The following is a 57,671-nucleotide window of genomic DNA, read 5'->3' as shown; positions in this document are numbered from 1 at the left end:
AGAATTGCTCGCCCTAGCCGATGAGAAAGGCTGTGATTTGTTCTATGAAGCGAGTGTAGGGGGAGGAATTCCACTGATTCGTACGCTCGAGGATGGACTTGCATCTGATCGGATTACATCGTTACTTGGAATTGTAAATGGAACAACGAACTTTATCCTCACGAAGATGAAGGAAGAGAAAAAGACGTATGAGGACGCACTTGCTGAAGCGACTGCACTTGGCTATGCGGAGGCTGACCCATCTGCAGATGTTGATGGTATTGATGCTGCCCGCAAAATGGCAATTATTGCTTCCTTGTCGTTTTCTACAGAAGTACATTTGGACGACGTGTTTGTGCGCGGTATGAGTGTTATTGAAGATGGAGACTTGGAGCTTGCGGAACAATTCGGTTATACCATTAAGATGGCAGGGTCTGCGAAAAAGGATGAAAACGGCATTGAAGTGGCGGTAGAACCTGTTTTCTTTAAAAACGAACACCCGTTGTCTTCTATTAACAATGAATTTAATGCAGTGTACGTTTATGGAGATGCTGTCGGGGAAACTATGTTTTATGGACCAGGTGCAGGCTCGTTACCGACAGCGACATCTGTCACGTCAGATATCGTAGCTGCTTGTCGGAATCTGTTACTTGGAGTGAATGGAAAACGGATCCATTCCTATCAATATAAGCGCAAAGTGAAGTCGGACAAGCAAAAGTTCGCAAGTTATTTCCACAGAATTTCCGTACAGGATGAAGTCGGTGTACTGTCCCGCTTATCTTCAATTTACAGCCGAAATAACGCGAGCTTGGCAACTGTGATTCAACATGCAGATCCGAAGCGCGAGGATGCAGACTTAATCTTCATTACCCATACAATATCCAGGGAACAACATTTGAAAGTCATTGAAGAATTGAACTCAGAACCAGAAGTAAATGGTGTTCTAAGCCATTATCGAGTAGAGGGGGACTGACCGATGAGACGATGGAATGGACTTATAGATGAGTATCGGGAATGGCTCCCAGTATCTGAGCAAACACCGGATTTAACATTACAAGAAGGAAATACACCACTCATTCACTTGAAAAACCTATCTGAACAGTGGGGTGTCAATTTGTATGTGAAAACGGAAGGTGCCAATCCTACTGGATCATTTAAAGACCGCGGAATGGTGATGGCGGTTGCAAAAGCGAAAGAAGAAGGTAAAACAACATTGATTTGTGCGTCAACAGGAAACACATCTGCATCCGCCGCGGCTTATGGTGCACGTGCAGGGATGCGTACAATTGTCGTCATACCTGAAGGACGGATTGCACTCGGAAAACTGGCACAAGCTAAAATGTATGGCGCTGAAATCCTTGAAATTGAAGGCAACTTCGATGAAGCGTTACAAATGGTGCGTGAAGCAGGCGGAGGCGACATTGCACTAGTGAATTCCGTTAATCCGTACAGATTAGAAGGCCAAAAGACGATTGCATTTGAAACGATTGAGCAACTTGGCAGTGTTCCAGACATCTTTGCACTTCCAGTAGGAAATGCCGGTAATATTTCAGCAGCATGGAAAGGCTTTACAGAGTATGCAGAGAAAAAAGGCGGAAACAAGCCACAACTGTTAGGCGTTCAAGCGGATGGTGCAGCACCGATTGTTTATGGCCGTGTATTCGACGAACCTGAGACTGTTGCAACTGCAATTCGCATCGGGAATCCAGCGAGCTGGCACTTAGCGGAAACTGCGTTATCTGAGTCTGACGGACATATTTTGTCTGTCACGGATGAAGAGATATTAGAAGCGTACAGTATGCTTGCTGCAACAGACGGTGTATTTGCAGAACCTGCCTCTTGCGCAACGATTGCCGGCTTGAAAAAGCGAATTGAAGCGGGAGAGATTAAGAAAGGAACTACGATAGTAGGTGTTTTAACGGGGAATGGCTTGAAAGATCCCGAAACTGCAATTCGTGTGAATGATGGGAAACCATTCATGACGCGCGCAGAATTTGAAGCATTCGCAGCCGGCTTGAAAAAGGAGGCGAAGTAAATGGGATTTACTCCGTTTACCGTGACCGTCCCAGCAACGACTGCAAACCTTGGTCCAGGCTTTGACAGCATTGGCATGGCGCTGTCACTTTATATGACAGTTGACGTTGAACCCTCGGACAAATGGTCAGTCATTTATGAAAATGAAGAGATGAAAAACTTGCCGAATAACGAGGATAATTTGATTGTCCAAACGATTGGTAAAGTTGTTCGTCGGGCAGGACGGGAAACCATTCCGTGCACATTGAAGGTCAACTCACAAATTCCACTTGGTAAAGGACTAGGAAGCAGTGCCGCGGCTATTGCCGCAGGAATTGAAATCGCGGATCACGTTCACGAACTCAAGATGAACGCTAAGGAGAAAATGTGGTTCGGTGTCGGGATTGAAGGGCACTCCGATAATGTGACGGCAGCGATTGCCGGCGGCGTTACGATTTCCTTTTATGATCATACATCACTCGAAGTCATGCCGTTTGATGCTCCGCCAATTGGAGGGATTGTACTGGTCCCGCCGGTTGAGCTGAAAACAGATCATTCCAGGGGACTTCTTCCACACCAATTGGATCATAGTAAAGCTACGGAAGGCAGTGCTGCAAGCAGTCTAATGGCAGCAGCACTTGCCAAAGGTGAGTGGTCGCTTGTGGGCCGTATGATGGATCGCGACATTTTCCATGAACCCTATCGCAAGAAAATGTTTCCTGATTTTGACGCCGTTCGCGAGGCCAGCCATGCTCATGGCGCTTATGGAATGACATTGAGCGGCGCGGGACCTTCTTTGTTTGTCGCAGTCCATTCCGGGCGTGAAGAAGAGGCTGCTCGTGTACTGGAAGAGAAGTTTCCTTATTACAAGTGTATTGCTGTAACACCTGTTGCAAAAGGTGCGACAGTCAGTTCATAGATGATAAACAGAAGCCATTCTTAAGAAGCTTTTAAGATTGGCATTTGTTTTATCGTAATTAAAACAAATGAAAAAAGCTGTTCACGACCAGGTTTCCCTTTTCGATGAACAGCTTTTTTCTATGTTATAAAGAGTAAAACTTATGTATGGAGGAGGTAGAGGGATTCGAACCCCCGCGGGTTTTGACACCCCTGTCGGTTTTCAAGACCGATCCCTTCAGCCGAACTTGGGTATACCTCCGTGTAAGACAATTAATAATATATCAAGCATCGAAAAAGAAGTCAATAGTTTTAACGAAAGAAATTCACTTTGAAAAGTAGATGAGCGTTCTATAGGTTAAAGTTGATTTTTTAGACACTTCCTCGTATAATAAAAACTGCCGTGCTAGGTGGGGAGGTAGCGGTGCCCTATAACTTGCAATCCGCTCTAGCAAGACTGAATTCCTTTCCCGAGGCTGTCCGTATTGTAGGGTCTGCCTTTTGCACGTAGTGTTGACATTTGGGTCCTGCGCAATGGGAACCCATGAACCATGTCAGGTCCGGAAGGAAGCAGCATTAAGTGGAATTTCTCATGTGCCGCGGGGTCGCCTAAATCGAGCCAACGACAAGAGTAACGCTTATGTGCGGCAGTCGAAGGAAGGTGCACGGCGTACATATCAAAGCCTCTCATCCCTATGTGGATGGGAGGCTTTCTTGTTTGAAAAATGTGAAAATCATTTAACTATCTTGGACTTCCCAACTTCGAAATACAGTAGAAAACACATCTGTTGAACAACGTCTTATGCGTTGTTTTGTGGTATACTAATAGGAATGAATGAAACGAAAAGAAAGGGGAGCGGACGGTTGAGTTATCAAGCTTTTTACCGGGTATACCGGCCTCAGACATTTCATGAAATGTCAGGACAGCAACATGTGAAACAAACACTTCAAAACGCTCTCCTCCATAACAAAACGACTCATGCCTATTTGTTTTCTGGCCCCCGCGGTACTGGTAAAACGAGTGCCGCCAAGATTTTTGCTAAAGCATTGAATTGCGAAAATGGACCTGCGAAAGAACCGTGTAATGAGTGTGAGTCATGTCGTACTATTACAGAAGGATCGAATACAGACGTTATTGAATTTGACGCAGCTTCTAACTCCCGTGTTGAAGAAATGCGGGATATTATCGAAAAGGTCCGATATGCTCCAGCTTCTTCTAAATACAAGGTCTATATTATTGACGAAGTGCATATGCTTTCAAACTCTGCGTTCAATGCGTTATTGAAGACATTGGAAGAACCTCCGTCACACGCGGTATTCATACTGGCAACGACTGAACCTCACAAATTGCCGCTAACTATTATTTCTCGCTGCCAGCGATTTGACTTTAAACCAATTACCGCCGCGGAGATCGTGGAGCGAATGACACATGTGTTGGATGATGCAAATATAGACGCGGATAATAGCGCGCTGAAAGTGATTGCACAAGCTGCTTCAGGTGGAATGCGGGATGCTCTCAGTATGCTGGATCAGGTTGTATCTTTCAGTGGTGATCGTGTAACAGCAGAAGAAGCACTTCTTGTCACAGGGTCTGTCGGCGAAGACATCTTTCATGAATTAGCGGAGGCCTTGCTCACGAAAGACGCGGGTGTTGCCTTAACGTTATTGAATCGTCTTATTGCAGAAGGAAAAGACGTTTCCCGGTTAGCTGAAGACTTGATAACCTTTTTCCGGGACCTGCTGTTATTGCATACAGCCCCGGAGCTCACGGACTTACTGGAAGTCGTTTCAGGGGATGAACGTTTTGTTGCCCTGGCGCAATCGTTTGAGCCGGATACGTTGTATGCCTATATCGATATATTAGGGGAGACCCAGCAAGAAATGCGTTTTTCTAATCATGCAAAAGTGTATATTGAATCTGCCCTATTGAAGATGGTGCAAACTCGCGGGACTTCCGCTTCACAAAATGGAGTGAGTACGGCCTCACCTGAATTGGAGCAAAAAATTGCAGCGCTTGAGCGTATTGTGGGTGAATTACAGCAACAACTTGCAGCTGGAGGCGGGGGTGCGCAGTCAGGTGAAAAAGCCCCTGCTGCACGTAAGAATTCATCAAACAATGCGCGCGCTTATAAAATTCCAACAGGGAAAGTGCATCAAGTGCTAAATGCAGCGACTAAGGCAGATATCGGTGTTATTCGAGAAGAGTGGGCACGCATGATGCAATCGATGCAGCGATCTCATTCTGCACTTCTGGAAGAAACGGAGCCTGTTGCGGCATCGGACAGTGCATTTGTGTTAAAATTCAAATATGAAATCCATTGCCTCATGGCTTCTGAAAATGCATCCCTTCGATCAGGACTTGCAGAAGCCTTGCGTCAACAAACAGGCAAAGCGTACGATGTCGTCTATGTACCTGAAGAAGGATGGCTGAAAGTAAGAGAGGATTTCATACGTAAGAGTGGTCTGTCTAAGCAACATTCACAGCAAGAGGGACGTCCAGCAAATAGCGAGGATGGATCCGATGCTTCAGAAACGCAAGAGTCGCAAGAAGTACCAGCATTTCTTGTTGGTGCTGAATTGACGCAAGAAGATCCGATTGTTTCAGAAGCAGAAAAGCTATTTGGAAAAGAATTCATTACCGTCCATGACGAGTAACTTAACTTAAAAGGAGGAAAACAGTATGCGTGGTATGGGAAATATGCAAGGTATGATGAAACAAATGCAAAAGATGCAAAAGCAAATGGCGGAAGCTCAGGAAAAACTAGGTGATGAGCGTTTAGAAGGTGCAGCTGGCGGCGGTATGGTGAAAGTCATCGTATCTGGCGATAAAAAAGTTGTTGACGTTATTGTAGATCCTTCAGTAATCGATCCTGAAGACGCTGAAATGTTACAAGACTTAATTGTTATCGCTACAAACGATGCCATGGAAAAAGCAGAGGAATTAACTAATTCTACGATGGGGCAATTCACGAAGGGATTGAACCTTCCCGGAATGTTCTAGGAGGCAACCACATGCATTACCCTGAACCGATTTCAAAACTGATTGACAGTTTTATGAAACTGCCAGGTATCGGCCCAAAAACTGCGGGCCGTCTGGCGTTTTTTGTGTTGAGTATGAAAGAAGATACTGTACTTGATTTCGCTAAAGCTCTTGTGGATGCCAAAAGAAATTTGCGATTCTGTTCTGTTTGCGGACACATCACAGATATCGATCCTTGTCACATTTGCCAAGACCAATCACGTGATCGTTCTCTTATCTGTGTTGTACAAGATCCAAAAGACGTCATCGCCATGGAGAAAATGCGCGACTATAAAGGACTCTATCACGTTCTGCACGGTGCCATTTCTCCAATGGATGGGATTGGCCCCGAAGACATTAATGTACCTGATTTGTTGAAGAGACTACAAGATGAAGAGATTGAAGAACTCATTCTTGCTACGAATCCAACCATTGAAGGAGAAGCCACGGCTATGTACATTTCTAGACTTGTAAAGCCCTCAGGTATCCCGACAAGCCGAATTGCTCACGGACTACCAGTTGGCGGAGATTTAGAGTACGCAGACGAAGTGACGTTGTCGAAAGCTTTAGAAGGGCGGCGTCAACTGTGAAACGTTCTGGAGGGCTGTTTCGACGGAAACATAAAATAAAACGTGAATATGATGAAAAGCTGCGTGCACTTATGCTCGATACACGCGAAGAGTGGGAACGTGCAAAATCGATTGAAAAGTATGCGGATGATTTCGACCAAGAAGTGTTAATCCACAGAAAAATCGCAGAGTGCAACCACTTTTACCTATATAAAGAGGCAAAAATCAGAAATCTCGGTATTGAGTGAACTAAAAGAGGAATGCTTTGCATAGACTGCTAGTAGTCTATTGTAAAGGGGGCAGCTTCTGTTATGAAAGTTGCTTTAATTCTCGCACTCGGTGTTGTTCTGCTGTTTGTTCTACGTTTGACCAAGCCCCAACTTCAGCAAGCAGCTGAAAAGATTTCGATTTTATGGTTTCGACTTGCCTTTGCATTTTTGGTTCTATTTATCTTGAACATTGCAGGCGGATTTGTCGGTCTTTACGTCCCTATTAACATTGGATCAGGATTTTTGCTCGCTGTTCTTGGAATACCGGGACTTGCATCTTTACTTGTCCTTGCTGTTTTTCTTTAATGCAGAAGAATTGAACGAAGTGTTACCATGAAGTCAGCCGAATGCCGCGCTGACTTTTTTACATAGAACAAGCAGAAGAAACAAATTCTTTAGAAAGAGGTGAGAAATGATGAACCAGAATAGAAAGCCTGTAGTCGAGGCTTTAGAAAAGTTTCAAGCCTCCCGCCCGATATCATTCCATGTCCCTGGACACAAACACGGGATGCTTTCAAATCTCCCATTGGGAATGAAAGAAGCACTTCGATATGATGTTACAGAGTTAGCGGGACTGGATGATTTACATGCTCCGACCGAAATACTGGCAGAAGCACAAATGTTACTAGCGGATACTTACGGAGCAGAATGCAGTTACTTTCTCGTGAATGGATCGACTGTAGGGAACTTAGCAATGATTCGGACAATCTGTGAACCTGGCGATACATTATTAGTTCAGCGTAACGCACACAAATCGGTATTTCATGCGATGGAGCTGGCGGGTGCGCATGCCGTGTTGTTAACACCAGAATGGGACGAGCGGACATGCACAGCAGGTGCTGTTTCATTGGCTACTGTCAAAGACGCGTTAGACAAGCATCCCGAGGCAAAAGGAGTTTTCATAACCTATCCGACTTATTATGGGACAACAGGTACAGAACTGTCTCAAATCACAGAAAGCGCACATGAACAAAATATACCTGTCTTGGTGGATGAAGCACATGGCGCTCATTTCGTTGCAGGGGCTCCTTTTCCTCCATCCGCACTCGATTTGGGCGTAGATATCACGGTGCAATCTGCTCACAAAACGTTATCAGCGATGACTCAAGCTTCATTTTTACACGTGAAGTCCGATTTGGTAGACGTTACACGATTAGCGCGATTGCTCTCCATGCTTCAAACCAGTAGTCCGTCTTATCTGTTACTCGCTTCTTTAGATGATGCGCGCGAACTGATTGCAAATTACTCAGAAGGGGACAAACAAGAGTTTTTGACATGGCGTCAGGTTTTCATTCAACAGCTTAATAAGATTGAGACGCTGGAAGTGATTGAGACTGAAGATCCACTGAAGATTTTACTGCGCCAAAAAGAAGCATCGGGGTATAAGCTGCAGCAAACACTGGAACAAGGTGGAATCTATACAGAGCTTGCGGATGAGCGCCAAGTACTTTTTGTTCTCCCGCTTGTCGTAAAAAATGAATCGTACCCAATAGAATCTATTTGCAAGGACATTGCCACCGCTGTTAAAAACATGAAAGTTGAATCATCTCAACCAAGCAAAACGGATGAATCATTTAATGAAAGTTCACATAAACTAGTGATTACAACAAGTAGTCAACCTAAAAAAGATACACAGTGGGTTGTCTGTGAGTTAGCGATTGGACGGCAAGCAGCTTCACCCATTATTCCATATCCACCGGGGATTCCTCTTGTTCTTAACGGAGAGTTGTTAAACGAACAACAAGTTCAGGACATTCGACGAATGCTGGAAGCAGGCGCGAAGTTTCAAGGCGGGGTAAAATCTGATGGACATACTATTGAATTTGAAGTTTTGAACGTACAAGGAGAAGATGTCCATGACTAAAGGAATATTTATCACATTCGAAGGACCTGAAGGCGCTGGGAAAACAACGGTGATCAAAGAGATTCATCATAGACTGCAACAGCTCGGAAAGCACTCCGTGTTAACTAGGGAACCAGGCGGCATCAGGATTGCAGAAAAGATCAGAACAATTATTTTGGATAATGATCATGAAGAGATGGACGGAAGAACAGAGGCATTACTCTATGCAGCTGCCAGACGTCAGCATCTTACAGAGAAGGTTGTGCCCGCTCTAGAAGATGGAGCGATTGTTTTGTGCGATCGTTTCGTTGACAGCTCACTAGCTTATCAAGGATATGCAAGAGGTTTAGGAATCGATGAGGTGCTCGCTATTAACGAGTTTGCCATCAACGGTGTAATGCCGCAGCATACCCTTTACTTTGACCTTCCTCCTGAAGAAGGCTTAGCAAGAATTGCAGCAAGTGGTGATCGAGAACAAAACCGCTTGGATAATGAAGCATTGCAATTTCATAAGGACGTCTGCGAAGGATATCGACTTGTTCGAAAACGTTTTCCAGAGCGAATTGAAACTATAGATGCAACAGGCTCGGTAAAAGCTGTAACTGAGATTGTTTGGGAAAGAGTTGCATCGTTCATTTCTTGAACCATTTCATGGTATAATGAAAGAAAGCGGAAAAGGAGAGATACCCGTGAAACTTATAGTGGCTGTAGTACAAGACCAAGATAGTAACCGACTTTCATCGGCATTGACGAAGGGTGACTTTCGTGCAACCAAATTGGCGAGTACAGGTGGTTTTTTGAAATCAGGGAACACGACTTTCTTAATTGGTACAGACGATAGTCTTGTGCCAAAGTGTTTAGACCTGATTCGAGATAACTGCCGTTCGCGCGATCAGATGGTAGCACCTGTCTCACCAATGGGCGGCAATGCGGACTCCTACATTCCATATCCGGTTGAAGTTGAAGTCGGTGGAGCAACTGTTTTTGTTCTGCCAATTGAACAGTTCCGTCATTTCTGATCTACATCGGAGTGAATTCAAATGAAAGTGAATAACGAGTATAGAGCGGGTCTTGAGAAAATGCGCAATGACCCGTTAAAATCTCCTCTAGGAGGAGAGCGGTTTGGTCAAATGATTCAAAAACAAGAATCACGCCTGCATGGAGAACAAATTTCGCGCTTATTAGGTGATATCTCCACAGCGGGTGACCGGCTGGCCCGGTCTCGCAACTTAAGGGACATGGCGAAATTTAAAATGCTTATTAAACGGTTTCTGAAAGAGTCCGTCGAAACAGGGCTTGGCTTGAAACAGTCTCATACGTGGAACCAATATGGAGAGGGAAGACGTCTAAAGATTGTCGAGACGATCGATCAAAAGTTGATTGAACTGTCTGAACAACTGCTAATAGACGAGGAGTCTTCCGTAGACCTTCTGGCTAAAATTGGTGAAATAAAGGGACTTCTCATCAATCTATATACATGAGGACGTTTTCTGATAGTAGAGAAAGCGTCTTTTTTATACGAAACGCGCTGTGGATTCATGATTTTAAGTACTTCTGGCCATAAGAAGAAACAGTTAAGACTCATATTGTTCAAGAGAACGCTTTTTATAAATTTCTCAGAGGAGGCAGTATATGGAGAAACAGTTTAAAAGTCGACTTATAACTGAACAACCGGCGATTGCTGCTAGATTCAGTGCTGCCTACCGCAACCATCGTATCGGACATGCCTATTTGTTCGATGGAGAAATAGGCATTGGAAAACACGATGCAGCGCTATATTTTGCTCAATTAGTACTGTGTGAAAATGCAGTCGAAAATGTTCCATGTGGAACATGCAGTGCTTGTAAGCGTGTGGCTTCGCAGAATCACCCGAACATCTTGACAATTGAACCCGACGGACAGGATATTAAAAAAGACCAAATGTCAGCATTACTTTCTGTCATGACAAAAAAGGGTTATGAGAGTGGACGACGTATTTATATAATTGAGAGAGCCCATCGGATGAATACAGCAGCAGCTAATGCACTGCTCAAATTTCTCGAAGAACCTGAAGGTGCTGTGACGGCAATCCTGCTGACAGATGCTTATCACATGGTATTACCCACGATTCAGTCTAGATGCCAGCGTATATCATTTCTTCCACCAAAACGTGAACAAATGATTGAAACGTTGAAATCCCAAGGGATTTCACCTTCAATTGCAGCTACCGTAACATCCCTCACAGCAGATGCAAATCGAGCAACTGAGCTTTCCGCTGATGAGCAGTTTTTACAGTTGCGAAAAACAGTGGTAAAATTAGTTCAAGCTGTCGATCATCACGTAACAGACGCATTATTGCTTATACAGTCCGAGTGGGGTCCGTTTCTCAAAGAAAAAGAAGACACGGAGATGGGGCTGGACTTGCTAATGTACATTTACCGTGATATTGTGGCGAAGAAAGCAGGGCTGTCTGCAATACCCGCATATCCAGATCTAGATGAGTTCATAACGAGCCTTGCTATGAAAATGACGTATGATCAGTTATCTGCGGTGTTGGAAGTAATATTGCAGGCGAAAAAACAATTGCATCGTAATATGCACCGTACGCTATTAATGGAGCAATTGGTGCTCAGTATGCAGGAGGGGTTATTCGTTGTATAACGTTGCAGGAGTCCGCTTTAAAAAAGCGGGTAAAATACATTATTTTGACCCAATGGACTATGACTTGAAAGTTGACGATTATGTAATCGTCGAATCTGCCCGGGGCACGGAATATGGAAAAGTAGTTAGTATGATGGTGGATATGGATGGTTCGGACTTAGTACTGCCTTTGAAAAAGGTCATTCGTCCTGCAAGTACTGAGGACAAAGACAAAGTAGAAGAGAACCAGCTTGATGCTAACAAAGCCTTTACTACTTGTGTTGAAAAAATTAATGAACATAAGTTAGATATGAAACTCGTCGATGTAGAATATACATTTGATCGAAATAAAGTAATTTTCTATTTTACAGCAGAAGGCCGAGTGGACTTTAGAAACTTAGTGAAGGATTTAGCCTCTATTTTTAGAACAAGAATCGAGTTGCGTCAGATCGGTGTGCGAGATGAAGCGAAAATGCTTGGTGGAATTGGTCCTTGTGGAAGAATGCTTTGCTGCTCTACATTCCTCGGTGATTTCGAACCCGTATCTATCAAAATGGCAAAAGATCAAAATCTTTCATTGAATCCTTCAAAGATTTCTGGACTATGCGGAAGGTTAATGTGCTGTTTGAAGTATGAGAATGACGAGTATGAGGAAGCTAAAGCACTAATGCCTGATATTGGAACAAGAATTGAAACACCAGATGGTTCAGGAAAAGTAGTCGGTTTAAACTTACTAGAACGTTTACTAAAAGTGAAGTTAAGTGACCAAGACCAAACACTTGAATACTCTTGGGAAGAACTGTCGGAGAAGACGGGACAGCCCGTTAATTGATGAAGTGGTGAGGTGACGAAGTTGAAAGAAGGGAACTTTCTCGATAAGGTAATCGAATACGAACAACAACTGGACTCTATGCATAAGCAATTCCGTGAGATTATCGGTTTTGTAGCCAAGATGACGGAAGAGAACCATTCACTTCAACTTGAGAACCATCATCTGCGTGCCCGTCTGGATGAGTTGGATCAGCAAACTAAAATCGCTGCCGATAAGAAAGCTGATGAACGTTCGCAGCGAGCAGACGTTGGCGAAGGCGTAGACAATTTAGCTCGCATTTATAATGAAGGATTTCACGTGTGTAACGTCCATTATGGCAGTACACGAAAAGGTGAAGACTGCCTGTTTTGTCTCTCGTTTTTAAGTAAACAAAATTTGTGAATTTTAGCCGATCCCTATTAGTATTTAGGAATCGGCTTTTCTATATTAGAGAGGCTATATTATTTTAAAAGGAGTATCTGATGGAACCAATAGAATTACAGGGCGATGAACGCCTTGATTACTTACTCGCAGAGAATTTGAAAATTATCCAAAGCCCTTCTGTTTTTTCTTTTTCGTTGGATGCAGTTTTGCTGGCACGATTTGCATATATGCCGATTAGACAAGGTAAAATTGTAGATTTGTGTTCAGGAAATGGAGCAATACCACTTTTTTTAAGTGCTCGCACCTCTGCTGAAATTACAGCGATAGAACTTCAAGAACAGCTGGCAGACATGGCGACCCGGAGTATATCTTACAATAACTTGGATCGTCAAATTACGATGTTATGTGACGATGTAATCGGAATCGCTGCGAAGATAGGGTATGACAAATACGACGTTGTTACATGCAATCCACCGTATTTTAAAGCAAATGAACTGAGTGAAACAAATAAAAAAGAACCTTTGACGATTGCTCGCCATGAAGTGAAGCTGAACCTGGATCAGGCAATACGCTCCGCTAGTGAACTACTTAAGCAAGGTGGGAAAGCTGCATTTGTTCATCGTCCAGGTCGACTTCTTGATATTGTTACATCCATGCGAGCGAATCGACTAGAGCCAAAACGTATCCGATTTGTGTATCCAAAAGAAGGCAAAGAAGCAAATATGCTGCTGATTGAAGGGACGAAGGACGGTAAGCCAGATCTTAAAGTTCTTCCACCACTGTATGTTTATAAGAATGACGGTACCTATACAGAAGAAGTGAGGACTTTGTTGTATGGAACAGAAGCCTGATCATTTCTTTTACGTGCTCGAATGCAACGATGGCTCCTTTTACGGAGGATATACAACGGATTTAGATCGCAGAGTTTCGATGCATAATGCAGGCAAGGGTGCAAAGTATACGAGAGCAAGAGGCCCTGTTCGATGTATCCATCAGGAAAGTTTCGAAACGAAGCGAGAAGCAATGCAGGCAGAGTACAGATTTAAACAACTGACTCGCATTGCAAAAGAAAAATATTTGAAGCGAGGGGAGGCAGACAAATGATTACGCAAAAAAGTGCTGAATTCCAGCAGGGTGCCTTATATTTAGTAGGTACGCCAATTGGCAACTTAGAGGACATGAGCTACCGTGCGATACGCATTCTTCAAGAAGCTGACTTAATAGCGGCAGAAGATACGAGGAATACCGTTAAGCTCTCCAATCATTTCGATATTAACACGCCGTTCATGAGTTATCACGAACATAATATTGAAGTAGGCGGACGAAAAATTTTAGAGCTGCTTGCACAAGGGAAGACTGTTGCACTCGTTAGCGACGCGGGTATGCCTTGCATCTCAGACCCTGGCGCAGACATTGCAGAGAAAGCGATTGCGGAAGGATATGCGGTTATCCCTGTGCCGGGACCAAATGCTGCAATAAGTGCCTTAGTGGCATCCGGGATTTCTGCTCAACCTTTCCTGTTTTATGGATTTTTAGACAGACAGAAGAAAAAACGCCGTGTTCAATTGGAATCTTTAAGAAATCGGCAAGAAACCTTGCTTTTTTACGAGGCACCTCACAGATTAAAAGAGACACTTCGCGCGTTGGAAGAACAATTCGGTCCTGACCGTCGCATTACATTAGCTAGAGAATTAACGAAGCGATATGAAGAATTCATTAGAGGTACCATTGAAGAAGCGCTAGATTGGGCAGAATCGACAGAAATCCGTGGGGAGTTTTGCTTAGTTGTTGAAGGTTCGGCTGAAGCGGAAGCTCAAGAAGAAGAGTGGTGGAGCGAACTGTCTGCTGTTGAACATGTACAACAGCTAATGGAGCAACGAGGGTGTTCTTCAAAAGAGGCAATTCGTGAAGCGGCAACAGAACGAGGCGTGAGTAAAAGAGAAGTATATCAAGCCTATCATATCGATTGAAAAAATAACATCTATCCCTACTTAAGTAGGGATAGATGTTATTCAAATAAAACCATTAAATCAAGACATTTTTCCTTCGATTTCAGCGATAAGCTGCTTTGCACCTTCGGGACTTAAAATTAATTTACCATCAATCAGTGTCAAATTGTCATCTGATACTTCTCCAGTTACTGAACAAGTCATGTTTGGCATGTATTTTTTTAAGATGATTTTGTCATCATCCACGTAGATTTCTAGTGCATCTTTTTGTGCTATGCCGAGAGTTCGACGTAATTCGATAGGGATAACTACACGGCCAAGTTCGTCGACCTTACGTACGATTCCAGTAGATTTCATATCCGGTTTCCTCCTAAATAGTAATTGTGATTCGTCAAATTTCGACATTTTTCTCTTGTCTGTTTATTATCATACCAAGTCTTCCAATTAACGTCAATAAAGAAAGCCATAAACTATTAAATGAATAATAGATACATGGAAATTACACACAAACATGAATCAAAATTACAGACTTGAGGCAAAAGAGTAATTTTTGCTAACAATTATTTAAAAATTAAAAAGAGGTTGACTTCCCTAGGGATTCAATTTATAGTTGAAAACAATTCTTGCGACAATCGAATAGCAATACATCACTTTCTTATCCAGAGAGATCGAGGGGCAGGCCCTATGACATCTCGGCAGCGGGTTCACTACACGTGAACACTGTGCCAATTCCTGCAAATGCATTGTGCATTTGGAAGATGAGAACTGAGATGGTTTCAAATTATATTGAAGCCCTCTTTTTTCTCGTTTTAATGAGAAAAAAGAGGGCTTTTTTCGTTCAACCAAAAGAAAGTTCGATGACTGCACTCATTGCTGCACAGAATCATTTCAACAAGAAAAGGAGAATCCAGCGTGATTGAATTCAAACAAGCAGCGAAAACATTTCAAATCGGAAAGCGAGAAGTAACGGCAGTTAATAATGTGAGCCTGTCCGTTGCACAGGGAGAGATCTTTGGCATCATCGGGTTCAGCGGTGCAGGGAAAAGCACATTACTGCGTCTCGTTAATATGCTGGAGCGCCCAACCGCAGGGGCAATTCAAGTGCAAGGAGTAGATCTTGCCTCTCTTTCGCAAAAAGAATTAAGAAAGCTTAGACGTCGGATCGGTATGATCTTTCAAAACTTTAATTTGTTTACATCCCGAACAGTTGCGGGGAATGTAGCCTACCCGCTTAAACTAGGCGGCGTACCTAAGAAAGAAATAAACGCGCGAGTAACGGAGTTATTGAGCTTTGTCGGACTGTCTGACAAAGCGAACGATTACCCTGAGCAACTTTCAGGCGGTCAAAAGCAGCGTGTAGGAATTGCAAGGGCTTTGGCGACATCACCAGATATATTGATTTGCGATGAGGCGACTTCAGCCTTAGATCCGGATACGACAGCAGATATTCTTAGGCTTTTAAAAAAGGTGAACAAGGAACTTGGGATCACGATTTTATTGATCACACATGAAATGCACGTCATTCAAGAAATATGTGATCGTGTTGCTGTGATGGAAGATGGAGAAGTAATTGAAACAGGATCTGTTTTCGACACATTTACAAATCCACAGCACTCGACTACACGGCGTTTCATCCAGTCTGTACAGCAGGATCTCCCCTCCGATGCATTACTTAAAGAGTGGCGTGCTAAGGGAGGAAGAAAACTGTATCGTGTCATTTTTAAAGGTGAAGTAGCGAGTGATCCTGTTCTTTCCAGACTTACACAGCAATTCGGAGTAAATTTCAATATTGTGTATGGTTCTATTCGTGAACTGCAAGAGAAATTTTTTGGGAATTTGTTAGTTTCATTTGATGGAGATAGGCATGCAGTAGACCTGCTACTTACTGCATTGAGAGAAACCGTGGAAATTGAGGAGGTTGCTGTTCATGAAAGTTGATTGGACCACATTTTGGCCAAGAATTATAGAATCGACAGGTGAGACAGTCCTCATGGTCATTGCAACGCTCATCTTTGGCTCGATTTTAGGAATCAGTATCGGTTTACTGCTTTACGTAACGAGAAAAGGAAATATTTTAGAAAAACAATGGCTGTTTCAGACCTTGAATATCCTTATCAATATCATACGTCCAATCCCATTCATCATATTTCTTGTTGCACTGAGTCCTGTAACAAGAGCGGTTGTAGGTTCTACAATCGGGACATGGGCGGCAATTTTTCCAATGACAATCGCAGCTTCATTCGGAATCGCGAGAATCGTAGAAAATAATCTAGTCGGAATAGAGCCGGGTGTTGTTGAAGCAGCTAAAGCAATGGGAGCGAGCCCTTTTCAAATCATTTTCACAGTTCTAATACCAGAAGCGCTTGGTCCCCTAATTCTCGGGTTAACCTTCGTGACCATTAGTTTAATCGACTTCTCGGCTATGGCAGGTACTGTCGGCGGAGGAGGATTGGGGCACGTTGCGATGACGTACGGATATCAGCGTTTTGATGGAAGTGTCATGCTGGTTACAGTAGTGATTCTTATTATTTTAGTTCAAGTTGCTCAATGGATAGGGAACACGTTCTCTAGAAAAGTTATGAGACGTTAGCATTTTATTTAACACATACTTGGAGGCGATTATAAATGAAAAAAGCATTAATCTATTTAGGAACTGTCTTACTTTTATTAACACTAGGAGCATGCAGCCAAAAATCATCGGGAGAAGAAAAGGATTCGAAAAAAGTAAGAATAGGTGTGACGGGGACAGATGGTGAAGTATGGCCAATTCTAAAAGAGAAAGCTAAAGCGGAAGGTATTGAAATTGAACTCATAGAGTTTGCAGATTACACCTTACCGAACCAAGCATTGGCAAATGGAGATATTGACGTAAATTCTTTTCAGCACATTGCATTTTTAAGTCAGTTCACAAAAGAAAATAAGGCCGACTTAGCTCCGATTGGCGCTACAGTCATTGCACCTATGGGCATTTACTCAGAAAAACTAAAAACAATTGATGACATTGAAGATGGGGCGCGTATCGCAATTCCGGATGATCCATCGAACCAAGCGCGTGCTTTGAAATTACTAGAATCCACAGGGCTGATAAAACTAGCAGACGATTTTGGATTGTTCGGAGACCCATCAAAGATTGTTGAAAACCCGAAGAAGCTCGACATTTACCCAATAGTGGCCCAACAAACCCCACGTGTATTACCGGATGTTGCAGCTTCCATTATTAATAATGGAGTCGCGGGGCAAGCAGGTTTTGATCCCGTAAAAGATCCTATCTATTTAGAAGACAGCGATGATGATAATACGCTGCCTTATGTAAATATCTTTGCTACGAGAACTGAGGATAAAGACAATGAAACGTATTTGCGAATTGTAGAATTGTATCATGAAGAAGATGTGAAAAAAGCGGTTGCGGCAGACACTAATGGTGGCTCCATTGTTGTAGACATTACCAAAGAAGATTTACTAAACGTCTATGAAGGACTGTAAAGGGGGAAAACTATTATGAGTACAGTAATTTCTAATACTAATACTAATACTATTATCAATTCAATTGAATCCAATCGGGATCTATACATTCAAACGAGTCAAACAATCCATGCAAAACCAGAAATCGGCAACCAGGAGTTCTTTGCTAGCGAGAAGCATGTTGAGCTATTAAGAAATGAAGGTTTTGAAGTGACCTCGGCTGTTGCAGGGCACGAAACATCATTTTACGCAGTGAAAGATAGCGGGATACCAGGGCCGACTATCGCGTATCTTGCTGAGTATGATGCGCTGCCTGGATTAGGTCATGCGTGCGGACATAATATTATTGGTACTGCTAGTGTAGCGGCGGGTATTGCTTTATCTAAAGTGATACCAGAAAGCGGGGGGCGGATAGTTGTTTTAGGAACCCCTGCAGAGGAAGGCGGACCAAATGGTAGCGCAAAGGGAAGCTTTGTCAGACATGGTTACTTAAAAGATGTGGATACCGCGCTCATGATTCACCCGTCAGGAAAAACCGCATTGACGAGCGAAACGTTAGCTGTTGACCCGCTTGACTTCCACTTCTACGGGAAGCCTGCTCATGCTTCAGGGTCACCTGAAAAAGGTATCAATGCCTTAGATGCAGTTATTCAACTCTTTAACGGCATAAATGCACTGCGTCAACAGCTGCCGTCAGATGTCCGGATCCACGGAATAATACCACATGGCGGGGATGCACCGAATATTATCCCGGAGTACGCATCAGCAAGATTTTTTATCCGTGCTGAGACTTGGTCAAAAACGGTGGAGATTTCTACTAAGGTTCGGGCTATTGCGGAAGGTGCGTCGCTTGCCACTGGGGCTGAAGTTCAAATTAAACGATTCCAAAATGAAGTAAAAGATTTTGTTTTGAATTCGGTATTAGATGAAATCTTGCACGAAGAATTAGAAACTGTTGGTGAGGTCGTCCATACTGAAAAAAGAATTGGTAAAGGATCAACAGATGCAGGGAACGTCAGTTATGAAGTTCCCACAGCACATCCCTATATAAAGATAGGTCCCGATGACTTGATTGGCCACACGGATGAATTTAGGGAAGCTGCAAAGTCACCCGTTGGAGACGAAGCACTCATTAAAGGAGCCAAGGTACTAGCTTCAACAGGTTATAGACTTTTAACAGATGCGGAGCTTCTACATCGTGTTAAAAATGAATTTGAAAAAAGTCTAAAGGGAAAACAATAACGCAGTACTTGTAAATCCACTGCTGTCTATTATATTTCTAACAAGCAGCTTATTCTTCTATTAACTTAGAGGAATAAGCTGTTTTTGTGTTGGCTATCTTCTATAGTAGGGGATAGCGGATATCTTAAATGAAGATATTCACTCACTCGGCAATAAGGAATTACTTTGAGTGAAAAACAATTGAATACTATTAGAATAATAGTGTATAAGGGAATGCTTCGAGGATGCGTTACAATCTTTATACACCTCACCGTAGCTAAATTTTCAGAAGTTCGATAAAATGAAATAATTGATAAGGGTACAGGAGGAATTACAGTGACTGAACAAAATAACACATTTTATATAACGACACCGATTTACTATCCAAGTGGGAAGTTCCACATTGGTACAGCGTACACAACAGTGGCATCTGATGCGCTGGCTCGCTACAAAAGACTTCGTGGCTATGATGTCCGCTTTCTGACGGGAATGGACGAGCATGGTCAAAAAATTCAGGAAAAAGCAGAAGAGGCTGGGCGTCCGCCTCAGGAATATGTTAACGATATAGCAGATTATGCAAAACGAGTATGGAAGCTAATGGACATCACGTATGATGATTTCATCCAAACAACGGAAGAGCGTCATAAACGTGCCGTTGAAAAGATCTTCCAAAAGTTTCTGGATAACGGCGATATCTATAAGGGAGAATACGAAGGTTGGAAATGTGTGCCGTGTGAGTCTTATTTCACGGAAACTCAACTAGTTGACGGGAATTGTCCAGATTGCGGGCGTCCAGTTGACCGTGTTCGAGAAGAGTCGTATTTCTTTAATATGAAAAAGTATTCGGATCGTCTTCTTCAATATTATGAAGATCATCCCGGATTCATCGAACCTGAATCACGTAAAAATGAAATGATCAACAACTTCATCAAACCAGGTCTTGAAGACTTGTCTGTCTCCAGGATGTCGTTCGATTGGGGAATTAAAGTACCAGGGGATTCGAAACACGTTATTTACGTGTGGGTAGATGCGTTAACGAATTACATCACTTCGCTTGGTTATATGTCAGATGACGATACATTATTCAAAAAGTATTGGCCTGCAGACGTACAAGTCGTCGGAAAAGATATTGTTAGATTCCATACAATTTACTGGCCAATTTTCTTAATGGCCCTTGACTTGCCGTTACCAAAAAAGATTTTTGCACACGGATTCATTATGATGAAAGATGGTAAAATGTCTAAATCCAAAGGCAATGTAGTGTATCCGGATATGCTCGTTGAACGTTACGGACTGGATGCGACTCGTTACTTCCTATTGCGTGAACTTCCATTTGGCCAGGACGGCACTTTCTCTCCAGAATCATTTGTAGAACGTACAAATTACGACCTTGCAAATGACCTTGGAAACTTATTAAACCGATCAGTTTCGATGATCAACAAATATTTTGATGGAGTAGTTCCTGTTGAGCTTGCGGAGCCAACTGAATTTGATGAAAGTCTGCGTTCAGTTATGACTGCCACTGTACAGAAATATGAAGAGTCGCTTGAAAAGATGCAATTTAGCATCACGCTTTCTGAACTTTGGTCCCTTGTATCACGTACGAACAAATACATTGATGAGACTTCCCCTTGGGTACTTGCTAAAGAAGATGCAGATCGAGGTAAACTTGCATCCGTCATGGTCCATCTAGTTCAATCACTGAGACATATTGCGGTAATGTTGCAGCCTTTTATGCCAGAATCACCAGAAAAAATTATAAAGCAGCTTGGTCTTGATAAGTCCTTGTTGTCATGGGATTCTTTAGGGGATTTCAATACAATCCCTAACCAAACTACCGTTATTGGAAAAGGCGTTCCGATTTTCCCTCGTTTAGATAATGACGTTGAGATTCAATACATTAAAGAACAGATGGCTGTTTCCGCACCAAAAGAGGTGGAAGAAGAAAAGCCAAAGGAAGTGGGAGCGGCAGAAGCTCCTGAAATTACAATCGATGAATTCAATGCTATCGATTTAAGAATTGCAACCGTTACTGCATGTGAGAAAATACCGAAGGCAGATAAGCTGCTGAAGCTGCAAGTGGACCTTGGATATGAGCAGCGTCAAGTTGTTTCAGGCATTGCGGAACATTACAAACCCGAGCAACTCATCGGTCAGAAAGTAATTGTCGTAGCAAACTTAAAACCAGTTAAACTTCGCGGCGAATTGTCTCAAGGGATGATTTTAGCTGGAACTTCAAACGGAACGTTGAAACTTGCGACGGCAGACACATCTCTTGCAAACGGAACACAAGTGAAATAATATAGGCAACGGCTTTCCAATGGGAAGTCGTTGCTGTTTTTTTGTTTGTAATCGTTTTGTAATGAAATTGCGATGTTTATGTAAAGACACCAAGTTAAACTATACCTAGATGTGAGGCGAAACCAATGTTAATAGATACTCATGTTCACCTAAATGCAGACCAATATGAAGAAGACGTAGAGCAAGTAATTCAGCGCGCGCTTGATGCGGGTGTTGAACGAATGGTGGTCGTCGGGTTTGACAGACCAACTATTATAAAAGCAATGGAACTTGCAGACCAATATAGCTTCATCTATGCGGTTGTCGGGTGGCATCCTGTCGATGCAATCGATTGTATGGAAGAAGATTTGAAATGGATTGAAGAGTTGGCAGCCCATCCAAAGGTCGTCGGAATTGGGGAAACTGGACTCGACTACCATTGGGATAAATCATCCAAGGAAGTACAGCAAGACCTGTTCCGCAAGCAAATCCGGTTAGCACAAAAAGTTGAATTGCCAATTATTATTCATAACCGGGATGCAACGGCAGATGTTGTCCGTATTTTACAAGAAGAAGAAGCAGAAATAACGGGTGGAATCATGCATTGTTTCAGTGGCAGTGTCGAAACTGCCAAACAATGCATTGAGATGAATTTCTTGATTTCACTTGGAGGACCTGTCACATTTAAAAACGCTCGGATGCCAAAAGAAGTAGCGGTTGAGATTCCACTCGAGTATTTGTTAGTGGAAACTGACGCACCTTTTCTTGCACCCCATCCCCATAGAGGGAAGCGAAACGAACCTGCTTTTGTAAAGCTTGTCGCTGAACAAATTGCGGAACTAAAAGAAATATCACTCGAAGAAGTGGCTAAGAGTACGACTCAAAATGCAATGAAATTATTTTCTATCGACTAATTCTATTGCCGGGAGAATCGCCTGACCTTTCAGGGAGGGGGACTTCCGGCATTCCTATACAGGAAAGTTGGAACAGTTGACAGTGAGAAATTGAGTCTATATAATCAGCCGAGTGAATAAGGAGGAGAATTTTTCATGACGAAGCGAAACATGGGAAACGGATTCTTTCAATCATTGGGGTTAAAGAAAGTTGCAGCAATTACCGCGATGCTCGCAATTTTCGTTACTGTTCTATCTCTTGTCGTGTACGAAGGTACTAAGAAAAACGTCACGATTGAGGCAGACGGAAAAACGATGGAATTAAAAACACACGCAAAAACAGTAGAAGATGTGCTGGCTAAGCGTGATATAGAGATTGGTTCGCACGACACCATCTCACCCTCAGCAGAAACGTCTATCAAAGATGGTATGGCGATTGATTGGAAACAAGCTAAACCCGTTGCAATAAATATGAATGATGACTCAACTACGATTTGGACAACAGAGTCATCTGTACAAGATATTTTAACAGAGGCTGGAGTAGAATTATCAGACCATGATTCGGTCGAACCAAGCCTTGATAGTAAAGTTGGAGACCAAAGTGAAATCACAATCGACAAAGCATTTGAATTTACGTTGAAAGACGGATCGAAGTCTAAAAAGGTTTGGGCAACTTCGACTACGGTCGCTGACTTTTTAAAGAACGAAAATATTCAACTTAGCAAATTGGATAGAATTGAAGGGGATAAGGACCAAGTATTATCACCGGAATCTGTCGTGTCCATCGTTCGTGTAGAAAAGGTTAGCGATGTAGTGGAAGAGACGACGAATTTTGACGTGAAAAAGCGTACTGACGATAGCTTGCTAAAAGGACGAGAAAAAGTCGTTCGTGAAGGCGAAAAAGGGAAAGTCAGAAAGAGATTCGAAATCGTCAAAGAGAATGGGAAAGAAGTTTCTCGTAAGTTAATCCGCGAGCACGTTGTCGCACATCCTAAAAATAAAGTCGTTTCAGTAGGTTCAAAAGTAGTTCTTGCAGATGCATCAGCGGCTACCAAGAAAACTGCGAAAACCGCTAAAACTGCGGCTAAAGGTGCGGTTAAGACTTCCGCTAGCACAAAGAGTGTTTCACGTGGAAATGGCAATGAACCAGGCAAAGTAATGTATATGAATGCAACCGCCTATACAGCGCACTGTACAGGTTGCAGCGGCATTACAGCAACTGGTATAAATCTTAATGCCAATCCGAACTTGAAAGTAATTGCAGTCGATCCAGGCGTCATTCCACTAGGTTCAAAGGTTTGGGTTGAGGGATATGGATATGCCGTAGCTGGAGATACAGGCGGCGCAATTAAAGGCAATCGTATTGACTTGCACGTACCGAATGATGCAGCAGCACGAAAATTCGGAAGACGATCCGTTAAGGTTAAAGTGTTAAATTAAAGCCGGCTTACACACAGCTGCTATATAAATTTTAAAACAATCCGCATGGCCAGATGAGGCTGTGCGGATTGTTTGTATTATGAAGTATTCTGTACAACAGCCCGCACAGTAGGTAGAATTGAAGAATAATCAGTATCAGAAACTTACGAAATGGAATGTTGTGGAGTTCAACTGAAGTTTTAAATCAACATAGTTATTAGGGAAGAGGAATACAGTGGACATTAAAGAAGTAATCGTTGTCGAAGGAAAATCTGATACCATTGCAATTAAAAGAGCAACTGGTGCGGATACTATAGAAACAAATGGCTCGGCAGTCAGTCCCGAGACGTTAATTAAAATCCGACATGCACAACAGACGCGCGGTGTTATCGTATTCACTGATCCGGACTATCCCGGAAGAAGAATACGAGCAATCATTGAACAGCAAATTCCAGAAGTAAAACATGCATTTCTAACAAGAGAGCGTGCGATTGCAAAAAACAGAAAAAAGGTAGGAATTGAGCATGCAACCGATGAGGATATTCGTAGTGCTCTGGAGGCTGTCTATACAGTCGACACAACTACAATAGAAGAAACATCGCGTGACTTACTAATTGAAGCACGGTTAATTGGGCATCCTGATGCTAAAAAGAGACGTGATCGTTTGAGCGAGCTCCTGCAGATTGGTCAAGTGAATGGTAAAGGACTGCAAAAAAGACTCACGATGTTTCGGATTAGTGAAGCCACACTCATCAAGGCGCTTTTAACGATAGACGAGGAGGAACAAGAATGATGAAGGACATCGCAACCCCTGCGCGAACGAAAGAGATCTTAGAAAAGCATGGGTTTTCTTTTAAGAAAAGTTTGGGTCAGAACTTTTTAATTGACCCAAACATTTTAAAAAACATTATATATCATGCGGGTATCGATAAGCGGTCAGGTGTAATCGAAATCGGGCCGGGAATCGGTGCATTGACTGAACACATCGCACGTGCCGCGGGCAAAGTGGTGGCTTATGAAATTGATGATCGTTTGCTGCCTGTCTTGGAGGACACGTTGTCTCCTTACTCAAACGTGAAGGTCATTCACCAAGATATATTGGAAGTTGATTTAAATGCAGCCATTGAAGAACACTTTGCCGATGTAGACGAAGTAACGGTGGTCGCAAACCTTCCTTATTACGTGACGACTCCTATCATCATGAAATTCCTAATGGGGAAAGTACCTATCGAGCGAATGGTCATTATGATGCAGCACGAAGTCGCAGATCGTATAACTGCTGTTCCAGGGACAAAAGCATATGGTTCGTTATCTATTGCAATTCAGTACTATATGGATGCAGAAGTCTCCATGATTGTTCCGAGAACGGTATTTATGCCACAGCCGAATGTCGAGTCTGCCGTACTTCGATTAACTCGAAAAAAACAACCTCCTGCTTCAGTTATTGACGAAGAATTTCTGTTTAAAGTGGCTAGAGGATCCTTCGTACAAAGAAGGAAAACCATTCTTAATAATTTACAAACATCGCTTCCTCAAGGAAAAGCGAAGAAAGAAATAATTGTAGAAGCACTCTCTAAAGCGGGCATTGACCCAGTGAGAAGAGGAGAGACCTTATCCATTGAAGAGTTCGCAAACCTGTCGAATGAGCTTTACGGAGAGTTTGGAAGCAATGAAAAATAGAGTATTTTGTAGTTATGACTATTTTAAGAAAAAAAGAATGTCGAAAAATAAAAAGTTGCTATAAAAGGATTGACAAAGAGGATTTCAAACTGTTAAAATTTAAATTTTAATTGACAGAACTTTTTAACTGTGTTATGATAATACACAGTGAGGTGGAAGCGACGTGCCAAAAACATTAGCGGACATTAAAAAGTCATTGGATGCTCACTTAGGAAAACGTCTGCACCTTCGTGCAAACGGCGGTCGTAAAAAAACGATCGAAAGAGCTGGAATCCTTCGTGACACGTATCGGGCAGTATTTGTAGTGGAACTTGATCAGGACGAAAATGCTTTTGAACGGGTATCATACAGCTATGCGGATATTTTAACTGAAGCAGTTGAAATAACGATACTGGACGGTGGAGACACCACAACATTTGAGATTAAATAGCACTTTTATCATTTTTTGATTTATTTTTAAAATAAAACACTCTTAACTTTCAATAGGAAGTTAAGGGTGTTTTTTTGTTGTTCTTGCTCATACTACAGTCGTCAGCTAATAAGGAGGAAACCTAAATGGCTAGAAGAAACGGCGTAATGTCTGAGCAATTAAAAGAAGAAATTGCAAAAGAACTTGGATTTTACGATGTGGTTCAGCGAGAAGGTTGGGGAGGCATCAAATCAAGAGACGCGGGCAATATGGTAAAACGAGCAATTGAAATGGCCAGCAGGGGAGTGGCGGATAGCGACCGACCGCAATAACACTTATCAAGACTTGTAGTACAACCCAAATCCAACGAATAGCTGACGAAGGAGCTACTGTACGCACATCATGTGCTCACAGTAGCTTTTTTCATACCAACTCCATTCTTTTTTGTCCAATACAGGCACTTTTATTTCTGCCTATGGTAAAATAGTGAGCAACGAAGTTTGAATGGAGGCAGCCAGATGAGTATGATATCTGAAAAAGCGCCAGCTAAAATTAATTTAACGCTCGATGTCCTGCAAAAACGTCCTGACGGTTTTCATGAAGTAGAAATGATCATGACAACAGTGGACCTTGCAGATCGCATATGGTTAAAGCCTTTGGATAGAGGTATTACAATCCGTTCGTCTGAACGGTTTGTACCGAATGATAAACGTAATCTGGCTTGGCAGGCAGCGGATATTTTACGGAAAAAGTTTGATATCCGAAGTGGTGTAGAAATTACTCTAGACAAAAACATACCCGTTGCTGCTGGTTTAGCGGGTGGGAGTTCAGACGCAGCCGCTACATTAAGAGGATTGAATCGATTATGGAATTTAGGTCTTTCTTTGGACGAGTTAGCGGACTTAGGCGCAAGCATAGGATCGGACATTCCGTTTTGTGTATACGGAGGCACCGCCCTTGCCTCGGGCCGCGGCGAAAAAATCAAAGAGTTACCAGTTCCGCCAAACTGTTGGGTAGTATTGGCCAAGCTGCCCATCTCAGTATCTACTGCTGACATATATGGCAGTCTAGACGTCCAGTCAATCCAACATCCCGATACGAAAGGTATGATGGAGGCACTTGCTTCTTCTGACTACGATTCTATGTGTGAAAGACTGGGGAATGCATTAGAACCTGTGACGATGAAGATACATCCTCAGGTAAGCGTTCTGAAAGAGCAAATGTTAAAGTTTGGAGCTGATACTGTGTTAATGAGTGGAAGCGGACCAACCGTCTTCGGTCTCGTTCAACACGAGTCTCAAGTTGCACGTGTTTACAATGGACTAAAAGGATTTTGTCCTGAAGTCTATGCGGTCCGTATGATGGGTGAACGAATCAGTCTTGCCTGAAAACGGACGATTGTGTTAATCTAAACTTACAATATTCGGGTTTAGGAGTTGTTGGACATGAAGTGGAAGAGGAGTGAACGTCTCGTTGAGATGACACGCCATTTGTTGGAGCACCCTCATCAACTCATCCCGCTAACCGTTTTTTCTGAACGTTTTCAGGCAGCAAAGTCATCAATCAGTGAAGACCTGACGATTATAAAAGAGACATTTGAAGAAAGCGGTGCTGGAAAACTAGTAACAGTTTCCGGTGCTGCCGGAGGAGTGAAGTATATTCCCCTTATGTCTGATCGAGCGGCGAGAGAAGTTATCGTACAACTGATTGAAGAATTGAGTCACTCAGACCGGTTACTGCCCGGTGGCTATTTGTATATGACCGACCTACTTGGTAATCCTCAATTGATGGACAAGGTAGGCCGGGTCTTTGCAGGGGCATTTGCCAATCAGCGAATTGACGTAATTATGACAGTGGCAACTAAAGGGATACCAATCGCTCAGGCGATTGCACGCCATTTAAATGTACCTGTTGTGATTGTGCGAAGAGATAGTAAAGTAACAGAGGGATCGACAGTGAGTATTAATTATGTATCCGGTTCTGCACGCAGAATCCAGACAATGGTATTATCTAAACGCAGTATGAAGAGTGGTCAGCGGGTGCTCATCACGGATGACTTCATGAAAGCAGGGGGAACGATGCTAGGCATGCGAAACCTCGTGGAAGAATTCGACTGTGAACTTGCAGGTGCTGCAGTATTAGTTGAATCGGAGCATTCAGAAGAGGTACTTGTAGAAAAGTATCGTTCTCTTGTGAAGTTAAGAAAAGTAAATGAGCGCGATCGTACTATCGAATTGGACGAAGGCAACTATTTTAAAGAAGGTGGAGATGAAGCATGAACTACGTAGCTACAGAACAAGCACCTAAAGCAATCGGTCCATACGCCCAAGCCGTTAAGGTGAACGGAATGGTTTACACATCAGGCGCAATTCCATTGGATATAAATGGTGAGGTTGTCGGGACTACAATTGAAGAACAAACAAACCAAGTATTTGAAAATTTGAAAGCGGTTTTAGCAGAAGCTAATTCTTCGTTAAGTCAAGTTGTGAAAGCAACGGTCTTCATCAAAGATATGAACGAGTTTGCCGCACTAAACGAAGTATATGCAAAGCATTTTGGTGATCATACGCCAGCCCGTTCAACTGTAGAGGTAGCACGTTTGCCCAAAGACTTAAAAGTTGAAATCGAAGTTGTCGCTGTTGCAGCAGAGTAATCGAAAGACGTCCCTTCCACAGGGACGTTTTTTTATATGCAGAAGGGTTGTTTAAAATAGTCGGAAAAATTTAAAATTAAAAAAGGAATTAGAAAAGATTTGTAGAAATTGTTATATCAAACGTTTTCAAGAAAGGGGAATGGGAACGAATATGCAAGTTACAAATGTTCGCTTACGAAAGATTGAGACCGACGGGAGAATGCGTGCAATTGCTTCTATCACTATTGACGAGGAATTTGTAGTCCATGACATACGAATAATCGAAGGCAATGAAGGGTTGTTTGTGGCGATGCCGAGCAAGCGGACTCCTGATGGTGAATTCCGAGATGTTGCCCATCCTATCAATCCTGCGTCCAGAACAAAAATACAAGAGGCAGTACTACAAGCTTATTTTGCAGATGAAAAGGAACAAGTTTTTGAAAAAGTAACCGTATAAAGTTCAGATGTCGAAGAATTGTCACAGAGTCGGTGCTAATTTAGCAGCGGCTCTTTCAATGCAATTTCATGGGGATTAAGTGAAAAAAGACAATAATAATAGGACAATGTCTTGAAATTGTCAAGCAGGTATAGTTGAAAAAACCCTCCATGTCAGCTATAGTCAAGTATGAAAATAAAGATGGGGGACAACTCATGACACATACATATGCAATTGTTTTGGCAGCCGGCCAAGGCACACGCATGAAATCGAACTTGTACAAAGTGCTGCACCCAGTTTGTGGAAAGCCGATGGTGGAACACGTGATTGACCACGTCAGAGGCATTGGTGCAGATCGAGTGGTAACGGTTGTTGGACACGGAGCAGAACGAGTGGAAGAAACACTTGGAAGTAAAAGTGAATATGTACTTCAAGATGAGCAGCTTGGAACTGCACACGCGGTTCAGCAAGCTGAAGCGGTTCTTGGTGATTTAGAAGGAACAACACTTGTCATATGCGGAGATACACCACTGATACGTTCAGAAACAATGGATGCTTTGGTTCGCAAGCACAAAGAGCTTGGAGCGAAAGCAACGATCTTGACTGCGATTGCGGATAATCCAACTGGGTATGGACGAATTATTCGCGGTGAAAATGGCGAGGTTCTTCGAAACGTAGAGCAAAAAGATGCGACTGCTGAAGAACAAGCTGTAACTGAAATCAATACTGGAACGTACTGTTTCGACAATCGTGCACTTTTTGAAGCACTCAAAAAAGTAAAGAATGACAATGCACAGGGTGAATACTATTTGCCAGATGTCATGGGAATCCTTCAATCTGAGGGTGCGCTAATCGGTGCACACGTGTCAGATGACTTTAGTGAGACTCTTGGCGTGAATGACAGGGTTGTGCTTGCACAAGCAGAATCGGTTATGCGTCAGCGTATTGCTGAAAAACACATGCGTAATGGTGTCACCATCATCGCACCTGAGACTACAATAATAAGTGCAGATGCGATTATTGGCCGCGATACCATTCTTCAGCCAGGCACAATCATCGAAGGTCAGAGTATCATTGGAGAAGAATGTATAATTGGTCCGAATAGTCATGTCGTTGCCAGTGAAATTAATAACCGGACGACGATTCATTCGTCTGTTGTAAAATCTAGTAAAATCGGATCTGATACAACAGTAGGACCGTTCGCGCATATTCGTCCTGATACGGATCTAGGTAACCATGTTAAGGTTGGAAACTTCGTTGAAGTTAAGAAATCCTCATTTGGAAACGGCAGTAAAGTATCTCATCTCAGCTATATAGGCGATGCAGAAGTGGGTTCAGCAGTTAATATTGGCTGCGGGTCCATTACGGTGAATTACGATGGGAAAAACAAATTCAAAACAACGATAGAAGATGATGCTTTCATCGGTTGTAATTCGAATTTAGTAGCGCCGGTCACTGTAGGAAAAGGATCTTATGTCGCAGCCGGTTCTACGGTGACTAAAAATGTGCCGGAAGACTCTCTTGCAATTGCGCGTGCGCGCCAGGAGAATAAAGAGGGATACGCAACAAAACTAAATTCTAAACGATAAAACAGGAGGTCCATCATGGGCAACGAATATCCAAATCACAAACTTAAACTTTTTACTTTGAACGCAAACGAACCTTTAGCACAAGAAGTAGCTGACGTTATCGGCCGTCCGCTCGGCGAATGCTCTGTCAAACGATTCAGTGATGGAGAAGTTCAAATTAATATCGAAGAAAGTATCCGTGGCTGTGATGTTTTTGTCATTCAGTCGACATCGTATCCTGTCAATGACAACTTAATGGAACTCCTAATTATGATTGACGCTTTGCGTCGGGCATCTGCTCGTACGATCAATGTGGTTATGCCTTACTACGGCTATGCACGTCAAGACCGTAAAGCACGTTCACGTGAACCAATTACAGCGAAGCTAGTTGCAAACCTGCTTGAAAAGGCTGGAGCAGACCGCGTAATCGCAATGGATCTTCATGCACCGCAAATTCAAGGTTTCTTTGATATTCCAATTGATCACTTGGTTGCAGTACCTTTGCTTTCAGATTACTTCAAAAACCAAGGGTTCAAAGGTGATGATATTGTCATCGTATCACCAGACCACGGCGGAGTAACTCGCGCACGTAAAATGGCTGACCGCTTGAAAGCACCAATTGCAATTATTGATAAGCGCCGTCCTAGGCCGAACGTCAGCGAAGTGATGAACATTGTAGGCCAGGTCGATGGGAAAATTGCAATTCTAATTGATGACATTATCGATACAGCAGGCACAATAACTGCTGGTGCAAATGCAATTATCGAAAGTGGAGCAAAAGAAGTGTATGCTTGCTGTACACACCCAGTTTTGTCTGGACCTGCAATACAACGCATTGAAGATTCACAAATTAAGGAACTTGTTATAACAAATACGATTGAACTTCCAGAAGACAAAAACTCACCGAAAATCAAGCAGCTGTCTATTGCAAAATTGATTGGTGACGCTATTGTCCGCGTATTCGAGGAGAAGTCAGTAAGTACATTATTCGACTAAGCCGGCATGTATGTTGGCTGTGATTGTGCATGAAATGTTTTAGAACGTCTTGTAACGGGTATTTACTATGTATGACAACTTTATATAACAAAGGGGACTAAACATATGAGTACAGCATTACAGTCAGTAAAACGAGAAATTGCACCACAATCGGCATTGCGCCAATTGCGTTTTGAAGGTAAAGTACCTTCAGTAGTATATGGTTTTAAAACAGAGTCAACTCCAATCACCGTTGAAGAACGAGATCTTATTAAAACGATTCAAGAACATGGTCGAAATGGTGCATTTAAATTGGACGTCGATGGCAAAAATGTAGACGTAATGTTAAGTGATTATCAATTTGATGTTTTAACAGGTAAAGTTGAACATGCTGATTTCCTAGCAATTAACATGACTGAAGAACTCGAAGTGGACGTTACAATCCACTTGACAGGAGATTCGGTTGGTGAAAAAGCTGGCGGAGTTGTTCAACAGCCACTATGGGAAGTAAAAGTAAAAGCGAAACCTTCCGATATTCCAGAGCATATTGAAGTAGATGTTTCTAAATTGGATATTGGTGAAGCAATTCAAATTTCAGACCTTCGTGAAGGTGCTAAATATGAAATTCTTAACGATGATGAAGAAACAGTCGTACTTATTTCGGCCCCAAGAACGGATGCGGAACTAGAAGCTCTTGATGAAGAGAGTGCTGGAGAAACAGAAGAGCCAGAAGTTGTAACTGAGAAAGACGAAGACAAAGAATAAACACAATGAGCGCACGGCATCCCGTGCGCTTGTTTTCTATGTCTAGATACTTTAAGAAAGCGAGTAATGACATGAAAATGATTATTGGACTCGGAAACCCGGGGAAACAATATGCAACAACACGCCATAATGTCGGGTTTCAAGCAATAGATGTATTGGCAGAACAACTTAATGCACCAGCACCGCAAATGAAATTTAACGGAATGGTTACGACTGTTCATGTGTCGGGTGAAAAGATTATGCTTGTAAAACCTTTAACCTATATGAACTTATCAGGTGAATGCGTTCGGCCGTTAATGGATTATTATGAAGTGAATGACGATGAGATTGTGGTCATTTATGATGATCTTGACTTAGTACCTGGGAAATTACGTTTGCGTTCCAAAGGTGGAGCTGGCGGTCATAATGGTATGAAATCACTGATTGCTCACTTGGGCACAGACGCATTCAATCGGATTCGAATTGGCGTTGGCCGGCCGGATGTCCCGATGAACATCGCAGATTACGTACTTGGAACGTTCAGTAAAGAAGAACAACCGCTTATTCAAGAAGCGGTAGAAAAAAGTGCAACTGCAAGCCGTTCATGGTTAACCCGCCCGTTTCTTGAAGTGATGAACGAATTTAACGGAGCTTAAGCATAAGTGCCCCTATGCCTGCCTATACTTGTACTAAAAGAGAGGCGGTTTTTGGGTGGTTTCATATCGTTGCAAGCATTGCCGACTCGAAATCGGTGAAATTCCTTTTTCATCTATTGAGGAAACAATTCGAGAATTACAATCAGCTGACAAAACGGGAAGCGAACGATTTATAAATGTCACAGATCGAGGTACGCTCGAAGTTCATTGTATATGTGAACAGTGCGAGCGTTCGATGAATGCGTATCCAGACTACTACACAATTGAAAAATGGCTTCAGTGAGAAGCCTGGCTTTGGCACCTTGTGAAGGTGTGCAAAGCTTTTTGTGCTTATGCATTTCAGAATGAGAGGACGGATTCAAATGGACTCGCTAGTAAACTACTACAGGACAACTGCGGAAATTGAGCAATTGTCAAGCGAATTAAAAAAGGGAAAAGACCGTCAATTATTAACAGGCTTGACGGGGGGTGCCAAAACACTTTTCTTCCAGACATTACAGCAAGATACAAGCCGTCCCATGCTCATCGTCTCCCCCAATATGCTGCAGGCTCAACGTACATATGAAGACCTTGTTAAGCTATTAGGGGACAGTTATGTGCACTTATATCCTGCAGAAGAGCTAGTCGCGGCTGACTTTGCATTTGCTAGCTTTGAATTGCGAGCGGGACGCATAGACACATTAAATCATCTGGCTAAGTACGGGAAAGGGATTTACATTACCCCCGTTGCAGGTCTAAAAAAGATTGTCCCGTCTAAAGAACAATGGGAAAGCAGCACTCTTTCTGCTGCAGTTGGAGAGTCAATTGAAATCGATACATGGCTTCCGCGTCTAATAGGTATGGGCTACACACGCCAGGACATGGTAACAGCACCTGGAGAATTTGCTTTACGCGGTGGTATTCTGGACATTTATCCACTTACTTCGGAAGACCCTGTGCGAATTGAGTTATTCGATACAGATATTGACTCGATTCGTACATTTTCGGCAGAAGACCAACGTTCAACAGGTAAATTAGAGAATCTTACACTTTTACCTGCAACTGAATTTACGTGGACTGCACAAGACTTGCAAGGTATTGCCGACAAGCTTGAAGATGCACTGTCTAAGAGTTTGAAAAAAGTGAAAGACGAACTCGTTAAAGAAAATTTGCTGCAAAATATAACGGGGGATATTGAACTGATGAGAGCTGGGGTTCAACCGGAGAACATGGTGAAGTATGCTGGTTTTGCAGGAGATCAGGCTGCGGAATTCGGCAGCTATTTACCGAAAGAATCGCTGATTGTCTTTGATGAAATCAACCGAATCCAAGAAACTGCAGCTACTCTTGAGAAAGACGAAGAAGAATGGCGGTTGTCTTTACTGGAAGCAGGAAAAATTGTTCACGATGCAAAGCTGTCTGTTCCGTTTATAGAAGCGCATGCTGCATTAGAAACGCAAAAAGTATATACCTCTTTATTTACGAGAAGTTTGCCAGGTATTACGGTGAAAGAGATCATCTCTTATTCGTGTAAGCCTATGCAGCAATTCCATGGTCAAATGAATTTGTTGAAGGCGGAAATGGAGCGATGGCAACATAACCAGTTCAATGTATTTGTTTTAGCTGAAGGTGCTGCGCGTGTTGAACAAGTGCAATCGATTTTGTCAGACTATGATATCGCTGCAACTGAAAATGGAGCGGCGACAAAAGAAGGTATGATAACCGTTTTAGATGGCAGTTTGCATGCAGGATTTGAACTTCCAATGCAACGACTTGCTGTAATTACCGATGGCGAGCTTTTTAAAGGAAAGCCAAAACGAAAGTCCAGACCACAAAAAGCATCAAATGCAGAACGTATAAAAAACTACTCCGAAATTAAACCCGGCGATTATATAGTCCACGTTAACCACGGGATCGGAAAATATTATGGTGTGGTTACACTGGATGTCAGTGGGATCAGTAAAGACTATCTCGACATTCGCTATCGTGGAGAGGATAAGTTATTTGTTCCAGCGGACCAAATCGATTTGATACAAAAATATGTGGCTTCAGGTGAAAAAGAACCAAAGTTGCATAAACTTGGCGGCGCGGAGTGGAAAAAGACAAAGACAAAAGTTACTGCTGCAGTTAAAGACATTGCCGATGATCTTATTAAGCTATATGCAGAACGTGAAGCACAGAAAGGTTATGCTTTTGCACAGGACGATGACTTACAACGCTCTTTTGAAAATGCATTTCCTTACGAAGAAACCGAAGATCAGCTCCGTTCAATTGTAGAAGTAAAACAAGATATGGAAAAAGAGCGTCCTATGGATCGATTGCTATGCGGAGACGTAGGATATGGTAAAACGGAAGTTGCAATCCGGGCAGCCTTTAAGGCAGTGTCCGATGGGAAGCAAGTAGCATTCCTAGTACCTACTACTATTTTAGCTCAGCAACACTATGAGACTATGAAGACGAGATTTGCAGACTTTCCAATAGAAGTATCGTTATTAAATCGCTTCCGTTCAAAAAAACAGCAAACTGAAACGAAAAAAGGACTTAAAAACGGTACAATCGATGTCGTTGTTGGAACGCATCGTTTGCTGTCTAAAGACGTTATGTACCAAGATCTTGGTTTGTTAATTGTAGATGAGGAGCAGCGTTTCGGCGTGACCCATAAAGAGAAGCTGAAGCAGTTAAAGACTAATGTCGATGTATTGACACTGACCGCAACACCAATTCCGAGAACCTTGCATATGTCGATGATCGGAGTACGAGATTTGTCTATCATTGAAACTCCTCCTGCAAATCGGTTCCCCGTGCAAACGTATGTTATGGAGAATAATTTAGCGTTAGTTAGAGAAGCGATTGAAAGAGAGATGTCACGGGGAGGACAGGTTTTCTACTTGTATAACCGTGTTGAGGATATGGCAAAGAAAGTTGATGAAATTCGTCAACTTGTTCCGGAGGCGCGCGTCGGTTTTGCACATGGACAGATGGGAGAAGCGGCACTAGAGGAAGTGATTTTGAGCTTTCTTGAAGGTGAATACGACGTTTTAGTGACAACAACGATTATTGAAACGGGAATCGATATTCCGAACGTGAATACTCTTCTTGTGCACAATGCAGATCGTATGGGACTTTCTCAACTATACCAGCTCAGAGGACGTGTAGGACGTTCAAATCGTGTGGCATATGCATACTTCCTTTATGAACGAGATAAAGTATTGACCGAAGTGGCTGAAAACCGTCTGCAAGCGATTAAAGAGTTTACAGAGCTTGGTTCTGGTTTCAAGATTGCGATGCGAGACTTATCTATTCGAGGTGCGGGAAATCTACTTGGATCACAGCAGCATGGATTCATCGACTCTGTAGGTTTCGATTTATACTCTCAAATGCTGCAGGACGCTGTTGAAGAAAAACAAACAGGTATCTCTAAAGAAGACAGACCGGATCTTGAAATATCCCTGCCTATCAACGCCTATTTACCGGATAGCTACATTAAGGATGGCTATCAAAAGATCCAAATGTACAAACGTGTGAAGGCGATAGAAGATGAAGAAGATTTTAATGAATTATGGGATGAGATGACGGACCGTTTCGGGGATCTCCCATTCGAAGCAGAATTACTGCTGCGTGTCGGACGCATGAAAGCCTGGGGGAAGGCTGCGGGTGTAACATCCATTAAGAAACCTAATCAAGTTATCGAAATTCGTTTTTCACAAGAAGGCACTGCGAAAACAGATGGAGCAAAGCTTGTTACTGAAACAATGGTATACGGACGTGCAGTTGGATTTACAATGGATAACGGGAACTTGCTCATCACAATCGATGACCGTCAACTTGGAAAACAAACTGAATTCGATGTATTAGAAGCCGTTATGCGTCTTTTACAAGATGCTATGAAGGAAATGAATGAAGTGAATGTCGGATAGAGCCATCACTGCATAAAATGCCCATTATTGAACCATACTGAAATTGTAGCGCGGATTTCAATTAGAAAGTGAGGCATCATGCATGAAGGCAACCGGCATCGTCCGCAGAATCGATGATCTAGGAAGAGTGGTCATCCCAAAAGAAATTAGACGAACACTTCGAATTCGCGAAGGAGATCCACTAGAGATTTTTACCGACCGCGATGGGGAAGTTATCTTGAAGAAATATTCCCCGATTTCAGAGCTAGGCCAGTTTGCGGTAGAATATGCCGAAACCTTGTATCAGACGTTAGGCACACCTACTTTAATTAGCGATCGCGACGAAATGATTGCAGTGGCAGGTCTTGCGAAAAAGGATTACATGAATCGTCAAATTTCTGCGGATGCAGAAGAAATGTTAACGCAACGAACAATGATTACCGAAAAGATGGAGAAGACAGTAGAGTGGGTTCCTGGTCAAACGGAACAAGTGAAGTCGTATTGTGTTACGCCCATTATCGTCAATGGAGATACGATTGGAGCGATTTACCTGCTTTCAAAAGTTCACTTCATCGGCGAAGCGGAACAGAAAACAGCTGAAACTGCGGCTGTGTTTTTGTCGAAACAGATGGAACAGTAAGTTGCCTGCACAACTCGAGAGCATCGGGATGTGCGGGTTTTTTATGTTTACAGTACGAAGCTGTCGTTTCATCTGTCCAATGGTATAATGAACACCATCTACAAAACGAAAGAGGATTCGGTATGGCGGGAACAGAATGGAATATGAAAGCCTTTATGAAGGGCGCGTCTATCTTGACGATTTCCGCTCTTATTGTAAAAGTACTCGGTGCTGTCTATCGTGTGCCTTTTCAAAACTTAGTCGGTGACAAAGGGTTTTATATTTATCAGCAAGTGTATCCTTTTATCGGGATATTCATCATATGGACTACCTATGGCGCAGCGGTAGCCATTTCAAAAATACTCGCAAGTACACCCGTTTTAGAGGAAAGGCGTGCCATTTTAAGAGTCTCTTTCACGTATTTAGGGGTATTGAGTATTATTGCGTTCCTTTCGCTTTTCGTTGGCGCATCGAGTGTAGCATCCCTCATGGGCGATCCCGAATTAGCACCACTTCTGCGAACGGGTTCTTATGTGTTACTCATCATGCCTTTTTTAGCGATTTATAAAGGAGCTCTACAGGCGAGAGGTGAAATGGTTCCTATCGCAGTTTCAAATGTAGGAGAGCAAGGTGTGCGGGTTGCAATTATTCTAATCGGCACATGGGTTGCTGTTCAATCAGGTGCCTCTTTATATACAACAGGGACAGTAGCAGTTTGGGGAGCGGTAATTGGTCAAACTGCAGGTGTGATTATTCTTGGATTGTGGAGCCGGAACGCGATGAAGGTTAACATCGCAGCGATTGACAAACGCCGCGTCGTAAAAGAACTTACAGTGATTAGCTTAAGTGTCAGTGCAAGCTCACTGATCTTGTTGCTGTATCAAATGGCGGATGCATTTACGATATTGAATGTGCTGAAGAGTTCCGGCATGCATGGAGAAAAGGCGATGACTTTAAAGGGGGTGTACGATCGGGGGCAGCCTTTAGTGCAACTGGGCAGTCTAGTTGCAACAACGCTTGCTCTGGCGATTGTACCACTTATCGCACACCACACAGCGAAATCGGGAGGCCATAGTGCATGGCCGTTCGTTCGTTTAACGTATCGTGTTGCGATTTTGTTTGGCTGGGCCGCAGCCGTCGGTCTTGCGCTTTTATTGCCACAAGTGAATGTGTTATTGTTTGAAACAAATGAAGGTTCCACCGCGCTTTCCATTTTTAGTCTGCAAATTTTCTGGCTGTCTTTAGTGTTGCCTTTGTGTGCAATTTTACAAGGTGCGGGTGCGGGAAAAGCTCCTGCACTGTTACTAATTGCAGGTTTAGCAGTAAAAGTAATCGCGAATATTTTACTCATCCCGCAGTTCGGCATAACAGGCGCAGCAGTCGCAGGTAACATTGGTTTTGCTTGTACAGCAACGGGGTTATTGTTCTACTTCAAAAAAGCGTGGCCAGAACGCCTTGCGCCCGGACGTTTTTATGTATGGATTTTACTCGCGACACTAGCAATGATTGGTGTTGTAGAAGTGTGGTTGTGGATTAGCAGCGCCTTCACGTCAGGCTTGGATAGCCGACTTTCTGCTGCGCTGTCCACGCTGCCAGCAGTTGTCTTCGGAGCAACAGTATTTCTTGTAATTATAATGAAGTCGCGTGTCTTGGCAGAAAAAGATTGGTATTTGCTGCCGTTTGGAAAACGATTGGCACGCGTCCAACTAGTATTGACGAAAAAGAGAAGGTGATTTTATGCATCCAATTACAATTGTAGGACTTGGTTCAGGTGAACTGGAACAGCTATCTGTTGGAGTTTATCGCAAATTAAAAGCTGCAAAGAATCTAATCGTTCGGACAGAGCATCATCCTGCTATAGATGAATTAAAAGCTGAGAGCGTGTCGATGTTAAGCTTTGACAGTGTCTATGAATCTCATGATGCGTTCGAAGAAGTATACGAAGAAATTGTTAAACGACTGTTGCAAATGGCGAAAGAAAACCCGGTGACATATGCAGTGCCGGGTCATCCGCTAGTTGCAGAACGTACTGTTCAATTGCTGATTGAACGTGAACGTGTAAATGAGGCTGTACTCGAAATTGCTGGTGGGAATAGCTTCCTAGATCCTATTTTTGCAGCGCTCCGGATTGACCCGATTGAAGGTTTCCAACTGTTGGATGGCACAGAGTTTAACCAAGATGATGTCCAAATGCGTCAGCATGTACTGATTGGTCAAGTGTATGATAGCTTTGTAGCATCCGATGTTAAGCTGACATTGCTTGAGAAGTATGATGTGAATCACCCTGTCACCATTGTGACCGCCGCGGGGACGTCTGCCGAAAAATTGCGAACCGTACCACTGGTGGATTTAGATAGAGAAACAAGCATTGATAACTTAACAACGATCTATATACCGCCAGTTATGGAACAAGCAGCGCGCCTGAAAGAATGGCAAACATTCCGTGCCATTATTGCGAAACTGCGCAGTCCTGAGGGATGTCCGTGGGATCGGGAGCAAACACATGTATCGCTAAAACGGTACTTAATTGAAGAAGCACATGAAGTATTAGATGCAATTGACAGGGAAGATGATGACAACTTAGTAGAAGAGTTAGGTGATGTATTACTTCAAGTGTTCTTACATGCACAAATTGGAGAGGACGAAGGATACTTCACGATGGAGGATATCTTACAAACAGTTGGCGATAAGATGATTCGCAGACATCCACACGTCTTTGGAGAACTTGAAGTGGCAGATTCTGATGAAGTCTTGAAAAACTGGCAAGACATTAAGAGTGAAGAGAAGCCGAAGAACAGTTCGCTGCTGGATGGACAAGCGTTGACAAACTCGTCTCTTCTTACATCATTCAATTATCAGAAAGCCGCGGCGCGCGTCGGTTTCGACTGGGCTGATGCTGCAGGGGCGTTTGATAAGTTTGAAGAGGAATGGCAAGAGTTCAAAGATGAGGTGGAGAATGGTACCCAGGACTCACGGACAGACGAGTTAGGCGATGTCTTTTTCACTCTGGTAAACATTGCACGATTCTTAAAATTATCACCTGAGGAAGCAATGCAACACGCCAATCAAAAGTTTAGTAATCGTTTTTCCTATATTGAAAAGTCAGTTGCGGCAGGCCGGGGTGACTTTGAAGCGTATACAATAGATGAACTTGAGGAATTTTGGCAACAAGCCAAAAAGATAGGGGGAAATGGAAATGAGACTCGATAAATTTTTAAAAGTATCCAGGTTAATTAAACGCAGAACCCTTGCGAAGCAAGTAGCAGACCAAGGGCGTATTACAATTGATGGAAAAGTAGCCAAAGCATCGTCGGACGTTGCGCCAGGAAATGAATTAGCCATTCGATTTGGTCAAAAGATTGTTACAGTCACAGTAAATGAGTTGAAAGCTTCCACGAAAAAAGAAGACGCTACAATGATGTATACGATTGTAAGGGAAGAAAAACTTGAAAAAGTAGATCCGGAATTTGTAGATGATGAAGACTAAACCGACATGACAGGAAACTTCCTGTCATGTTTTTTGTTGGACGTGCATAGGATGGCAGTGTACAAATCAGACAGGGGGACAGACTATGCAAATTCAAACTGAAAGCCCAGCTTACACAATTCCATCCGGTGATCACGTCGTGACCATGCGGAACCGCAAACGAATGGATCTTACATCTGTTAAAACGATTGACCGATTTGACCAAGAAGAATTTTTAGTCCGTACATCACAAGGTATGCTTACCATCAAAGGAGAAGAATTACGCATCGTTCACTTGGATGTGGACAAGGGACTTCTCACACTTGAAGGCTCTGTTGCTACACTCCAGTACGATGAAGAAGAGACCGGTTCACGTAATTTCCTCCATAAATTGTTCGGATGAGTATCACCGCACAGCTTGCGAGTTTACTTGCGATGATTGGAACAGGAATTGTCGCAGGTGCATTCATGGATATGATAGGAACGGGAATCGCAAGCACCGGGAAAACGTCCATCGTTCGCAGAAGAGCCATTATCCTCGAAACTATTGGATGGCTAATAGCTGGATGTTTCGCATTTGCGGTACTGTTTGCATTTAGAGATGGGGCGTGGCGGATGTATGACCCGCTCGCCCAGGTATCAGGCTTGTTATTATATGCTGCCATTTTCCATAAACCATTCCGCTTACTCGGAAGAATTATTATTGTAATTGTCATCCGTCCTTTGCTGTTTGTAGTTCGCTTAATTGTATGGTTCTTCATGTATATAGTTAGGATTATACTAGCCGTTTTGCTGCTCCTCACACAGCCCTTTCGATTCATCTATTATCGAGTTTTCAGATTTCACTTCAAAAATAAGTCAAAGTAGCGTATAATAGATAATCAAGATGACTGTGAAATGTATTTGAGGGGATGTGCAGGAGATGGAGCAAAAGGCCAGGAAGTCAAATTCCTCGACGGTTGCGTCAATTGAAACTGAATATGTCCGCTCCATGCAGCGAAAAGAGGACTGGCGACGGAAGCAAAAGAAACGGCTAAAAGTGAAGCTGCTTGTTTTTGCGGTGGTAATTGTTCTGACTTTCGGAGGCATCGCAAGCTACAATCATCAACAAAAAGAAATGCTTGCCTTAAAACAGCAGGAGAAACAAGAATTAGTTGAGCAGCTATCTGTAAAAGCAAGTGAACAGGAACAATTGAAAAAACAGTTATTGAAACTGGACGATGAAGAGTACATTGCAAAGCTCGCACGTAAAGAGTACTTTGTCTCAAATAAGAACGAAATTATCTTCTCACTTCCAGAAGGGAAGAAAAAATTGAACAAAAAAGACGACGGAAAAGAGTAGTCTTATTGACACTCTTTTTTTGTTGGATATAATGAAAGTAGGAATCTTGCGCAAGCAAGACCCGTAAAAACGGTTGCTAGGCTTCTGAAATGGAAGCCCGCTTAAATTCTAAGGAGGAGCATTTTTTTTATGTCAATTGAAGTAGGCAGCAAGCTAGAGGGTAAAGTGACAGGTATTACTAATTTTGGGGCATTCGTTGAATTGCCAACCGGCGTAACAGGACTCGTCCACATCAGTGAAGTGGCAGACAACTACGTCAAAGATATTAATGATCATTTAAAAGTCGGCGACATGGTTGAAGTGAAAGTCATGAACGTCGGTTCTGATGGCAAGATTGGCTTGTCGATCCGGAAAGCAAAACCGGAATCGGAACAACGGCCGCAGCGCCCGCAGCGACCGTCACGCCCTCGTCAGGGTGGAGGACGTCCTCCTGAGCGTCCAGAGAATTTCGAGACAAAAATGGCGAAATTCATGAAGGACAGCGAGGAACGTCTAACAACACTTAAGCGAGCAACTGAGTCGAAACGCGGAGGACGCGGAGCACGCAGAGGCTAAAAGCGCTATGTAACGGTTGGAAACGACCCTGTTGAGCTGTTTCAATGCAGGAAAAAATGTCTTATAGATAAAAGCTGAGGATGTGCAGTCGCGCACCCTCAGCTTTTTTTAGTGCTTAAAAATAAGACTTTGGATAAATCAGTTTTTGTTAAGTTCAATTGCAGGTGCAATGTAATAGATTGAAAGTGAGCGATGCACGATCCATTAATACTTTGAAAGCGGCTGAATGAGTTCTTGTTGGAATTCCCTTTGGGAAGGGTAGGTTTGGGGGTAAGCTTTTTTAGGGTTTATCATCAAATTCTGTAAGCACGGTCAATTTCACCTTATACAAAAAAGGATCTGTCGAAAGACAGATCCTTTTCAAAACATTTTTATAGCGGCAGAGGGGATCGAACCCCCGACCTCACGGGTATGAACCGTACGCTCTAGCCAGCTGAGCTACGCCGCCAAAATTTGAATGCGTCAACATGATGTTCACGACCTTATTTATCATACAGATTATTTTAAGTACTGTCAACTACCCCGGAGTAAAAACTTTCTGCTAGTTGTATCCTTTCAAATGTAAACACGATAGAACTGACCAAATTCTTTAGAACAGTAAGTGAATATCCTTCTCAAACCGCTTTGTCTAAGGAAATGAAAAACATCCCCGTATACCGTCGAAATGTTTTTAGTACCTGGTGTCAGGAACAGACAAATTATTAGGCATAAGGCATGTATACTTACGGCAATAGATCATAGGGGGAATGAGAAATGAAGATGATCAGCAGTAATACAGAGAGATCACTGTTCCAACAAGCTCAGGACGTAGTAGGGTCAATCATGCAAAGAAAAGTGCACTTACTTACCATGTTTCTATTCACGATCGGTTCTTTCTTTCTATCACAAGCAGTCCTATTTGATGCAGCTGTTCCTTTTTTATTACCTGTATGGGCACTCGCGGCTATGCGGTATCCGAAGTACATGCTGCCAGTATTCATTGGGGGGATCAGCGGAAGTTTGTTTCTAGGCGTTGGGCAATCAGTAATCTTCATATTGCAGTTACTATTATTTAGTATTGTCATTCGACACCCATTCACTCGGAAGTCTGTGCCGCTCACTGTAGCTGGTACTGTTATTTTCATACAAGTGTTTTGGCAACTTATTATGTACGCAGGACAACCTCCATTAACCGTTCAAGTTGCAATTGGTTTTGAAGCAATACTTGCTTTATTGATGACAGTCTTTCTATTTCTAGCATTTCCGCAAGTGGATAAGTTGCTCTACTCCCCGTGGCGGGCAGAACAGTTAGGTGCAGCATGTATTGTGGCAGCTATGGCCACTACTGGGATGGATCGTTTGATCATTGGCTATATTTCTATTCCTGGCTTGCTGTTGTATACCGCGATTTTAATCGCAGCCTTGGCCGGCGGTGTGCTATTTTCAACAACTATCGCCATGCTGATCGCCGCCATCACTGGAATGGCGGAACTATCATTTACTGGGATGATGACGGTTTATGGAATGACCGGATTTGCAGCAGGAGCTATGAAAAACTTTGGAAAACTAGGCGTAGCAACAGGTGGTCTATTCGCGTCAGTCTTTTTCCTACTATATGATTTAACCTTGCCGCTTGATGAAACTCATTTTGCGACAATTGGGGCAGCCACTTTACTATTTTTGCTCATTCCGTCGAAACGGCTCGCTTCGGTTCGAGACGTTTTGGTTCCGGAACAGCAGGATCACTCTGAAAAACGGCAACAATGGTTAACTCGCAGGCTGGATGAACAACTTACAGACTTTCAGCAGTTTGCTTCTTTCATGTCGACTATGGTTAACGATCAGTTCCCGGTACAAGAAACGAGGCATATTGAATACGAACAGGAAACGCCCGTTGCATGCCGATCTTGTTTCCGCTTTACCAAGTGCTGGGCATCAGAAGATGACAGCATGCCGAACTTATTATCTGAATGGGAGTCTACCTATTCAGCAACTAAGAAAGCAGCACGCCATCGAGTAGAAGAGAGGATTAAGTATAAATGTGTGCGTCACACAGGGTTGCTAGAAGAACTAGAGGAGCGTGGAGCGGATCGCTTACTAATGGGACAGCTGCAGCATGGACGAAAAATGCTTGCATTGCAATTAAGAGATATGAGTACTCATTTAGAGAATATGATGAATGAAATTAAAGAGGATGTAACTATTTATCAGCCGTCAGAAGAAGAACTAGGCAGATGTTTACGTGCGCAAGATATCGACTTTTTCCAAATTGATATTTTATCGGAAGAAAAGGGTGCGATGCGCATTGTTTGTTCGATTCCTGAAAAACGCTCCACTTTCGAAACAGATACCACAGTGGCGGAACGGCTGATCTTGCCGATTCTTGAAGAAATGTACCAGGAACCATTCCAAGTTGAAAAAGCAATTATGCAGCAGCAACCATTCGCTCACTTGCAACTGACTTTCACTTCAGCTGTCAGATTCTCGATGCAATATGGAGTTATGTCTACGGCGGGAAGCGGCTCATTTTATGCAGGAGATGCGTACGAAGTCTTTCCAATCCATGATGGTCTAACAGCCGTATTACTATCAGACGGTATGGGACAAGACATGAATGCTTACTATGAAAGCCAGAAAGTGATCCGATTAATGAGAGAGTGTTTAGACCGGAAGATGGGACCTGAGACAGCTATGCATACGCTGCATTATATGATGGCGCTTAACGGCCTGGATGATATGTATGCAACTTTAGATTTAGCACTTGTCGATTTACAAGACGGCAGATTGTGGTCTTGGAAGGCAGGATCTATGAGCACGTATATTAAAAGGGGAGAGGATTTCCTGCGAGTAGACAGTAAGGCAGTTCCGTTTGGCTTTTTACCATCCTTTACAGTCGAAGCGAAGAACGAAGAACTAAAGTCGGGTGATATCATCGTTATGATGACAGACGGTATGTTTAATGGAGATTTGTCATTGGAATTACAAGAGAAGTCGTTGTACCAGACAATCGAGCGTTATGGGGATTTAGAGTGTGATACGCTTGCAGACCGTATTATGGGAGAGATGGAGCGTAAATTTAAAACTACAGCAGATGACCGTACCGTCCTGGTGATGAAAATAGATCATATTGTACCTAGATGGTCGAGCGTAAAAGTGCGAACACCCTCACTATTTCGCCAAAAAGTGGTAGGATAATAGAGAGAATATGGCGGGGGTGGTTAAGATGGGGGAAAGTTTATATAACAAAGTCTCTGCCTTCATTCGTCAAGAGAAAATGGTAAAAACAGGTGATCGGGTGCTTGTTGCTTGTTCAGGAGGCGTTGACTCGATCGTCTTGCTGCACTTTTTAAGTGAACAAAGTACGCAATTCGGTATTGAGGTAGGCGCGATACATGTGGATCATTGTCTCCGCGGAGAAGAATCCCGGATAGATGGCCAAGTAGTAGAAGAATTTTGTAAAGGGTTGGGGATTCCGTTTTACGGGACAACCTTACCAGTTCCAGATTTGTTAGAATCCATGGGTGGCAACACGCAAGAAGTTTGTCGTATTGGACGGTATAGATTGTTTGAAGAAACAATGAGTGAATACGGGTTTTCAGTGGTTGCCATTGCCCATCATGCAGAAGACCAGCTTGAGACGGTTTTAATGCAGTTGGCAAAAGGACAGCTGCCAAAAGGAATGCCGGCATTTCGACCGTTTGGCGAAGGCAAGCTCATTCGTCCATTGTTGTCTTTGATGAAGGAAGACTTATATGAGTACGTAAAACTGCGTACTCTTCCATTCCGTGAAGACCCTAGTAATGAAAAAGATGACTATACACGTAATCGATATCGGCATCATATTCTTCCGGTACTCTTGCACGAACACCCAGCAGCTGCCGAAAACTCGGTTCGGATGGCAGCGGGGCTGCAAGAAGATGAGGACTTCTTAACTGACCAGGCAAAAGAACAAGTGCATCAGCTAATTAGGTTGTCGGATAACGGAGTCCTAAAGATTCATTCAGCAAAATTTAGATCCATGCACGTTGCTTTACAAAAGAGGGTCATTCCTCTACTATTAGAGTATCTTTACAATGGGGAAATTCTACCTGCATTTTATAATGCGGAGTTGTTGAATTTGCTTATTCATCAGTTTTCTCAAGATGTCGGAAGTGGTGTTGTAGACCTTCCGAAAGGGTGGATGCTGCAAAGAGACTACGGAATTTCAACTTTTGTTCAAAGTGAAAAGGAAAAGCCGGTAAGTCAGGAGATTCCGTTCCCGCCAGACAAATGGGTTCAATGGGGGTCAGTAAAGTTACGTTGGTGTAAAGCCTCTGACGTTAACGGTACCACTTTGGACAACATTTCGGAATGGCGTTATTTTCAATTGGAAAATGGGGCTCGTCCCTCTATTGTACGATCTAGACAGCCGGGAGACCGGATTCAATTAAGTGGAATGGATCAACCTAAAAGAGTGAGTCGTTTACTAATTGACGAAAAGGTCAAACAATCGATGAGAGACAGTATTCCTGTAGTTGTTTCTGATCAGGGAGAAGTCTGTGCAATTCCTGGTATACGCTACAGTGCATCATTTACCAAAAAACCGTCTGGAGATCAGGCGTACATACTGATGATGGTCTGACCTGGATGACAACGATTGTTTCATACATGTAGACTTACACAACTTAGGAGGAATATTTTCATGTTGGAAAAAGATATTCAAGAAGTACTAATTACAGAAGAACAACTTCAAGAAAAAGTTGCTGAGCTTGGAAAGCAGCTAACAGAAGAGTACCAAGATAAGTTTCCGCTTGCGATTGGTGTGCTTAAAGGAGCACTTCCATTCATGAGTGATATCATTAAACGGTTCGATGCATACATAGAACTCGATTTCATGGATGTTTCTAGCTACGGGAATGCAACAGTCTCTTCAGGTGAAGTGAAAATCATTAAAGATTTGAACACAAGCGTTGAGGGCCGTGACATTTTAATCATCGAAGATATTATCGACAGTGGAAAGACATTGAAATATCTAATTGAGCTATTGAAATACCGTAAAGCGAAGTCTATTAAAATTGTTACACTTCTAGACAAGCCAACCGGCCGTAAAGTGGATTTAAAAGCAGACATGGTTGGTTTTGAAGTTCCAGATGCATTCGTAGTAGGCTACGGATTAGATTACGCAGAGAAGTACCGGAATCTTCCATATATCGGCGTGTTGAAGAAAGAAATTTACACGACGTAATTGCAAGTTAACTCTTGTGAAGAATTAGCGGTATAAGGCTTACTTCCCAAGGCATTTTCTTTGTGATTCAAATTGTTTATATGATAAGATGTCAATAGTTTTCTGTTAAAGAATTGAGGAGGCTTGGGATGAATCGAATATTTCGATACTTTCTATTATATGGGCTAATTTTTCTAGCGATCATGGGTATTTTCAGTTCGCTGAACAATCCAAACCCAAAGATGGAAAAGATCCGTTATGACGAATTTCTCACAGCATTAGAACAAGGAAAAGTGGAGAAAGCGGAATTTCAGCCTGTCCAGTTAGTATATGAAGTAAAAGGACAAATGAAAGACGCGAAAAAAGATGAAACCTTCACTACCAACGTTCCGATGAATGATGAGACGACAATGAGTGATATCCGTGAACTTGCAAAAACAACGAACACGGAAGTGGACATTTTACCAGCGCCTGAAACAAGCGCGTGGGTTTCTTTCTTTACTGGCCTCGTGCCATTTATCATTATCATCATCTTGTTCTTCTTCTTGTTGAACCAAGCTCAAGGTGGCGGTGGTGGCGGTAAAGTTATGAATTTCGGTAAAAGTAAAGCGAAATTGCATAGTGACGACCGCAAAAAAGTACGATTTACAGACGTAGCAGGTGCTGATGAAGAGAAACAGGAACTTGTCGAAGTAGTCGACTTCCTGAAAGATCCTCGTAAATTTAATGCAGTTGGTGCGCGTATCCCGAAGGGTATCCTTCTTGTAGGGCCTCCTGGTACGGGTAAAACATTACTTGCTCGTGCTGTGGCAGGCGAAGCAGGCGTTCCGTTCTTCTCGATTTCCGGTTCGGATTTCGTAGAGATGTTCGTTGGTGTAGGGGCATCTCGTGTTCGTGATTTGTTCGAAAACGCGAAAAAGAATGCACCTTGTATTATTTTCATCGATGAAATTGATGCAGTTGGACGTCAACGTGGTGCAGGCCTCGGCGGCGGTCATGATGAACGTGAACAAACATTGAACCAGTTGCTTGTAGAGATGGATGGCTTTGGTGAAAACGAAGGCATCATTATTGTAGCAGCAACGAACCGTCCTGATATTTTGGATCCAGCTTTACTGCGTCCGGGTCGTTTTGACCGACAAATCACAGTAGGCCGTCCGGATGTTAAAGGTCGTGAAGCGGTACTTAAAGTACACGCAAGAAACAAGCCGTTAGATGAAACTGTTAACTTAAAAGCCCTTGCACAACGTACTCCAGGATTCTCAGGTGCAGATCTAGAGAACCTCTTGAACGAATCGGCATTAGTCGCAGCTCGACGGAATAAGACGACAATTGATATGTCTGATATTGACGAAGCGACTGACCGTGTAATTGCAGGTACTGCAAAAACGAGTCGAGTCATCTCTGAAAAAGAGCGCAAAATCGTATCGAATCACGAAGCAGGTCACGTTGTTGTCGGACTAATGCTGGATGATGCTGAAATTGTGCATAAAGTTACGATTGTTCCTCGTGGTCAGGCTGGCGGTTATGCCGTTATGCTCCCTAAAGAAGATCGTTACTTCATGACTAAGCCGGAACTGCTCGACAAAATCGCAGGACTTCTTGGCGGCCGTGTTTCTGAAGAGATTGTTCTTGGCGAAGTTTCAACGGGTGCTCACAATGACTTCCAGCGTGCAACGGGTATCGCACGTTCTATGGTTACAGAATACGGAATGAGCGACAAACTCGGACCTATGCAGTTTGGCCAGCAACAGGGCGGTAACGTCTTCTTGGGCCGTGACTTCAATTCTGAACAGAACTATTCTGATGCAATTGCTTACGAAATTGATCAAGAAATGCAAGCCATTATCAAAGGTCAATATGAGCGTACGAAGAGAATTCTTACCGAAAACCGCAGTTTACTTGATTTGATTGCGAAAACACTTTTAGAAGTGGAAACTCTCGATGCAGAACAAATCAATCACTTGAAAGACCACGGTACACTTCCTGACCGTCCATATGAGCGGAAAGAAGTAGGGGAAGATGCGGAGGCAAACCCAGACATTACTGGAGCTCCAACAGATCCTTCTGTCGGTGATTTACCAGATGGTTCAAGTACTGAAGCACCACTTGACTCCATTGATGAAAAACGTAATGAGTAGTAACTGCACAGCTGACTGTCCGTTAAAAGACAGTCAGCTGTTTTTTTTGAAAAGAATTGTGGTATGATGTGAGGGAAAAAAGACTACTGAGGTTAGTGAGGAATCTGTCATGCTCTTAGTTTTGGATACAGGAAATACAAATATCGTACTCGGTGTCTATGAAGGCACCCAGCTTAAATATCATTGGCGGATGGAAACATACCGTCACAAAACGGAAGACGAATACGCGATGCAAGTTAAAGCGTTATTTTCTCACGTGGGTCTGGAGTTTTCGGATATAAATGGCATCATTATTTCATCCGTTGTTCCGCCAGTCATGTTTCCTTTGGAACAGATGTGTAAAAAGTACTTTCGTCAGGAACCTGTTATTGTCGGACCGGGAGTTAAAACAGGACTTAACATTAAATATGAAAACCCGCGTGAAGTAGGCGCTGACCGGATCGTAAACGCAGTCGCGGCCATTCATGAATATGGAAGTCCGCTAATAATAGTCGACTTTGGTACGGCAACCACATATTGTTATGTGAATGAACACGCAGAATACATGGGGGGAGCAATCGCTCCAGGCATTAACATTTCAATGGAAGCGTTGTTTGACAGGGCTTCTAAATTACCGCGCGTGGAACTAACTCGGCCTGAACATGTTGTAGGAAAAAACACTGTATCTGCGATGCAAGCTGGTATTTTGTACGGATATGTCGGACAGGTTGAAGGTCTCGTCAATCGTATGAAAGCAGAGAGTAAAAAAGTTCCGACTGTTATTGCGACAGGCGGTCTTGCTCCGTTAATCAGTAAAGAAACGGATATGATTGATGTTGTAGATGAATACCTTACATTGAAGGGGTTAAAACTGATTCATGAAAGAAACCAATAAGGAGAGAATAGAATGAAAGATTATCTTATTAAGGCATTAGCGTTTGACGGTACAATTCGTGCATACGCTTCAACAACTACAGCTTCAGTTGGCGAAATGCAACGTCGCCATAACTCTTGGCCGACCGCGACTGCTGCGGTTGGTCGTACGATGACCGCGACTGTCATGATGGGCGCAATGATGAAAGGCGAAGACAAGTTAACTGTGAAATTGGACGGCGGTGGACCGCTTGGTGCGATTATTACTGACGCCGATGCGAATGGACATATCCGTGGGTATGCCATTCATCCACAAACACATTTCGATTTAAACGAACAAGGGAAATTAGACGTACGTCGTGCAGTTGGAACTGAGGGGCTCCTTACTGTCGTTAAGGACCTCGGACTGCGGGATATGTTTACTGGGCAAACCCCGATCGTGTCAGGTGAGGTAGCAGAAGACTTTACGCAGTATTTTGTTGTGTCTGAACAAGTTCCCTCTGCTGTGGCGTTAGGGGTTTTAGTAAATCCCGACAACACTGTCAAAGCATCTGGAGGATTTATTCTGCAAGTTATGCCAGGCGCAACAGACGAAACGATTTCCGAATTAGAACAACGTATTAGTCAAATGGAGCCGATATCTAAAATGATCGATCGCGGGCTTTCGCCTCAAGGCGTGCTGGAAGAAGTGTTAGGTCTGGAAAACGTTCGTGTAGTTGACGAAGTCGATGTTAGTTTCCGCTGCAATTGCTCAAAAGAACGTTTTGGAACAGCTATAAAGAGCTTGGGAGAAACGGAGATTCAAACAATTATTCAAGAAGATGGAGAAGCTGAGGCCGAGTGTCATTTTTGTTTAGAGAAGTATGTCTTTTCAAAAGATGAACTAGAGGAATTTGTTGATGAAATCCGATCAGGATCGTAATCGAGTTGTGAACGATTCACCCAAGCGCCGACTAAAAACAAAGCCTCTTCTTATACTCATCATTCTTTTAGCAGCAGGTAATCTTTTGTGGTTCATCGGTTGGTTAGTCCCAAGCAAAGCAGAAAATCCGTTCCAGTCAGGCGAAGAAGTCGCATCAGTTGCCGGAGAGCCCATTACACGCGAAGAGTGGATGACGGCGATGGAAAAAGAAGTAGGACGTAATGTGTTGCTTGAGTTAGTCAATAACCGGGTCATGGAGACCGCTGCAACTGAATACAAAATTGACGTAACAGATGAAGACGTCGATCGTGAATTAGCACTTCTTTCTTCATTAGATGGTAAAGCGTACACAGGACTGGATGCAGAACAAATGCGCAGAAAAGTCCGTTCAGAACTCATTCTAGATCGTGTCCTAACCAAAGACATTGTCGTTGAAGATAAGACAGTGAAATCTTATTTTGAAAAAAATGAAGATCAGTTTGAAATTCCAACCGCCTATCGTACTTCCATGCTGGTTGCGTCTTCTGAAGGAGAAGCTGAACAAGCGCTGAAAGAATTGAAGGGCGGCTCGAGTTTCGATGTCCTTGCGAAGGAACGCTCGATAGATGCATCGTCTGCTTCGATCGGAGGCGACCTTGGATATGTAAGCAGTCGTACAGAAGATGTAGATCCGGCTGTATTGATACAAGCAGAAAAACTGAAACAAGACGATGTGAGTAAAGTATTTAAATTGGCAGATGACACGTACGCAATTATACAAGTGCGTGAAATCTTAAAAGGACGCTCATTTAAGTTGAACGATGTGAAAGAGCATATACGCAGTGAATTAGCGCTGCAGCAGCTTTCCCAATCCGTAACACCCGAAGCATTTTGGCAAGAATTCGATGCCGAATGGTTTTATGGTAAGTAAAAAACTCCACTCCTGTAGTGGAGTTTTTTGTCGTTTATATCCAGTTTGGATTCATTGACAACGCACACCTTTTTCTTGTAAACTGAATACATTATAAAACCTACCTATTAACTAGGAATTGGAGTGGTTAAGATGAAGAAAGTTGGAAATTCTGTAGCGGATCTAGTAGGCCAAACACCATTAGTGAAACTGAATCGGCTTGTCGGTCCGGAAGATGCAGATGTCTATTTGAAACTGGAATACTTTAATCCTGGGTCAAGTGTGAAAGATCGAATTGCGTTAGCGATGATTGAGGCTGCTGAGAAGTCTGGAGATTTACCAGAGGGCGGTACTTTAATTGAACCGACTAGTGGTAATACCGGTATTGGACTTGCGATGATTGCGGCAGCGAAAGGATATAAGGCAGTGCTTGTAATGCCGGATACCATGAGCTTGGAACGCAGAAATCTACTTCGTGCTTATGGGGCGGATCTTATCTTGACGCCAGGTGCAGAAGGAATGAAAGGGGCAATCGCAAAGGCGGAACAGCTTTCAGAAGAAAACGGCTGGTTCTTGCCTCAACAATTCAACAACGAGGCGAACCCTGAAATACACAGACTTACGACTGGACCAGAGATTGCAGATGCGTTAGACAGAGTGGATGCGTTTGTATCAGCAGTTGGAACGGGTGGAACAATTACCGGAGTCGGCAGTGTACTGAAAGAACGCTTCCCGGGTGTTAAAATTATCGCTGTAGAGCCCACTGACTCAGCGGTACTTTCGGGAGGAAAGCCAGGCCCTCATAAAATTCAAGGGATTGGCGCAGGATTTGTTCCTGAAGTCCTTGATACAAAAATCTATGATGAAATTACACAAGTGACGAATGATGAATCTTACGAATATGCACGGAAAATGGCGCGTGAAGAAGGCATTCTTGGCGGTGTTTCATCAGGCGCTGCAGTGTTTGCTGCATTAAAAGCTGCCAAGGAACTTGGAAAAGGCAAAACTGTCGTAGCCATTTTGGCGTCGAACGGAGAGCGTTACTTGAGTACACCGCTCTATCAATTTGAAGAAGAATAATTAATACTTGAGAGGAAGCTTAACTGCTTCCTCTTTTTGATGTCGTTGTAGTGGGAAAACGGAGTAGTAAACGGTAAACTATAAAAAAAGCTATTTTCAAAAGGAATGGCGTAAGAGGGAGAACGTGAATGTGGAGTTAAAATACGCACAAGCACCATACATATTTGGCGAAACGGAAATCGACTTCTCTAAAGAGACTGTTGTCATGGGAATTTTAAATGTTACACCTGATTCGTTTTCTGATGGCGGGAAATACAGCTATTTAGATGCGGCAGTTGAAAAGGCTGCGGAAATGTTGAAAGATGGCGCGAAAATTATTGATATTGGAGGGGAATCTACTCGACCTGGACATACCCCTGTTACATTAGATGAAGAATTGTCCCGTACCATTCCTGTTATCGAAGTGTTATCGAAGGAGTTAAACTGTGCGATTTCCATTGATACATATAAAGCAAGTGTTGCTGAAGAAGCGATAAAAGCTGGAGCACATATTATTAATGATGTTTGGGGTGCTAAGCGGGAACCCGGCATAGTGGAAGTCGCGAAACAGTATGATACCCCCATCATTTTAATGCATAACCGTCTTGAAGCAATCTATGAAGGCAATCTAGGCGATGAATTGATTGGAGATATAGAAGAAAGTATTAGTCTTGCTAGAAATGCCGGAGTTATAGAACGAAATATCTGGCTGGATCCCGGAATCGGGTTTGCGAAAAGTATCGAAGAGAATATCGAAGCGATGCAAAACCTAGACCGGCTTGCCGAGTTGGGTTATCCGGTATTGCTAGGCACATCGCGGAAGTCGCTAATAGGTAAGGTTTTGAACCTGCCTGTGGAAGAGCGGCTGGAAGGTACAGGGGCAACTGTTTGTTATGGTATTGAACATGGTTGTCATATTGTACGTGTTCACGATGTTAAGGCGATTACCAGGATGGTTCGCATGATGGATGTACTGACGGGTAAACAGGAATTTACGATCTAGGAGGGATATGGATGGACTTTATACATTTGAATGAAATGCAGTTTTATGGCTACCATGGGGCGCTTGCGGAAGAGGCGGTACTTGGACAGCGGTTTACGGTATCGGTTTCGATGGCTGTGGATTTAGCAGGAGCTGGAAAGGATGACGATTTATCCAAAACAGTGAACTACGCAGAAGCGTACTCTATTGTTCAATCTATCGTGGAAGGGGAGCCGGTTAAACTTATTGAAACAGTTGCGGAGCGGATTGCCGGTAAGTTGCTCTCCGACTATAAAACACAAGTTTCGGGTGTTCGAGTTTTGGTTGTGAAACCGGATCCGCCGATTCGGGGTCATTATACGTCGGTAGCTGTGGAAATTGAACGGGGGAAGTTGTCATGAATACAGCCTACTTGTCGATTGGCACGAATATGGGGGACAGAGAAGAGTTTTTGAGGCTGGCAATCGGCTCTCTTAGTGCTACTGCGGGAATCGAATCGGTTGAAACATCATCAATCTATGAGACCGTACCGGTAGGGGTTACGGATCAAGCGGACTTTTTGAATATAGTTGTTCGGGTGAAGACTGTACTGGAACCTTTGCAGTTGCTGGCCGAGTGTCAAAGAATCGAGCAGGAACTAGGAAGAGTGCGAACAATCCGTTGGGGTCCGAGAACGGCTGACCTAGACATTCTATTGTACAATACCGAGATTATTGACTCGAAGACACTTTCAGTTCCCCATCCCCGGATGCGGGAACGGGCATTTGTGTTAATCCCTCTAACAGAGATTGCGCCGGAGTGCATTGATCCGATTACAGGACGTCTGTTTAGAGAAGAGTCTGTGATGCAAGAAGATGGGGTAGTCTTGTGGAAAGCAAGAAAGACCAACGAATACAATCGTCCATAATATCCCGGTGTTCGTTTTGCGGTTGTGTTGTTTTATTTAAAGCGATTGATTTCATAAAAACAACAGGTGAAACTCTTGACGAAACGATAATTACCTATTAGAAAAACAAAGCGTAAACAGGTTCAGACTGAAAGAGCGTTGAGATGGTTTTTGAAAGGGCTTGACCAGCGGCTTTTTTTACGTGCTTAGATTGTGTACAATAAGGAAAGAACAAGCCATTAGCGCATGGACAATTTAGAGGAGTGAACAGGATGTCAAATATAGAAGAGTTGAATGATCAATTTCAGGTAAGACGTCAGAAGATGGAAGAGATTCGTAACGGAGGACTTGATCCATTTGGTGCTCGATTCGAGCGAACTCATTTATCAAATGAGTTAATAGAGGCTTATGGTGAATTATCGAAAGAAGAATTAGATGAGACACAACACGTTGCCAAGATTGCTGGACGTATTATGACAAAACGCGGTAAAGGGAAAGCTGGATTTGCACATATCCAAGATTTAGGTGGCCAAATTCAGATTTATGTACGTCTGGATGTGATTGGCGAAGAGGCGTATAAGCTCTTCACGATGGCGGATTTAGGAGATATCGTAGGAATTGAAGGAGCAGTTTTCAAAACAAAAGTTGGCGAACTCTCTATTAAAGTAACTAAGTTCACGTTTTTATCAAAAGCGCTGCGACCGCTTCCTGAAAAGTTTCATGGGTTACAGGACATTGAACAACGTTACCGTCAACGTTACTTGGACTTGATCTCTACTGAAGGCAGTAAAGAGACTTTCATTTTACGAAGCCGTATCATTCAATCCATGCGACGTTATTTAGATGGACAAGGCTTCTTAGAGGTGGAAACACCGATGTTACATTCAATCGCGGGTGGTGCTTCGGCGCGTCCGTTTATTACGCATCATAATACTTTGGATATGACCTTATATATGCGTATTGCGATTGAGTTACACTTGAAGCGTCTGATTGTTGGCGGATTAGAGAAAGTGTATGAAATTGGGCGTGTATTCAGAAACGAAGGAATCTCGACTCGTCACAATCCAGAGTTCACAATGATTGAATTATATGAAGCGTATGCTGACTATAACGACATTATGGAGCTAACGGAGAATATGATTGCACATATCGCCGAAGAAGTGCTTGGCACTACGAAAGTACAATATGGTGATGACATTATTGATGTATCTCCTGGCTGGAAACGTCTGCATATGGCTGATGCGGTTAAGGAATATACAGGCGTAGACTTCTGGAAGGAAATGACGAAGGAAGAAGCGCATGTACTAGCTAAGGAGCATGGGGTAGATGTACAACCGACGATGGAAGCGGGGCATGTGCTGAATGAATTCTTCGAGCAAAAAGTAGAAGAGCAGCTGGTTCAACCGACATTCGTGTACGGTCACCCAGTTGAAATTTCACCGCTTGCGAAGAAAAATCCAGAAGACGGTCGCTTTACAGACCGTTTTGAGTTATTTATTGTACGTCGTGAGCATGCAAACGCCTTTACTGAACTGAATGATCCTATAGATCAGCGTCAGCGTTTTGAAGCTCAGCTAGTTGAAAAGGAACAAGGAAATGATGAAGCGCACGAAATGGATGAAGACTTCATCGAAGCATTGGAATACGGTCTTCCACCTACTGGCGGACTTGGAATTGGTATTGACCGTCTTGTAATGCTGTTAACAAACGCTCAATCCATTCGGGATGTGTTATTATTCCCGCAAATGCGTTCTAAAGACTGAGTATAAATTCAGAGTGCATCTCGCTAGTTGAGATGCACTCTTTTTGTTTGTGAAGAAAATACTTGCGTTAGTTTAATGTGCGTGGTATATTTAAACACGTTGCTTTTCACGTAACTAACTTGTGCATTGTATTTCAAGCGAAATAAACTTTTAAAAAGTTATTGACGCGAACTATACAGTGTGGTATTATATAAAAGTTGCTGAAAACAACGGAAACACTATGAACCTTGAAAACTGAACAGCAAAATGTCAACGAATTATCGTTTGGGAAACCGGCTCTGCCGGCGGAACAAACACAAACAGATCGAACGATCTGATAGACATCTTAAATGATGCCAGTACGAATTGAGCAATCAATTCTCTTTTATGGAGAGTTTGATCCTGGCTCAGGACGAACGCTGGCGGCATGCC

Annotated in this window: 60 protein-coding genes, 2 tRNA genes, 1 other RNA gene and 1 riboswitch (1 of these 64 running past the window's edge); of the genes, 60 read left to right on the top strand and 3 right to left on the bottom strand. The window is 43.0% G+C overall.

What is annotated here, in order from left to right; genetic code table 11:
- The 3 genes in view from QT716_RS15435 to thrB are tightly spaced (at most 3 nt apart) and all read left to right on the top strand, a layout consistent with a single transcriptional unit that may run on beyond the window.
- Positions 1-952, top strand: partial view of a homoserine dehydrogenase gene (locus QT716_RS15435; RefSeq protein ID WP_317937043.1) — the 3' portion only. The gene continues 341 nt to the left of window position 1, outside the view; the window shows 952 of its 1,293 coding nt (coding positions 342-1,293); its start codon lies beyond the left edge, outside the window; it ends in the stop codon at positions 950-952.
- Between the two features lie 3 nt (positions 953-955).
- Positions 956-2,014, top strand: a complete 1,059-nt coding sequence (gene thrC, locus QT716_RS15430) for a threonine synthase (protein ID WP_317937042.1) — start codon at positions 956-958, stop codon at positions 2,012-2,014.
- Positions 2,015-2,911: a homoserine kinase gene (gene thrB / locus QT716_RS15425; RefSeq protein ID WP_317937040.1), complete on the top strand. Its 897-nt coding sequence runs from the start codon at positions 2,015-2,017 to the stop codon at positions 2,909-2,911.
- 147 nt (positions 2,912-3,058) lie between these two features.
- Here thrB and QT716_RS15420 read toward each other — a convergent pair.
- Positions 3,059-3,151, bottom strand: a tRNA-Ser gene (locus QT716_RS15420).
- A gap of 139 nt (positions 3,152-3,290) precedes the next feature.
- Here QT716_RS15420 and ffs point away from each other — a divergent pair.
- The 16 genes from ffs (at position 3,291) to rsmI (ending at position 14,373) form a co-directional block, all read left to right on the top strand.
- An RNA gene (gene ffs, locus QT716_RS15415) (signal recognition particle sRNA large type) lies at positions 3,291-3,558 on the top strand.
- Positions 3,559-3,753: 195 nt separating this feature from the next.
- On the top strand, positions 3,754-5,544 hold the full coding sequence (dnaX, locus tag QT716_RS15410; protein ID WP_317937038.1) for a DNA polymerase III subunit gamma/tau: 1,791 nt from the start codon (positions 3,754-3,756) through the stop codon (positions 5,542-5,544).
- Positions 5,545-5,569: 25 nt separating this feature from the next.
- On the top strand, positions 5,570-5,890 hold the full coding sequence (locus QT716_RS15405; RefSeq protein WP_317937037.1) for a YbaB/EbfC family nucleoid-associated protein: 321 nt from the start codon (positions 5,570-5,572) through the stop codon (positions 5,888-5,890).
- An 11-nt stretch (positions 5,891-5,901) separates the two neighbouring features.
- Positions 5,902-6,498, top strand: coding sequence for a recombination mediator RecR (gene recR / locus QT716_RS15400; RefSeq protein WP_317937035.1), 597 nt, complete (start codon positions 5,902-5,904; stop codon positions 6,496-6,498).
- The gene (locus QT716_RS15395) at positions 6,495-6,725 is read left to right on the top strand and encodes a YaaL family protein (RefSeq protein WP_317937034.1); all 231 of its coding nucleotides are present in this window, start codon (positions 6,495-6,497) and stop codon (positions 6,723-6,725) included. Before recR ends, QT716_RS15395 begins: the two co-directional genes overlap by 4 nt.
- A gap of 63 nt (positions 6,726-6,788) precedes the next feature.
- Complete coding sequence (locus QT716_RS15390; protein WP_317937033.1) at positions 6,789-7,052, top strand: pro-sigmaK processing inhibitor BofA family protein; 264 nt, start codon at positions 6,789-6,791, stop codon at positions 7,050-7,052.
- 106 nt (positions 7,053-7,158) lie between these two features.
- The gene (locus QT716_RS15385) at positions 7,159-8,610 is read left to right on the top strand and encodes an aminotransferase class I/II-fold pyridoxal phosphate-dependent enzyme (protein ID WP_317937032.1); all 1,452 of its coding nucleotides are present in this window, start codon (positions 7,159-7,161) and stop codon (positions 8,608-8,610) included.
- Entirely contained in the window at positions 8,603-9,232 is a 630-nt protein-coding gene (tmk, locus tag QT716_RS15380; protein WP_317937031.1) for a dTMP kinase, read from the top strand. The genes QT716_RS15385 and tmk overlap by 8 nt, the downstream gene beginning before the upstream one ends.
- Before the next feature lie 46 nt (positions 9,233-9,278).
- Positions 9,279-9,608: a cyclic-di-AMP receptor gene (locus tag QT716_RS15375; protein ID WP_040285226.1), complete on the top strand. Its 330-nt coding sequence runs from the start codon at positions 9,279-9,281 to the stop codon at positions 9,606-9,608.
- Between the two features lie 21 nt (positions 9,609-9,629).
- A complete protein-coding gene (locus tag QT716_RS15370) occupies positions 9,630-10,070 on the top strand; it encodes a YaaR family protein (protein WP_317937030.1) in 441 nt (146 codons plus the stop codon).
- Between the two features lie 151 nt (positions 10,071-10,221).
- The gene (holB, locus tag QT716_RS15365) at positions 10,222-11,229 is read left to right on the top strand and encodes a DNA polymerase III subunit delta' (protein ID WP_317937029.1); all 1,008 of its coding nucleotides are present in this window, start codon (positions 10,222-10,224) and stop codon (positions 11,227-11,229) included.
- Positions 11,222-12,040 (top strand): PSP1 domain-containing protein, encoded by an 819-nt coding sequence (locus QT716_RS15360; RefSeq protein WP_317937028.1) that lies wholly within the window; start codon positions 11,222-11,224, stop codon positions 12,038-12,040. Before holB ends, QT716_RS15360 begins: the two co-directional genes overlap by 8 nt.
- Before the next feature lie 21 nt (positions 12,041-12,061).
- Positions 12,062-12,421, top strand: coding sequence for a DNA replication initiation control protein YabA (yabA, locus tag QT716_RS15355; RefSeq protein ID WP_317937060.1), 360 nt, complete (start codon positions 12,062-12,064; stop codon positions 12,419-12,421).
- A gap of 80 nt (positions 12,422-12,501) precedes the next feature.
- On the top strand, positions 12,502-13,254 hold the full coding sequence (locus QT716_RS15350; protein ID WP_317937027.1) for a tRNA1(Val) (adenine(37)-N6)-methyltransferase: 753 nt from the start codon (positions 12,502-12,504) through the stop codon (positions 13,252-13,254).
- On the top strand, positions 13,238-13,507 hold the full coding sequence (locus QT716_RS15345) for a GIY-YIG nuclease family protein (protein ID WP_317937026.1): 270 nt from the start codon (positions 13,238-13,240) through the stop codon (positions 13,505-13,507). The genes QT716_RS15350 and QT716_RS15345 overlap by 17 nt, the downstream gene beginning before the upstream one ends.
- Positions 13,504-14,373, top strand: a complete 870-nt coding sequence (gene rsmI, locus QT716_RS15340; RefSeq protein ID WP_317937025.1) for a 16S rRNA (cytidine(1402)-2'-O)-methyltransferase — start codon at positions 13,504-13,506, stop codon at positions 14,371-14,373. Before QT716_RS15345 ends, rsmI begins: the two co-directional genes overlap by 4 nt.
- Positions 14,374-14,433: 60 nt before the next feature.
- Here rsmI and QT716_RS15335 read toward each other — a convergent pair whose 3' ends face one another.
- On the bottom strand, positions 14,434-14,709 hold the full coding sequence (locus QT716_RS15335; RefSeq protein ID WP_125102737.1) for an AbrB/MazE/SpoVT family DNA-binding domain-containing protein: 276 nt from the start codon (positions 14,707-14,709) through the stop codon (positions 14,434-14,436).
- 295 nt (positions 14,710-15,004) lie between these two features.
- Positions 15,005-15,117, top strand: a riboswitch (SAM riboswitch).
- A 147-nt stretch (positions 15,118-15,264) separates the two neighbouring features.
- Between QT716_RS15335 and QT716_RS15330 the strand changes: the two genes are divergently transcribed.
- From QT716_RS15330 to QT716_RS15190, 29 genes are all read left to right on the top strand, one after another.
- Positions 15,265-16,290 carry a methionine ABC transporter ATP-binding protein gene (locus QT716_RS15330; protein ID WP_317937024.1) on the top strand — a complete coding sequence of 342 codons (1,026 nt, stop codon included), beginning with the start codon at positions 15,265-15,267 and terminating at the stop codon, positions 16,288-16,290.
- Positions 16,280-16,942 carry a methionine ABC transporter permease gene (locus QT716_RS15325; RefSeq protein ID WP_317937022.1) on the top strand — a complete coding sequence of 221 codons (663 nt, stop codon included), beginning with the start codon at positions 16,280-16,282 and terminating at the stop codon, positions 16,940-16,942. The genes QT716_RS15330 and QT716_RS15325 overlap by 11 nt, the downstream gene beginning before the upstream one ends.
- A gap of 35 nt (positions 16,943-16,977) precedes the next feature.
- Positions 16,978-17,835 carry a MetQ/NlpA family ABC transporter substrate-binding protein gene (locus tag QT716_RS15320; protein WP_317937020.1) on the top strand — a complete coding sequence of 286 codons (858 nt, stop codon included), beginning with the start codon at positions 16,978-16,980 and terminating at the stop codon, positions 17,833-17,835.
- A gap of 15 nt (positions 17,836-17,850) precedes the next feature.
- Positions 17,851-19,056, top strand: a complete 1,206-nt coding sequence (locus QT716_RS15315) for a M20 family metallopeptidase (RefSeq protein ID WP_317937019.1) — start codon at positions 17,851-17,853, stop codon at positions 19,054-19,056.
- Between the two features lie 315 nt (positions 19,057-19,371).
- The gene (gene metG / locus QT716_RS15310) at positions 19,372-21,336 is read left to right on the top strand and encodes a methionine--tRNA ligase (RefSeq protein WP_317937017.1); all 1,965 of its coding nucleotides are present in this window, start codon (positions 19,372-19,374) and stop codon (positions 21,334-21,336) included.
- A 125-nt stretch (positions 21,337-21,461) separates the two neighbouring features.
- The gene (locus QT716_RS15305; protein ID WP_317937015.1) at positions 21,462-22,229 is read left to right on the top strand and encodes a TatD family hydrolase; all 768 of its coding nucleotides are present in this window, start codon (positions 21,462-21,464) and stop codon (positions 22,227-22,229) included.
- A 135-nt stretch (positions 22,230-22,364) separates the two neighbouring features.
- Positions 22,365-23,648 carry a ubiquitin-like domain-containing protein gene (locus tag QT716_RS15300; protein WP_317937014.1) on the top strand — a complete coding sequence of 428 codons (1,284 nt, stop codon included), beginning with the start codon at positions 22,365-22,367 and terminating at the stop codon, positions 23,646-23,648.
- Positions 23,649-23,862: 214 nt separating this feature from the next.
- Positions 23,863-24,420, top strand: coding sequence for a ribonuclease M5 (gene rnmV / locus QT716_RS15295; RefSeq protein ID WP_317937013.1), 558 nt, complete (start codon positions 23,863-23,865; stop codon positions 24,418-24,420).
- Positions 24,417-25,307: a 16S rRNA (adenine(1518)-N(6)/adenine(1519)-N(6))-dimethyltransferase RsmA gene (gene rsmA / locus QT716_RS15290; protein WP_317937012.1), complete on the top strand. Its 891-nt coding sequence runs from the start codon at positions 24,417-24,419 to the stop codon at positions 25,305-25,307. Before rnmV ends, rsmA begins: the two co-directional genes overlap by 4 nt.
- A 163-nt stretch (positions 25,308-25,470) precedes the next feature.
- Positions 25,471-25,737, top strand: a complete 267-nt coding sequence (gene veg, locus QT716_RS15285) for a biofilm formation stimulator Veg (RefSeq protein ID WP_317937011.1) — start codon at positions 25,471-25,473, stop codon at positions 25,735-25,737.
- 125 nt (positions 25,738-25,862) lie between these two features.
- Positions 25,863-26,048 carry a small, acid-soluble spore protein, alpha/beta type gene (locus QT716_RS15280; RefSeq protein ID WP_317937010.1) on the top strand — a complete coding sequence of 62 codons (186 nt, stop codon included), beginning with the start codon at positions 25,863-25,865 and terminating at the stop codon, positions 26,046-26,048.
- 192 nt (positions 26,049-26,240) lie between these two features.
- Positions 26,241-27,104, top strand: coding sequence for a 4-(cytidine 5'-diphospho)-2-C-methyl-D-erythritol kinase (ispE, locus tag QT716_RS15275; RefSeq protein WP_317937059.1), 864 nt, complete (start codon positions 26,241-26,243; stop codon positions 27,102-27,104).
- Positions 27,105-27,161: 57 nt separating this feature from the next.
- Positions 27,162-27,995 (top strand): pur operon repressor, encoded by an 834-nt coding sequence (gene purR / locus QT716_RS15270; RefSeq protein ID WP_317937009.1) that lies wholly within the window; start codon positions 27,162-27,164, stop codon positions 27,993-27,995.
- Positions 27,992-28,369: a RidA family protein gene (locus QT716_RS15265; protein WP_317937008.1), complete on the top strand. Its 378-nt coding sequence runs from the start codon at positions 27,992-27,994 to the stop codon at positions 28,367-28,369. Before purR ends, QT716_RS15265 begins: the two co-directional genes overlap by 4 nt.
- 151 nt (positions 28,370-28,520) lie before the next feature.
- Positions 28,521-28,805, top strand: coding sequence for a septation regulator SpoVG (spoVG, locus tag QT716_RS15260; protein ID WP_317937007.1), 285 nt, complete (start codon positions 28,521-28,523; stop codon positions 28,803-28,805).
- A 194-nt stretch (positions 28,806-28,999) separates the two neighbouring features.
- Complete coding sequence (gene glmU, locus QT716_RS15255) at positions 29,000-30,373, top strand: bifunctional UDP-N-acetylglucosamine diphosphorylase/glucosamine-1-phosphate N-acetyltransferase GlmU (protein ID WP_317937006.1); 1,374 nt, start codon at positions 29,000-29,002, stop codon at positions 30,371-30,373.
- Positions 30,374-30,388: 15 nt separating this feature from the next.
- Positions 30,389-31,348, top strand: a complete 960-nt coding sequence (locus QT716_RS15250; protein WP_317937005.1) for a ribose-phosphate diphosphokinase — start codon at positions 30,389-30,391, stop codon at positions 31,346-31,348.
- 105 nt (positions 31,349-31,453) lie between these two features.
- Entirely contained in the window at positions 31,454-32,092 is a 639-nt protein-coding gene (locus QT716_RS15245; RefSeq protein WP_317937004.1) for a 50S ribosomal protein L25/general stress protein Ctc, read from the top strand.
- Between the two features lie 71 nt (positions 32,093-32,163).
- Positions 32,164-32,727 (top strand): aminoacyl-tRNA hydrolase, encoded by a 564-nt coding sequence (gene pth / locus QT716_RS15240; protein WP_317937058.1) that lies wholly within the window; start codon positions 32,164-32,166, stop codon positions 32,725-32,727.
- 55 nt (positions 32,728-32,782) lie between these two features.
- On the top strand, positions 32,783-33,010 hold the full coding sequence (locus tag QT716_RS15235) for an anti-sigma-F factor Fin (protein WP_317937003.1): 228 nt from the start codon (positions 32,783-32,785) through the stop codon (positions 33,008-33,010).
- 79 nt (positions 33,011-33,089) lie between these two features.
- A complete protein-coding gene (gene mfd, locus QT716_RS15230; protein WP_317937002.1) occupies positions 33,090-36,623 on the top strand; it encodes a transcription-repair coupling factor in 3,534 nt (1,177 codons plus the stop codon).
- 82 nt (positions 36,624-36,705) lie between these two features.
- Positions 36,706-37,242, top strand: coding sequence for a stage V sporulation protein T (gene spoVT, locus QT716_RS15225; RefSeq protein ID WP_317937001.1), 537 nt, complete (start codon positions 36,706-36,708; stop codon positions 37,240-37,242).
- Between the two features lie 122 nt (positions 37,243-37,364).
- Positions 37,365-38,954: a putative polysaccharide biosynthesis protein gene (locus QT716_RS15220; RefSeq protein ID WP_317937000.1), complete on the top strand. Its 1,590-nt coding sequence runs from the start codon at positions 37,365-37,367 to the stop codon at positions 38,952-38,954.
- Between the two features lie 4 nt (positions 38,955-38,958).
- Positions 38,959-40,431 (top strand): bifunctional methyltransferase/pyrophosphohydrolase YabN, encoded by a 1,473-nt coding sequence (gene yabN / locus QT716_RS15215; RefSeq protein WP_317936999.1) that lies wholly within the window; start codon positions 38,959-38,961, stop codon positions 40,429-40,431.
- Positions 40,418-40,708, top strand: a complete 291-nt coding sequence (locus tag QT716_RS15210) for an RNA-binding S4 domain-containing protein (protein WP_317936998.1) — start codon at positions 40,418-40,420, stop codon at positions 40,706-40,708. The genes yabN and QT716_RS15210 overlap by 14 nt, the downstream gene beginning before the upstream one ends.
- Before the next feature lie 85 nt (positions 40,709-40,793).
- Entirely contained in the window at positions 40,794-41,090 is a 297-nt protein-coding gene (yabP, locus tag QT716_RS15205; protein WP_191691794.1) for a sporulation protein YabP, read from the top strand.
- Positions 41,087-41,554: a spore cortex biosynthesis protein YabQ gene (gene yabQ / locus QT716_RS15200; protein WP_317936997.1), complete on the top strand. Its 468-nt coding sequence runs from the start codon at positions 41,087-41,089 to the stop codon at positions 41,552-41,554. The genes yabP and yabQ overlap by 4 nt, the downstream gene beginning before the upstream one ends.
- A gap of 55 nt (positions 41,555-41,609) precedes the next feature.
- Positions 41,610-42,029, top strand: a complete 420-nt coding sequence (locus QT716_RS15195) for an FtsB family cell division protein (RefSeq protein WP_317936996.1) — start codon at positions 41,610-41,612, stop codon at positions 42,027-42,029.
- Between the two features lie 129 nt (positions 42,030-42,158).
- Positions 42,159-42,584, top strand: a complete 426-nt coding sequence (locus tag QT716_RS15190) for a S1 domain-containing RNA-binding protein (RefSeq protein ID WP_025783716.1) — start codon at positions 42,159-42,161, stop codon at positions 42,582-42,584.
- 374 nt (positions 42,585-42,958) lie between these two features.
- Here QT716_RS15190 and QT716_RS15185 read toward each other — a convergent pair.
- Positions 42,959-43,032 (bottom strand) — tRNA-Met (locus QT716_RS15185).
- 305 nt (positions 43,033-43,337) lie between these two features.
- Here QT716_RS15185 and QT716_RS15180 point away from each other — a divergent pair.
- The 12 genes from QT716_RS15180 to lysS all read left to right on the top strand — a co-directional run bounded on the left by QT716_RS15180 (position 43,338) and on the right by lysS (position 57,260).
- Entirely contained in the window at positions 43,338-45,758 is a 2,421-nt protein-coding gene (locus tag QT716_RS15180) for a SpoIIE family protein phosphatase (RefSeq protein ID WP_317936995.1), read from the top strand.
- 28 nt (positions 45,759-45,786) lie between these two features.
- Positions 45,787-47,184: a tRNA lysidine(34) synthetase TilS gene (gene tilS / locus QT716_RS15175; protein ID WP_317936994.1), complete on the top strand. Its 1,398-nt coding sequence runs from the start codon at positions 45,787-45,789 to the stop codon at positions 47,182-47,184.
- Between the two features lie 60 nt (positions 47,185-47,244).
- Positions 47,245-47,787 (top strand): hypoxanthine phosphoribosyltransferase, encoded by a 543-nt coding sequence (hpt, locus tag QT716_RS15170; RefSeq protein WP_317936993.1) that lies wholly within the window; start codon positions 47,245-47,247, stop codon positions 47,785-47,787.
- A 128-nt stretch (positions 47,788-47,915) separates the two neighbouring features.
- Positions 47,916-49,907, top strand: coding sequence for an ATP-dependent zinc metalloprotease FtsH (gene ftsH / locus QT716_RS15165; protein WP_317936992.1), 1,992 nt, complete (start codon positions 47,916-47,918; stop codon positions 49,905-49,907).
- 109 nt (positions 49,908-50,016) lie between these two features.
- Positions 50,017-50,781, top strand: a complete 765-nt coding sequence (locus tag QT716_RS15160) for a type III pantothenate kinase (protein WP_317936991.1) — start codon at positions 50,017-50,019, stop codon at positions 50,779-50,781.
- A 12-nt stretch (positions 50,782-50,793) separates the two neighbouring features.
- Entirely contained in the window at positions 50,794-51,681 is an 888-nt protein-coding gene (gene hslO, locus QT716_RS15155; RefSeq protein ID WP_317936990.1) for an Hsp33 family molecular chaperone HslO, read from the top strand.
- A complete protein-coding gene (locus QT716_RS15150; RefSeq protein WP_317936989.1) occupies positions 51,659-52,591 on the top strand; it encodes a peptidyl-prolyl cis-trans isomerase in 933 nt (310 codons plus the stop codon). The genes hslO and QT716_RS15150 overlap by 23 nt, the downstream gene beginning before the upstream one ends.
- Before the next feature lie 132 nt (positions 52,592-52,723).
- Positions 52,724-53,650 (top strand): cysteine synthase A, encoded by a 927-nt coding sequence (gene cysK / locus QT716_RS15145; RefSeq protein WP_317936988.1) that lies wholly within the window; start codon positions 52,724-52,726, stop codon positions 53,648-53,650.
- Between the two features lie 205 nt (positions 53,651-53,855).
- Positions 53,856-54,632 (top strand): dihydropteroate synthase, encoded by a 777-nt coding sequence (folP, locus tag QT716_RS15140; RefSeq protein ID WP_317937057.1) that lies wholly within the window; start codon positions 53,856-53,858, stop codon positions 54,630-54,632.
- Positions 54,633-54,643: 11 nt separating this feature from the next.
- Positions 54,644-55,012 carry a dihydroneopterin aldolase gene (gene folB, locus QT716_RS15135; RefSeq protein WP_317936987.1) on the top strand — a complete coding sequence of 123 codons (369 nt, stop codon included), beginning with the start codon at positions 54,644-54,646 and terminating at the stop codon, positions 55,010-55,012.
- Positions 55,009-55,518 carry a 2-amino-4-hydroxy-6-hydroxymethyldihydropteridine diphosphokinase gene (gene folK / locus QT716_RS15130; protein ID WP_317936986.1) on the top strand — a complete coding sequence of 170 codons (510 nt, stop codon included), beginning with the start codon at positions 55,009-55,011 and terminating at the stop codon, positions 55,516-55,518. The genes folB and folK overlap by 4 nt, the downstream gene beginning before the upstream one ends.
- Before the next feature lie 251 nt (positions 55,519-55,769).
- Positions 55,770-57,260 carry a lysine--tRNA ligase gene (gene lysS / locus QT716_RS15125; protein WP_317936984.1) on the top strand — a complete coding sequence of 497 codons (1,491 nt, stop codon included), beginning with the start codon at positions 55,770-55,772 and terminating at the stop codon, positions 57,258-57,260.
- The last annotated feature ends 411 nt before the right edge of the window (positions 57,261-57,671 follow it).

Source organism: Sporosarcina aquimarina (genome assembly GCF_033253705.1).
Classification (GTDB): domain Bacteria; phylum Bacillota; class Bacilli; order Bacillales_A; family Planococcaceae; genus Sporosarcina; species Sporosarcina aquimarina.
Note: the sequence above shows the minus strand (reverse complement) of the source record. Positions and strands in the feature narration are given on the sequence as shown.

Coding starts and splice junctions, on each gene's coding strand:
- hslO (WP_317936990.1), top strand. CDS start 50,794: ATGAAAGATTATCTTATTAAGGCATTAGCGTTTGACGGTACAATTCGT.
- cysK (WP_317936988.1), top strand. CDS start 52,724: ATGAAGAAAGTTGGAAATTCTGTAGCGGATCTAGTAGGCCAAACACCA.
- QT716_RS15195 (WP_317936996.1), top strand. CDS start 41,610: ATGGAGCAAAAGGCCAGGAAGTCAAATTCCTCGACGGTTGCGTCAATT.
- QT716_RS15335 (WP_125102737.1), bottom strand. CDS start 14,709: ATGAAATCTACTGGAATCGTACGTAAGGTCGACGAACTTGGCCGTGTA.
- mfd (WP_317937002.1), top strand. CDS start 33,090: ATGGACTCGCTAGTAAACTACTACAGGACAACTGCGGAAATTGAGCAA.
- ispE (WP_317937059.1), top strand. CDS start 26,241: ATGATATCTGAAAAAGCGCCAGCTAAAATTAATTTAACGCTCGATGTC.
- holB (WP_317937029.1), top strand. CDS start 10,222: ATGGAGAAACAGTTTAAAAGTCGACTTATAACTGAACAACCGGCGATT.
- QT716_RS15370 (WP_317937030.1), top strand. CDS start 9,630: ATGAAAGTGAATAACGAGTATAGAGCGGGTCTTGAGAAAATGCGCAAT.
- folP (WP_317937057.1), top strand. CDS start 53,856: ATGGGAATTTTAAATGTTACACCTGATTCGTTTTCTGATGGCGGGAAA.
- rsmA (WP_317937012.1), top strand. CDS start 24,417: ATGATGAAGGACATCGCAACCCCTGCGCGAACGAAAGAGATCTTAGAA.
- spoVT (WP_317937001.1), top strand. CDS start 36,706: ATGAAGGCAACCGGCATCGTCCGCAGAATCGATGATCTAGGAAGAGTG.
- yabQ (WP_317936997.1), top strand. CDS start 41,087: ATGAGTATCACCGCACAGCTTGCGAGTTTACTTGCGATGATTGGAACA.
- tilS (WP_317936994.1), top strand. CDS start 45,787: ATGGGGGAAAGTTTATATAACAAAGTCTCTGCCTTCATTCGTCAAGAG.
- QT716_RS15160 (WP_317936991.1), top strand. CDS start 50,017: ATGCTCTTAGTTTTGGATACAGGAAATACAAATATCGTACTCGGTGTC.
- purR (WP_317937009.1), top strand. CDS start 27,162: ATGAAGTGGAAGAGGAGTGAACGTCTCGTTGAGATGACACGCCATTTG.
- QT716_RS15320 (WP_317937020.1), top strand. CDS start 16,978: ATGAAAAAAGCATTAATCTATTTAGGAACTGTCTTACTTTTATTAACA.
- yabN (WP_317936999.1), top strand. CDS start 38,959: ATGCATCCAATTACAATTGTAGGACTTGGTTCAGGTGAACTGGAACAG.
- rsmI (WP_317937025.1), top strand. CDS start 13,504: ATGATTACGCAAAAAAGTGCTGAATTCCAGCAGGGTGCCTTATATTTA.
- glmU (WP_317937006.1), top strand. CDS start 29,000: ATGACACATACATATGCAATTGTTTTGGCAGCCGGCCAAGGCACACGC.
- QT716_RS15315 (WP_317937019.1), top strand. CDS start 17,851: ATGAGTACAGTAATTTCTAATACTAATACTAATACTATTATCAATTCA.
- folK (WP_317936986.1), top strand. CDS start 55,009: ATGAATACAGCCTACTTGTCGATTGGCACGAATATGGGGGACAGAGAA.
- QT716_RS15385 (WP_317937032.1), top strand. CDS start 7,159: ATGATGAACCAGAATAGAAAGCCTGTAGTCGAGGCTTTAGAAAAGTTT.
- QT716_RS15405 (WP_317937037.1), top strand. CDS start 5,570: ATGCGTGGTATGGGAAATATGCAAGGTATGATGAAACAAATGCAAAAG.
- QT716_RS15265 (WP_317937008.1), top strand. CDS start 27,992: ATGAACTACGTAGCTACAGAACAAGCACCTAAAGCAATCGGTCCATAC.
- tmk (WP_317937031.1), top strand. CDS start 8,603: ATGACTAAAGGAATATTTATCACATTCGAAGGACCTGAAGGCGCTGGG.
- QT716_RS15210 (WP_317936998.1), top strand. CDS start 40,418: ATGAGACTCGATAAATTTTTAAAAGTATCCAGGTTAATTAAACGCAGA.
- QT716_RS15350 (WP_317937027.1), top strand. CDS start 12,502: ATGGAACCAATAGAATTACAGGGCGATGAACGCCTTGATTACTTACTC.
- QT716_RS15150 (WP_317936989.1), top strand. CDS start 51,659: ATGAAATCCGATCAGGATCGTAATCGAGTTGTGAACGATTCACCCAAG.
- ftsH (WP_317936992.1), top strand. CDS start 47,916: ATGAATCGAATATTTCGATACTTTCTATTATATGGGCTAATTTTTCTA.
- thrB (WP_317937040.1), top strand. CDS start 2,015: ATGGGATTTACTCCGTTTACCGTGACCGTCCCAGCAACGACTGCAAAC.
- yabP (WP_191691794.1), top strand. CDS start 40,794: ATGCAAATTCAAACTGAAAGCCCAGCTTACACAATTCCATCCGGTGAT.
- spoVG (WP_317937007.1), top strand. CDS start 28,521: ATGCAAGTTACAAATGTTCGCTTACGAAAGATTGAGACCGACGGGAGA.
- QT716_RS15190 (WP_025783716.1), top strand. CDS start 42,159: ATGTCAATTGAAGTAGGCAGCAAGCTAGAGGGTAAAGTGACAGGTATT.
- QT716_RS15325 (WP_317937022.1), top strand. CDS start 16,280: ATGAAAGTTGATTGGACCACATTTTGGCCAAGAATTATAGAATCGACA.
- QT716_RS15390 (WP_317937033.1), top strand. CDS start 6,789: ATGAAAGTTGCTTTAATTCTCGCACTCGGTGTTGTTCTGCTGTTTGTT.
- QT716_RS15345 (WP_317937026.1), top strand. CDS start 13,238: ATGGAACAGAAGCCTGATCATTTCTTTTACGTGCTCGAATGCAACGAT.
- QT716_RS15180 (WP_317936995.1), top strand. CDS start 43,338: ATGAAGATGATCAGCAGTAATACAGAGAGATCACTGTTCCAACAAGCT.
- QT716_RS15250 (WP_317937005.1), top strand. CDS start 30,389: ATGGGCAACGAATATCCAAATCACAAACTTAAACTTTTTACTTTGAAC.
- lysS (WP_317936984.1), top strand. CDS start 55,770: ATGTCAAATATAGAAGAGTTGAATGATCAATTTCAGGTAAGACGTCAG.
- QT716_RS15220 (WP_317937000.1), top strand. CDS start 37,365: ATGGCGGGAACAGAATGGAATATGAAAGCCTTTATGAAGGGCGCGTCT.
- QT716_RS15300 (WP_317937014.1), top strand. CDS start 22,365: ATGACGAAGCGAAACATGGGAAACGGATTCTTTCAATCATTGGGGTTA.
- hpt (WP_317936993.1), top strand. CDS start 47,245: ATGTTGGAAAAAGATATTCAAGAAGTACTAATTACAGAAGAACAACTT.
- recR (WP_317937035.1), top strand. CDS start 5,902: ATGCATTACCCTGAACCGATTTCAAAACTGATTGACAGTTTTATGAAA.
- QT716_RS15280 (WP_317937010.1), top strand. CDS start 25,863: ATGGCTAGAAGAAACGGCGTAATGTCTGAGCAATTAAAAGAAGAAATT.
- folB (WP_317936987.1), top strand. CDS start 54,644: ATGGACTTTATACATTTGAATGAAATGCAGTTTTATGGCTACCATGGG.
- QT716_RS15245 (WP_317937004.1), top strand. CDS start 31,454: ATGAGTACAGCATTACAGTCAGTAAAACGAGAAATTGCACCACAATCG.
- QT716_RS15305 (WP_317937015.1), top strand. CDS start 21,462: ATGTTAATAGATACTCATGTTCACCTAAATGCAGACCAATATGAAGAA.
- thrC (WP_317937042.1), top strand. CDS start 956: ATGAGACGATGGAATGGACTTATAGATGAGTATCGGGAATGGCTCCCA.
- pth (WP_317937058.1), top strand. CDS start 32,164: ATGAAAATGATTATTGGACTCGGAAACCCGGGGAAACAATATGCAACA.